General features: G+C 40.5%; 37 protein-coding genes and 1 pseudogene (1 of these 38 only partly in view). 34 read left to right on the top strand and 4 right to left on the bottom strand.

Features of this window, described 5'->3' with window-relative positions; translation table 11 throughout:
• Positions 1 to 216: 216 nt before the first annotated feature.
• From GARC_RS14200 to GARC_RS14175, 6 genes and pseudogenes are all read left to right on the top strand, one after another.
• Positions 217 to 3114, top strand: coding sequence for an insulinase family protein (locus GARC_RS14200; RefSeq protein ID WP_007621290.1), 2898 nt, complete (start codon positions 217 to 219; stop codon positions 3112 to 3114).
• A gap of 72 nt (positions 3115 to 3186) precedes the next feature.
• On the top strand, positions 3187 to 3576 hold the full coding sequence (locus tag GARC_RS14195; protein WP_007621285.1) for a hypothetical protein: 390 nt from the start codon (positions 3187 to 3189) through the stop codon (positions 3574 to 3576).
• A 69-nt stretch (positions 3577 to 3645) separates the two neighbouring features.
• Positions 3646 to 4035, top strand: coding sequence for a hypothetical protein (locus tag GARC_RS14190; RefSeq protein ID WP_007621284.1), 390 nt, complete (start codon positions 3646 to 3648; stop codon positions 4033 to 4035).
• 132 nt (positions 4036 to 4167) lie between these two features.
• The gene (locus GARC_RS14185) at positions 4168 to 5517 is read left to right on the top strand and encodes a TolC family protein (protein ID WP_007621283.1); all 1350 of its coding nucleotides are present in this window, start codon (positions 4168 to 4170) and stop codon (positions 5515 to 5517) included.
• Positions 5517 to 6728 (top strand): annotated as a pseudogene (locus GARC_RS14180) (efflux RND transporter periplasmic adaptor subunit); the annotation flags it as partial. The gene GARC_RS14185 and the pseudogene GARC_RS14180, both read left to right, overlap by 1 nt.
• Positions 6729 to 6738: 10 nt before the next feature.
• A complete protein-coding gene (locus GARC_RS14175; RefSeq protein WP_007621281.1) occupies positions 6739 to 9858 on the top strand; it encodes an efflux RND transporter permease subunit in 3120 nt (1039 codons plus the stop codon).
• 99 nt (positions 9859 to 9957) lie between these two features.
• On the opposite strand, the gene GARC_RS14170 is transcribed toward GARC_RS14175, so the two are convergent.
• A complete protein-coding gene (locus tag GARC_RS14170) occupies positions 9958 to 10362 on the bottom strand; it encodes a rhodanese-like domain-containing protein (RefSeq protein ID WP_007621279.1) in 405 nt (134 codons plus the stop codon).
• A gap of 174 nt (positions 10363 to 10536) precedes the next feature.
• The gene (gene suhB, locus GARC_RS14165; protein ID WP_007621274.1) at positions 10537 to 11310 is read right to left on the bottom strand and encodes an inositol-1-monophosphatase; all 774 of its coding nucleotides are present in this window, start codon (positions 11308 to 11310) and stop codon (positions 10537 to 10539) included.
• Positions 11311 to 11557: 247 nt separating this feature from the next.
• Between suhB and trmJ the strand changes: the two genes are divergently transcribed.
• From trmJ to GARC_RS14105, 12 genes are all read left to right on the top strand, one after another.
• Positions 11558 to 12295: a tRNA (cytosine(32)/uridine(32)-2'-O)-methyltransferase TrmJ gene (gene trmJ, locus GARC_RS14160; protein ID WP_007621272.1), complete on the top strand. Its 738-nt coding sequence runs from the start codon at positions 11558 to 11560 to the stop codon at positions 12293 to 12295.
• 32 nt (positions 12296 to 12327) lie between these two features.
• Complete coding sequence (cysE, locus tag GARC_RS14155; protein ID WP_007621270.1) at positions 12328 to 13137, top strand: serine O-acetyltransferase; 810 nt, start codon at positions 12328 to 12330, stop codon at positions 13135 to 13137.
• Between the two features lie 88 nt (positions 13138 to 13225).
• Complete coding sequence (iscR, locus tag GARC_RS14150; protein ID WP_007621269.1) at positions 13226 to 13714, top strand: Fe-S cluster assembly transcriptional regulator IscR; 489 nt, start codon at positions 13226 to 13228, stop codon at positions 13712 to 13714.
• Between the two features lie 12 nt (positions 13715 to 13726).
• A complete protein-coding gene (locus tag GARC_RS14145; RefSeq protein ID WP_007621267.1) occupies positions 13727 to 14950 on the top strand; it encodes an IscS subfamily cysteine desulfurase in 1224 nt (407 codons plus the stop codon).
• Between the two features lie 93 nt (positions 14951 to 15043).
• Positions 15044 to 15427: a Fe-S cluster assembly scaffold IscU gene (gene iscU, locus GARC_RS14140; protein WP_007621265.1), complete on the top strand. Its 384-nt coding sequence runs from the start codon at positions 15044 to 15046 to the stop codon at positions 15425 to 15427.
• A 19-nt stretch (positions 15428 to 15446) separates the two neighbouring features.
• A complete protein-coding gene (iscA, locus tag GARC_RS14135; RefSeq protein WP_007621263.1) occupies positions 15447 to 15770 on the top strand; it encodes an iron-sulfur cluster assembly protein IscA in 324 nt (107 codons plus the stop codon).
• Between the two features lie 56 nt (positions 15771 to 15826).
• Positions 15827 to 16354, top strand: a complete 528-nt coding sequence (gene hscB / locus GARC_RS14130) for a co-chaperone HscB (protein WP_007621262.1) — start codon at positions 15827 to 15829, stop codon at positions 16352 to 16354.
• 37 nt (positions 16355 to 16391) lie between these two features.
• Positions 16392 to 18254 (top strand): Fe-S protein assembly chaperone HscA, encoded by a 1863-nt coding sequence (gene hscA / locus GARC_RS14125; protein WP_007621261.1) that lies wholly within the window; start codon positions 16392 to 16394, stop codon positions 18252 to 18254.
• A 22-nt stretch (positions 18255 to 18276) separates the two neighbouring features.
• Entirely contained in the window at positions 18277 to 18615 is a 339-nt protein-coding gene (gene fdx, locus GARC_RS14120; protein ID WP_007621260.1) for an ISC system 2Fe-2S type ferredoxin, read from the top strand.
• Between the two features lie 164 nt (positions 18616 to 18779).
• Positions 18780 to 19070, top strand: a complete 291-nt coding sequence (locus GARC_RS14115) for a YebG family protein (RefSeq protein ID WP_007621259.1) — start codon at positions 18780 to 18782, stop codon at positions 19068 to 19070.
• 297 nt (positions 19071 to 19367) lie between these two features.
• The gene (locus GARC_RS14110; protein WP_039989675.1) at positions 19368 to 20807 is read left to right on the top strand and encodes an amidohydrolase family protein; all 1440 of its coding nucleotides are present in this window, start codon (positions 19368 to 19370) and stop codon (positions 20805 to 20807) included.
• A 95-nt stretch (positions 20808 to 20902) separates the two neighbouring features.
• Positions 20903 to 21364 carry a nuclear transport factor 2 family protein gene (locus GARC_RS14105; RefSeq protein WP_007621254.1) on the top strand — a complete coding sequence of 154 codons (462 nt, stop codon included), beginning with the start codon at positions 20903 to 20905 and terminating at the stop codon, positions 21362 to 21364.
• A gap of 185 nt (positions 21365 to 21549) precedes the next feature.
• Here the strand turns inward: GARC_RS14105 and glnD are convergent, their stop codons facing one another.
• Together glnD and map are read right to left on the bottom strand one after the other, a co-directional pair.
• Positions 21550 to 24165: a [protein-PII] uridylyltransferase gene (gene glnD / locus GARC_RS14100; RefSeq protein ID WP_007621251.1), complete on the bottom strand. Its 2616-nt coding sequence runs from the start codon at positions 24163 to 24165 to the stop codon at positions 21550 to 21552.
• A gap of 140 nt (positions 24166 to 24305) precedes the next feature.
• A complete protein-coding gene (map, locus tag GARC_RS14095) occupies positions 24306 to 25097 on the bottom strand; it encodes a type I methionyl aminopeptidase (RefSeq protein WP_007621246.1) in 792 nt (263 codons plus the stop codon).
• A gap of 306 nt (positions 25098 to 25403) precedes the next feature.
• On the opposite strand from map, the gene GARC_RS14090 reads away from it, so the two are divergent.
• The 16 genes from GARC_RS14090 to lpxB form a co-directional block, all read left to right on the top strand.
• Positions 25404 to 25835 carry a hemerythrin domain-containing protein gene (locus GARC_RS14090; protein WP_007621244.1) on the top strand — a complete coding sequence of 144 codons (432 nt, stop codon included), beginning with the start codon at positions 25404 to 25406 and terminating at the stop codon, positions 25833 to 25835.
• 147 nt (positions 25836 to 25982) lie between these two features.
• Entirely contained in the window at positions 25983 to 26525 is a 543-nt protein-coding gene (locus GARC_RS14085; RefSeq protein ID WP_007621242.1) for a redoxin domain-containing protein, read from the top strand.
• Between the two features lie 424 nt (positions 26526 to 26949).
• Positions 26950 to 27681 carry a 30S ribosomal protein S2 gene (gene rpsB, locus GARC_RS14080; RefSeq protein ID WP_007621239.1) on the top strand — a complete coding sequence of 244 codons (732 nt, stop codon included), beginning with the start codon at positions 26950 to 26952 and terminating at the stop codon, positions 27679 to 27681.
• Positions 27682 to 27853: 172 nt separating this feature from the next.
• Positions 27854 to 28726: a translation elongation factor Ts gene (tsf, locus tag GARC_RS14075; protein ID WP_007621237.1), complete on the top strand. Its 873-nt coding sequence runs from the start codon at positions 27854 to 27856 to the stop codon at positions 28724 to 28726.
• A gap of 231 nt (positions 28727 to 28957) precedes the next feature.
• Positions 28958 to 29698 (top strand): UMP kinase, encoded by a 741-nt coding sequence (pyrH, locus tag GARC_RS14070; RefSeq protein WP_007621235.1) that lies wholly within the window; start codon positions 28958 to 28960, stop codon positions 29696 to 29698.
• A gap of 21 nt (positions 29699 to 29719) precedes the next feature.
• A complete protein-coding gene (gene frr / locus GARC_RS14065) occupies positions 29720 to 30277 on the top strand; it encodes a ribosome recycling factor (RefSeq protein ID WP_007621233.1) in 558 nt (185 codons plus the stop codon).
• An 18-nt stretch (positions 30278 to 30295) separates the two neighbouring features.
• Positions 30296 to 31036, top strand: coding sequence for a polyprenyl diphosphate synthase (gene uppS, locus GARC_RS14060; protein ID WP_007621231.1), 741 nt, complete (start codon positions 30296 to 30298; stop codon positions 31034 to 31036).
• A gap of 40 nt (positions 31037 to 31076) precedes the next feature.
• On the top strand, positions 31077 to 31940 hold the full coding sequence (locus tag GARC_RS14055; RefSeq protein ID WP_007621229.1) for a phosphatidate cytidylyltransferase: 864 nt from the start codon (positions 31077 to 31079) through the stop codon (positions 31938 to 31940).
• A gap of 38 nt (positions 31941 to 31978) precedes the next feature.
• On the top strand, positions 31979 to 33187 hold the full coding sequence (gene ispC, locus GARC_RS14050) for a 1-deoxy-D-xylulose-5-phosphate reductoisomerase (RefSeq protein WP_039989689.1): 1209 nt from the start codon (positions 31979 to 31981) through the stop codon (positions 33185 to 33187).
• Positions 33184 to 34533, top strand: a complete 1350-nt coding sequence (gene rseP / locus GARC_RS14045) for a sigma E protease regulator RseP (RefSeq protein WP_007621219.1) — start codon at positions 33184 to 33186, stop codon at positions 34531 to 34533. The genes ispC and rseP overlap by 4 nt, the downstream gene beginning before the upstream one ends.
• Before the next feature lie 63 nt (positions 34534 to 34596).
• Positions 34597 to 37074: an outer membrane protein assembly factor BamA gene (gene bamA / locus GARC_RS14040; protein WP_007621217.1), complete on the top strand. Its 2478-nt coding sequence runs from the start codon at positions 34597 to 34599 to the stop codon at positions 37072 to 37074.
• 51 nt (positions 37075 to 37125) lie between these two features.
• The gene (locus GARC_RS14035; protein ID WP_007621216.1) at positions 37126 to 37641 is read left to right on the top strand and encodes an OmpH family outer membrane protein; all 516 of its coding nucleotides are present in this window, start codon (positions 37126 to 37128) and stop codon (positions 37639 to 37641) included.
• 17 nt (positions 37642 to 37658) lie between these two features.
• A complete protein-coding gene (gene lpxD, locus GARC_RS14030; protein WP_039989670.1) occupies positions 37659 to 38705 on the top strand; it encodes a UDP-3-O-(3-hydroxymyristoyl)glucosamine N-acyltransferase in 1047 nt (348 codons plus the stop codon).
• Positions 38706 to 38744: 39 nt separating this feature from the next.
• A complete protein-coding gene (fabZ, locus tag GARC_RS14025; protein WP_007621214.1) occupies positions 38745 to 39191 on the top strand; it encodes a 3-hydroxyacyl-ACP dehydratase FabZ in 447 nt (148 codons plus the stop codon).
• Positions 39192 to 39194: 3 nt separating this feature from the next.
• The gene (gene lpxA / locus GARC_RS14020) at positions 39195 to 39962 is read left to right on the top strand and encodes an acyl-ACP--UDP-N-acetylglucosamine O-acyltransferase (RefSeq protein ID WP_007621213.1); all 768 of its coding nucleotides are present in this window, start codon (positions 39195 to 39197) and stop codon (positions 39960 to 39962) included.
• 3 nt (positions 39963 to 39965) lie between these two features.
• Positions 39966 to 40724, top strand: partial view of a lipid-A-disaccharide synthase gene (gene lpxB / locus GARC_RS14015; protein WP_007621211.1) — the 5' portion only. The gene runs 402 nt beyond the window's last position; only the first 759 of its 1161 coding nucleotides appear in the window; its start codon is at positions 39966 to 39968; the stop codon falls past the right edge of the window.

Raw genomic sequence — 40724 nt, 5'->3', positions numbered from 1 at the left:
CACAGAGAGCACAGAGGAAAAGAAGTTTTAATCTTAACCATTTGTTTCTCTGTGAAGCGTAGCGCTCTGTGTTCTCCGTGGTAGATATGCTTTTAAAAATAAAATATTTTTCTCTTCTAAAACACACTTCCTAACAGTTTTTATAGCCATTTTTACCTCTCAATAGGGTATATTTTGTGGCTGTACCTCTTCTAAATAATAACATCAGGAAATATTATGACTGTATCGTCCGGGCGTAACACAACACTCGTCATTTTGATTGGCGCTAGCATATTGTTAAATGCTTGTGGTTCAACCGACAACGCTAAGTCCGAGGCTATATCAACCCAGCCAGAAGCACAAAGTGAAATAGTAAAAAGTCCTATCGATAACCGTGAATATGCCTCAATTGTACTAGATAACCAGCTAGAGGTTATGCTGGTATCCGATCCTAGTATCGAAAAATCAGCTGCGGCCTTAAGTGTGGCGGTTGGGTCTTTGCAAGAACCCAAAGAATTTGGAGGTTTGGCTCACTATCTTGAACATATGTTATTTTTGGGTACCAGCAGTTATCCAACAGTAGGCGACTACAGTGAGTTTATTAGCCGTAATGGTGGTAGTCAAAACGCTTATACTCAGCTCGACCATACTAACTATATGGTGGCAGTAAACAATGATGCTTATGACCAAGCTTTGTCACGTTTTAGTGGATTTTTTTATGAAGCTATTTTAGACGAAAGTTATGCTGATAAAGAACGCAATGCGGTGCACTCTGAGTGGTCCATGAAAGGTCCTAACGATTGGGTGATCTTGGAGCAACTTAATGGCTCTACCCTGAATCCCAAACATCCAATCTCGCAATTTAATTGGGGCAATTTAGACTCCTTAATGGATAAAGAAAACAACAAGTTACAGACTGCTTTAGTGGATATGTACAACACCTATTATTCAGCTAACTTAATGAAAGCCGCGATGATCAGTAATTTGCCTATGGCTGATATGAAAAAATTGGCCATGCAGCATTTTGGTAAGATACCGAATAAAAATACACCTCGCCCGAAAATGACAGTAGCTGTAGCTAAACCCGAACATTTAAAAAAAGTGGTGCATTACATACCGCAAACTGACATGAAACAGTTACGCATAAATTTTGTGATTGAAAATAATGCCCAACAATTCGCAGTTAAACCTAATGGTTACGTGAATTATTTACTCGCCAATGAAATGCCAGGCACCTTAGCTTCAGCCTTGCGGGATGCAGGATTAAGCAATGCGGTTTACTCGAACTACGATGCTGATGAATATGGCAATGCGGGTAGTTTCACCTTATATATCGATTTAACGGAAACTGGCGTACAAAATCGTGACGAGGTTATGGGCGCTGTGCTTAAGTACTTAGCGTTATTACGTAAAGAAGGCGTAAATCCTCGATACTTCAAAGAAATCAAACAATCACTAAGTAATAGTTTTCGCTTTCAAGAAAAAACCAATGATTACAGCTATGCGATGAAAATTGCCGCTGATCTACAACATATTCCTGCTGAATATGTATTAAGTAGTGCTTACGAATATCAACGTTTTAATCCAGAGGTGATCCAAGCTGTACTTGACCAATTAACCTTAGACAACGCGCGTATTTTTTATATTGATAAAGAACAGCAGGGTGAGCAAAGCATGGAATATTTTGCTGGTAAATACAGTGTGCATGATATCAGCACTGAATTAGAGCAAAAGTGGCAACAGCAGTCAGCGAAGTTCACTTTAACCTTACCAAGAGCCAACAGTCTAATGCCAGAAAGTTTTGATTTGGTTGCTGCAATACATACCGATAAACCAGCGCAACTAGTGTCAGAACAAGATCACTCAGTACACTTAGGACATTCAGCTTTGTTTAAGCAGCCTAAGGGCAAGGTGACACTTGATTTAAATACTGGATTAACTAAATCTAGTGCAAAAAATCATGTTTTAGCTGACCTGTTAGACCGTGGCTTAGGCCAACAGTTAACTGAGCTTCAGTCTGAAGCTAGTGCTGCAGGTATGGGGTTAAATACCAGTTTATCGAATGGCTTGTCACTCACAGCTAGTGGTTTTACAGATAAACAAGGGATGTTGTTGGCTAGTGCGCTAAAACAAATATTAGATTTTGATATTAGCGAAAGTGAATTAGCTAACCTTAAAGCTAGCTTTAAGTCAGATATTGAAAGCAGTAAACGACAAATTTTACTCAATCAGTTATTTCCTAAATTTAGCCAAGTATCGAACTTAGATGCATTTAGTGATGAAGCTTTACTAGCGGAAGTAGACGGGATTTCACCGACTGATATTAAAGGTTTTAGAGATCTATTGTTAAAACAAGCACATTTGAGAGTTTTGGCTTTTGGTAATTACTCTGATCAGCAAGTGATTGATTTATCCAATCTGGTTTTGGAGCAACTGCCAAAAGATCGCCAAATAGCCGATGTTTATCAATCACCATTACTGCAAGTTGCACCTGGAAAAGTCTATAGTTGGCAAGAAAATGTTGAAATGACCGACATAGGTTTAATCCAAGCTTATTTGGCACCGCGCAATGATGCTGACTTAGCAGCGGCAAGAGTGTTATCGCAAATTATTCGCCCTGCGTTGTTTAAACAAATCAGAACAGAAGAACAACTGGCCTATGCAGTAGGATTTTTTGGGCAAACATTTAGGGAACAAATGTTGGTGGCTTATTACATTCAATCACCTGCTAAAGGTTTGGCAGAAGTGCATCAGCGGATCGCGTTATTCCGCAAAGGATTTACTCAGCAATTAGCCGCTGTCACTGCAGAAGAGTTTGCCACCACTAAAAACAGTGTGTTGATCACCTTAACTCAACCTGCTAAAAATTTATCAGAGGAAATGGGTGAATTTACAGGAGATTGGCGCGACCAAAAATGGAACTTTGATAGTAAACAAAGACTAATTGAAGCCATAGAAAAAATCACTCTAGACGATGTGATAAACTTTTATCATCGTATCGAAGGTAATAAAGATTTCGGTCAAGTACTGATCCAGATGCGCGGCACTAAATTTGCCGATAAAGCCTTTATTGAACCCAAAGGTGCAATCAAGATCACAGATATCGATAGCTTTCATCAGCAACTTAGTCAGTAATTATTAGGTTTTGGCATATCCTACTAACTTTGGTTGGGGGATATGTTTAATATCGCGACATTAGAGTTAAATATGAAATTGATAAAAATAGCAGTGTTATCTAGCCTAGTTTTGGCCGCAAACAGCTGTACAGTTTTAGGCTTTGCCACTGATATGGTGCTGTTGTCAGCAGTTACAGCTGGCAACGATGTGGATGTAAGTCAACAGGAGCTATTCTTCACAAATGAAGGGCTTAAGCAAGATGCTAAGCTAGTCAAAGAAGTAGTGGCTGAACTATCAAGTTCTAAAAGTGACTTTAATCCGATTTTTCCGACTTTTGAAAAAAAGAGTCAGGCAACAACTTCGATATGTAAAAATGTACAGGATGGTCAACAACAATGTTATCCACCCGAATACTACAAAGATATGTACATTACAGACAGTGCCAGCAAAGAGGATGAAACTCATTCAGGCAAAGATTAGCTTTAAAATAGACAGTTTTATACATTATGGTATGCTTTAGCTTCTTTGTGCACGGGGTAAAGTCAGTTGATGACTAATAAGGTTATGACATGGGTTTTGATTATGGCGCTGTTAATCAGTCAGTCATATGCCTACGCGTTTGCACCTTGTGAATCAAATACACATATCAGTACTGAACATAATACTGATATGGGCTCAAAAAAATCGGACTCGATGGACCACAGTCTGATGCAGGCAGACATGACTAATCATATGCAACAACAAGAGAGTGATATGGGTGATATGGATTGCTGCGATCAACAATGTAGTTGTCTTACCGGAACTTGTGCATCAGTAACCCTCACTCATTTTCTTACCACGACACCATTAAAACTAGAGTCAGGATCTTCAGATTTTTACCTCTTTTCGATACAAGACGCATTTCTGCCGTCTTTACGTAAACCTCCCATTATTGGCTAACACAGCACAGATCCGTCTTTAAATAGACAGTTGCTGTTCTTGGTATTTAGCTGGCGTTTCGCCAACTTAACTTCTTGATATTAATACCCTAGTAATTTGCTTTTTGCAAAACTAGGAAACGTGGATTATCCCATGCTACACACTTATAAATTTTATTATTCGCGATCATTGTTACGTTTTGTCGTTGCGCTGATTAGTATTTTACCCTTTAGCGTATTTGCAGCAATAACCATGCAAGACGCGGTAAAAATGGCGATTCAGCATGACCCTTGGTTAGAGGGAAGTCAGCTTCAAGAACGTGCGTTACGAGCTACGAGTAAAGGAGTAAATGTTTTGCCTGACCCCATGCTTTCAATGGGTCTGCTCAACTTACCCTCAGATGGATTTGCCTTTGATCAAGAGCCAATGACTCAAATGAAAGTGGGGTTAGCTCAAACCTTTCCTCGTGGGGATAGTTTAGCCATAAGGCAGCAGCAACTAGACTATCAGGCTGACCAACATCCGTATCAGCGAGAAGATCGTAAAGCTAAAATACGCGTGACTGTTTCGCAACTTTGGTTAGATGCCCTTAAAGCAGATCTTACCATTCGCTTAATTGAACGTGATCGGGGCCTTTTTGAACAATTAGTAGACATAGTAAAAGCCAGTTACTCATCAGCCCAAGGAAATACTCGTCAACAAGATGTGATAAGCGCACAACTTGAATTAGCCAGATTAGATGACAGGTTAACTGCTGTGAATAGTCAACGAGATACCGCTCTGATGAATTTGTCTGAATGGCTTTCTTTAGAGGCGCTACAGGCTGTATCTGCAACCTTTGCAGAAAATACGTCATTACCCATAGTTCCTGATTTAGCAGACAATATTCAGCTGCTTTTACAACGAACCGACAATATGGGCTTGATACAGTTATTAACTCAGCATCCAGCCATACTTTCTATAGAACAATCAGCTAAAGCTGGGGAAACAGCGGTAAAGCTGGCGAAGCAAAAATATAAACCTCAGTGGGGAGTGAATGCTAGTTATGCCTACCGAGACGATGATCCACTTGGAAAAAGCCGTGCGAACTTCTTCTCTATTGGCATTACAGTAGATATTCCTATCTTCGGTCATACACAACAAGATAGTGAAGTGGCTGCATCTCGCCTTTCGGCGCAAGCCATAGAGACCGATAAACGTTTATTGCAACAACGAATGTTATCCCAAATGTTAAGCCTCTATCAGCAAGAAGTTCGCTTTGAGCAAAGGATAGCGGGGTTTCAATTATCAATATTGCCACAAATTCAAGAGCAGGCTGATGCGTCTTTGTCAGCTTATACGACTGATGACGGAGATTTTTCAGAAGTGATGCGCGCTCGAATTGGTCAGCTCAATGCACATATTGATTTGATCCATATTCAAATCGAAAAACTTAAAACACGTATGCAGCTTGGGTATTTCTTTGCTGGTCACACAAATTCATATGACAGGGGAGAGTACTAATGAAAACTCTACATGCAATCATTCTTGGCGGAATTGGCGGGGCAATAATAAGCGTTGCTCTTTATTCACAATTTGTATCTCCAGAAATGGATATGTCAGCAGCGACTCCTAATGAACCAGAGCCGCTTTATTGGGTAGCACCTATGGATCCCAATTTTCGCCGTGACCAGCCGGGAAAATCACCTATGGGTATGGACTTAGTGCCTGTGTTTGCAGACTCAGCTAAAGAAGACGGACCCGGTGTTGTGCAGATATCGCCAAATGTGGTGAATAATTTAGGTGTAAGAACAGCCAAAGTTAAGCAAGCAGTACTTCATGTACCGATAAAAACAGTTGGCTACGTGCAATATAATGAAAATAATTTGGTGCATGTTCATCCCCGTGTTGAGGGCTGGATTGAAAAATTGTACATCAAAGCAGCTGGCGAACAGGTGAATAAAGGCGAGCCGCTTTATGCCTTGTATTCACCAGAGCTTGTGAATGCACAGGAAGAATACCTGTTAGCTAAAAAACGTAACAATCAAGAATTAACAACCGCAGCAGAAAGTCGCTTGTTAGCATTACAAATGCCTGTTGACAGTTTACGACAACTTAAAACCAGCCAAAAGGTGCAACAAACTATTGTGTTTAACGCACCACAATCTGGGGTAATAGACAATTTAGCCATCAGAGAAGGATTTTTCGTAAAACCCGGTACCACCTTGATGTCTATCGGTGCTTTGGATGACGTGTGGGTAAAAGCTGAGGTGTTTGAACGCCAAGCTGCACAGGTCAAAGTAGGTCAGATGGTCACCATGACTCTCGGCTTTGTGCCGGGAAAAACTTGGCAAGGACAGGTAGATTATGTCTACCCCACACTTGATGCTCAAACTCGAACACTGACGGTCAGGCTGCGTTTTGGCAATGCCGACAAATTGCTTAAACCCAATATGTTTGCTCAGGTCATCATTCATACTGACTCACAAGAGCAAACCTTGTTAGTGCCCAAAGAAGCTGTCATTCGCACCGGTACCCAAAACAGATTGGTGTTAGTTATGGGGGAGGGGCAGTACAAATCTGTTGAAGTGAATTTGGGGCAAGTTACTAGTGAGTTTGCGCAAATATTAGGGGGCGTGGAAGTAGGCGATCAGGTGGTGATCTCAGCTCAGTTTTTGTTGGACTCCGAAAGCAGTATCCATTCTGATTTTATGCGTATGGATCCTACTAAACAGGAGCATGATCATGATTGAACGGATTATTTACTGGTCAATTAGTAACCGCTTCTTTGTGTTGTTGGCAACCTTTATGGTCATTGGGGTAGGGCTGTTTGCTTTACGCAATACCCCAGTTGATGCCTTACCTGATCTGTCTGACGTGCAAGTTATCATTAAAACCAGTTATCCAGGGCAGTCCCCACAAGTTATCGAAGACCAAGTGACTTACCCTTTGACCACTGCCATGTTGTCCGTTCCAGGGGCAAAAACAGTCCGTGGTTTTTCGTTTTTTGGCGATTCTTTTGTGTACATCATATTTGATGATAAAACCGACCTTTATTGGGCGCGCAGCAGAGTGATGGAATATTTATCCCAAGTAGCTCCACGCTTACCGGCGGCAGCAAAGCCACAATTAGGTCCTGATGCAACAGGTGTGGGCTGGGTGTATTTGTATGCGCTGGTAGACAAAACCGGTCAACATGATCTGAGTCAGTTACGTTCGATTCAAGATTGGTTTCTTAAGTTTGAATTGCAAACTGTGTCTGGGGTCTCCGAGGTGGCTTCGATTGGCGGCATGGTCAAGCAATATCAAATTATTGTCGACCCAGATAAGTTACGGGCTTATGGCATTCCTCTTAGTCTTATTCAACTAGCCATCAAACAGGGTAATCAGGAAGTAGGTGCCTCTGTGATTGAAATGGCTGAAGCTGAATATATGGTCAGTGCTTCAGGGTATATTCAATCTATTCAAGACTTAGCCCTTATTCCTTTAGGCATAAATGATAAAGGAACAGCGTTGTTACTCAGAGACGTTGCGGATATTCGTCTCGGTCCTCAAATGCGCAGAGGTATTGCTGAGCTAAATGGTGAAGGAGAAGTGGCAGGTGGTGTTGTAGTGATGCGTTTTGGTGAAAATGCCCAAGAAACTATTGCTGGAGTGAAACTAAAACTCGCTGCGTTAAAAGATAGTTTACCAGATGGTGTAGAAGTGGTGACTGTGTATGACCGCTCAGACTTAATTAATCGAGCGGTGGAAAATCTATGGTCAAAACTGGCCGAAGAGCTGCTGATTGTAGCATTGGTTTGTGCGGTGTTTTTATTTCATGTGCGATCGTCCATTGTAGCTGTTATCAGTTTGCCTATAGGTATCCTGGTGTCATTTATCATCATGTATTGGCAAGGTATTAATGCCAATATTATGTCTTTAGGAGGCATAGCCATAGCTATAGGTGCCATGACGGATGGCGCAATAGTGATGATTGAAAATATGCATAAACATATGGAAAAAACACCCCTGACAAATGAGAACCGTTGGCAGATAGTGGCAAAGTCAGCTTCTGAAGTTGGACCTGCTTTGTTTTTTAGCTTGCTAATTATAACGGTGAGCTTTCTACCTGTGTTTATCCTAGAGGCACAGGAAGGCAGAATGTTTGCTCCACTTGCCTATACCAAAACCTATGCAATGGCGGCTTCAGCAGGCTTAGCCATTACCTTAGTGCCAGTGCTAATGGGCTATTTTATTCGCGGTAAAATTGTCAGTGAAAAGAAAAATCCACTAAACAGATTATTAGTGGCCATTTATTTACCTGTTTTACGATTAGTTCTGCATCACCCAAAGAGTACAGTGATGATCACTTTGTTGATTGCGGTGGTGGGCTTTTACCCCGTGAATAAACTCGGAAGTGAATTTATCCCGCCCTTGGATGAAGGCGATTTAATGTATATGCCGACAACTTATGCAGGTTTATCAATAGGTAAAGCACGAGAAATTTTACAACAAACCGACAAGCTGATCGCCACAGTCCCAGAAGTGAAAAATGTATTTGGTAAAATTGGTCGCGCCGAAACCGCCACAGATCCTGCGCCACTGACCATGATTGAGACCTTTATTCAACTTAAACCTCAAGACCAATGGCGTGACTGTATGACAACCGAAAAACTGCGTGCAGAACTTGATAGCGTGGTGCAGATCCCTGGCTTGACTAATGCATGGGTGATGCCGATAAAAACCCGCATCGATATGCTCGCAACAGGCATTAAAACCCCAGTAGGTATAAAGGTGGCAGGCAGTGACTTGGCTGTTATTCAACGTATTGGACAAGATATAGAAGAAATTCTTTCACAGATGCCAGAGACCGCTTCGGTATATTCAGAAAGAGTCGCTGGGGGGCGCTACATTAAAGTCGATATTAAGCGTGAATTAGCATCTCGTTATGGCTTGAATATTTCAGATGTGCAACAAGTGATAGCAACTGCTATTGGGGGAATGAATGTGTCTGAATCGGTTGAAGGTTTGGAGCGTTATCCCATTAACTTACGTTACCCACAAAGTTATAGAGACTCACCAGAACAACTAGCCCTATTACCTATTGTCACCCCAAGCGGACAACGTATTGCCTTAGCTGATGTAGCAAAAATCTACATTGAAGATGGACCGCCTGGAATAAAAAGTGAGAACGCGCGCATAAACGGCTGGAGTTATATTGATATTCAAGATATTGATGTGGGTACTTATGTTGAACAGGCCTCGGAAAAGTTATCGTCAGAGTTAGATTTACCAACGGGTTATAGCTTAACTTGGGCAGGGCAATATGAATATATGCAGCGGGCAAAAGAGAAACTAACTTATGTTTTGCCCTTAACGCTGGCGATTATTATCATTTTACTGTATCTCAATTTTCGTAACATTATTGAAGTCGCCATCATAATAGGCACATTACCTTTGGCGTTAATTGGTGGGATTTGGTTACTTTATTTGGAAGGGTTTAATTTGTCTGTGGCATCTGGCGTAGGGTTTATCGCACTGGCAGGAGTCGCCGCAGAAATAGGCGTGATCATGTTGGTCTATCTAAACCAGTCCTACACAGAGTTGATGCAAACCCACCAAAAAAATCACACTCAGCCTAGTTTAGAAGAATTGGTTGAAACTGTGATGCAAGGGGCTGGCCTTAGGGTAAGGCCAGTGATGATGACGGTTGCCACAATAATGCTAGGATTACTACCTGTATTGTATGGCTCGGGCACGGGATCAGAAGTGATGAGTCGCATTGCAGCGCCTATGGTAGGTGGCATGGCTAGCGCTCTGCTGCTGTCACTGATTATTGTGCCTGTTGTTTATTTGTTATGGCGTAAGCAAGCTATTAAATAATACACCTAATAAGCTCACACTTTAGATTAAGCTAAAGTGTGAGTAATCACTTACTTCTGTGAGGAGCGCTAACAGAATAATATTAGATTATGATGGCCATCACGCATGTGCAGTTCCAAGTAGAGACAAACCCTCATCTATCCAACCAGTTATACCGCCAATCATTTTTTTGACCGGACGACCTAATTCAGCTAGCTTAATTGCCGCTTTTTCTGTGCCGTTGCAGTGGGGACCAGCGCAATACACCACAAATAGTGTTTCAGCGGGATAACCGATTAAGTTTTCTTGGGTGAGTCTTTTGTGGGGAATATTGACAGCTTTTTCGATATGGCTTTGTTCAAACAATAATTCACTGCGCACATCCACTAATACAAAGTCTTGACGATTATTGCTAATAGCAAAATGTACATCCCAACAATCTGTTTCAAATTGTAGTAAATTTTGAAAATGTGCTAATGCCTGTTGGCTAGGAGCTGCGGCAATACGAGATACAACTGAAGACATATGATTTCCTCGTAATGCATACATTTGAGGAGTTAGTGTGTCCTAATCAGTAGTTGTTGGCTGGTGGCATACAGGCCAGTTTTCGATTAAAACAGGACAGAGTGATGAAGATTGAGCTAAAAGTCAGGCATAAAAAAGGCGAGCTGATGCTCGCCTTAAGAAATCATTAAATCATTACTTTAAATGTTTAACTAATATCTGCACTACTTTAGGGCTACCGGCAACAATACTGCCTTTTTGCATAGGGTCGTTACCACCTGCAAAGTCTGTCACTAACCCGCCAGATTCACGCACCAATAATTCACCTGCAGCAATATCCCAAGGTTTAAGCCCGCTTTCCCAGTAACCGTCATAACGGCCAGCTGCAACGTAAGCTAAATCTAATGCGGCAGAACCACTACGACGTATATCGCCTGCTTGCATAAAAATTTTGTTAAAACCTGCTTGATATTCAGGCAAAGTGGTTTTGTTTCTAAACGGAAAAGAGGTGGCTAGGATAGTTTGGCTTAATTCCTTGGCTTTACTAGCGCGAATACGAAAACCGTTTAACTGTGCGCCTGCACCTCGGCTTGCAGTGAATAGCTCGCCACGTATTGGATCAAATACTACAGCTTGGTCTAAGCGACCTTTGTACATTAGGGCAATAGATACGGCAAAGTGAGGTATGCCTTTGATGAAATTAGTGGTGCCGTCTAAAGGGTCGATTATCCATTTAAAATCGTTGTCACCTTCAACTACGCCGCCTTCTTCACCCACAAAACTGTGTTCAGGGTAAGACTGTTTGATTTTGTGAATAATCGCTTGTTCGGCTTCTTTATCGACACGTGTTACGTAATCGTTGTCGCCTTTAGCTTCAATTTGCAATTCGGCCTGATTTTCAAACCCTTTAGCAATAATGTTGCCCGCAGTCCGTGCAGCACGGATCGCTATATTCAGCATAGGATGCATAGTTAACCACCAATTTTAAAAGAACATTAAATATAGTTCGGCAAATAATAAACATCATTTGCCGAACAAAAAATCGCCGCGCAGTTTACCAAAATAGCTAAATTAAGCAACCAGAATATTTTAATGGTTGTAGGTCTTACACTGCCATTCATGACATTTTTCTGTTGAAACGTCATTTGAGGTAAGTTGGGTATATGTTATTATCCGCGCCCTAAAATTGGCTAACTAAATAAAGATACGGTTCATCATGTTAGAAAACATTCGCATAGTGTTAGTTAATACTTCCCACACAGGCAATATTGGCTCAGCAGCAAGAGCGATGAAAACTATGGGATTGAGTCAGTTGGTGTTGGTTGATCCAATCACTGCACCTGATGGTAAATCTAGTGCCTTAGCCGCAGGAGCTGGAGATGTGTTAGCTAATGCCAAAACTGTGAGTACCTTGGCTGAAGCTGTGGCTGACTGTGGTTTAGTGATTGGTACTAGTGCTCGTTCACGGACTTTATCCTGGCCGATGTTAGAGCCAAGAGGATGTGGTGAAAAGTTGATCAGTGAAGTATCTAAGTATCCTGTGGCTTTGGTATTTGGGCGTGAAAATAATGGCTTAAGCAATGACGAATTACAGCAATGCCATTTTCATGTATGTATACCGGCCAATCCTGACTACAGCTCTTTAAACCTAGCTGCTGCAGTACAAACCTTGTGTTATGAAGTACGTATGGCCTTCCTAAATTTATCTCGAGGCCAATACCCAGAAAATAATCCTGAAGATACAGATTATCCATTGTCGGAAGATCTCGAGGGTTTTTATAGTCATTTGGAACAAACCCTTATTAAAACGAATTTCATCATTGCCAAACATCCCGGTATGGTAATGGCCAAATTACGCCGTTTGTACAATCGCGCAAGGCCTGAAACTGCAGAGCTAAATATATTGCGTGGGATTTTAGCTTCGGTTGATAAATATATTAAGAACAAAGACTAAGCAGACTCAGCAACCATAGTTCGGGATAAATAATGTTCAGCAGAATTAAAGAAGATATTAAGAGTGTTTTTCATCGCGACCCTGCGGCACGAAACACCTTCGAGATACTTACTAATTATCCGGGTTTACATGCCATATGGATCCATCGCCTTAGTCATAAATTATGGAAAGCGAACTGGAAATGGTTAGCGCGTTCAATTTCAACTTTTTCTCGTTGGTTAACAGGTGTTGAAATTCACCCTGGGGCAACGCTAGGTCGGCGCTTTTTTATCGATCATGGCATGGGGGTGGTTATAGGTGAGACCGCAGAAATAGGCAACGATGTAACTTTGTATCATGGTGTAACACTAGGTGGTACTCGGTGGAATTCAGGTAAGCGACATCCTACTTTAGAAGATAACGTAGTAGTTGGAGCTGGCGCTAAAGTACTTGGGCCAATCACTATTCACAAAGGTGCAAAGGTGGGGTCTAATTCTGTGGTGGTGCGTGATGTGCCTGAAAATGCCACTGTTATTGGTATTCCCGGTCGCATAGTGGTGCAGCAGAATCAACCAGAAGCGCCGTCTAATGGTGAGCGTGAAAAAATCGCCCAAAGATATGGTTTTGATGCTTATGCAGTAGCAACAGATAATCCTGATCCTATTGCTCATGCTATTGGTGTGATGGTAGATCACGTGCATCTTGTTGATACAAAAGTGGAAGAAATGTGTAAAGCAATCAATAAGATGGGAGGTAATGTTTGTGGTAAATCATTACCAACCCTTGACTTAGAAGACTTCGTTGATAACGAGTTAGTTAGCGACATTAAAAAGGCCTGTGATGCCTTTGACCCGCAGATATAATACCTGACTAAAACACTAGGTTAAATACTTGACTAAAACAGTCAAGTATGTGAAGATTCAATCCAAGTTTGGTATTGGATAGATTACAATGAAATTGACTTCTAAAGGTCGTTACGCAGTAACCGCGATGTTAGATGTGTCTTTACACTCGCAACGTGGACCTGTGTCTTTAGCTGACATTTCCGAACGCCAAGAAATTTCTTTGTCTTATCTTGAGCAATTGTTTTCGCGTTTACGCAGAGAGAAGTTAGTCGATAGTGTGCGTGGTCCCGGTGGTGGTTATAAGCTGGGTCGTGAAGCGACTGAAATATCTATCGGTGAAGTGATCCGAGCAGTAAATGAATCGGTAGACGCGACTAAGTGTCAAGGTCAAGGCGGTTGCCAAGGCGGAGAACGTTGCCTTACCCATAATTTGTGGGAAGGCCTAAGCGATAGAATTAGTGTGTTTCTAGATGGCATTACCTTAGGCGAACTCATGCATCAGCATGACGTCAAGCAGGTAGCCGAAAGACAAGACAAACATAAACATCATAAACAATTAGCGGCAAACGACATCTCTATCAGTTTGCAGCTTTAAGCGGAGTAAAAAATGAGCGAATTAAAGCTTCCGATCTATCTGGATTATTCTTCAACTACACCAGTAGACGCACGAGTCGCAGCCAAAATGGCCGACTGCTTAACCAATGAAGGTGTATTCGGTAACCCCGCATCTCGTTCTCACAAATTTGGTTGGGTAGCAGAAGAAGCAGTAGATATTGCTCGTAATCAAATTGCAGATTTGGTTAATGCTGATCCAAGAGAAATTGTGTTTACTTCAGGAGCGACTGAATCCAATAACCTAGCGATTAAAGGCGCTGCGAATTTTTACGGTAAAAAAGGTAAACACCTTATTACTATTAAAACTGAGCATAAAGCGGTTTTAGATACTATGCGTCAGCTAGAGCGTGAAGGGTTTGAAGTGACTTATCTTGATCCTGAGCCAAATGGTTTGGTAGACCTAGATAAATTAGTTGCTGCTATTCGTCCAGATACTATTTTGATCAGTGTGATGCACGTTAATAATGAAATAGGGGTGATCCAAGATATTGCGTCTATTGGTGAAATGTGTCGTGAACGTAAAATTTTGTTCCATGTAGATGCAGCACAAAGTACAGGTAAAGTACCTATCGATTTACAAACTATGAAAGTAGATTTGATGTCATTTTCTGCCCATAAAACTTATGGCCCTAAAGGTATAGGTGCATTATATGTGTGTCGTAAACCACGGATCCGCTTAGAAGCACAAATGCACGGTGGCGGCCATGAACGTGGAATGCGTTCAGGTACTATGGCGACTCACCAAATTGTCGGTATGGGCGAAGCGTTTCGTATTGCCAAATTAGAAATGGGCGCTGAAAACGAACGTTTGATGATGTTACGTAATAAATTATGGAACGGCATAAAAGATATGGAAGCCGTTTATTTAAATGGCGATATGGAAAGTCGTATTGCAGGAAATTTAAACGTCAGTTTTGCTTACGTTGAAGGTGAGTCATTGATTATGGCTCTGAAAGATATGGCTGTGTCTTCTGGTTCAGCTTGTACTTCTGCCAGCCTTGAGCCTTCATATGTGCTTCGTGCATTAGGCTTGAATGACGAATTGGCTCACAGCTCAATCCGTTTCACTATGGGACGTTTTACCACAGAAGCTGAAATTGATTATGTAATTGGCGTGATACGTAACGCCATAGAAAAGTTACGAGACATGTCGCCACTTTGGGATATGTATAAAGAAGGCATAGATTTAAGCAAGGTAGAGTGGGCTCATCACTAAGGGGGTATCCCTTAGTCGCCCCTTAATTAGCGAATTAATATTCATGTGTTGCTGCATTTAATGTTTCAACACATAACCAAAAGGTAAAAGATCATGGCTTATAGCGAAAAAGTAATAGACCACTACGAAAATCCACGTAACGTTGGTGGATTTGACAAAAACGATCCTAGCATTGCAACCGGTATGGTTGGCGCGCCTGCTTGTGGTGACGTAATGAAGTTGCAACTCAAAATTGATGCAAATGGCATTATTGAAGACGCAAAATTTAAAACTTACGGTTGTGGTTCGGCTATAGCTTCAAGCTCATTAGTAACAGAATGGGTAAAAGGCAAGTCTATAGATGAAGCTACGGCTATCAGTAATATGGACATTGCTGAAGAGTTAGCTTTGCCACCAGTAAAAATTCACTGCTCTATTTTGGCTGAAGATGCCATTAAAGCAGCAGTTGCAGATTATAAAAGCCGTCAAACTAAGTAAATTAAAGTAGGAGTAGCCAGTGGCAATTACCGTATCCGACACCGCAGCACAACGTGCAAAAACCTTTCTTGAAAATAGAGGATCGGGTTTAGGGTTGCGTCTTGGTGTTAAAACCACTGGCTGTTCTGGTTTAGCTTATGTGCTTGAGTTTGTCGATAGTGTTAATGATGACGACCAACTATTTGAAGATAATGGTGTGAAAATTATTATCGACGGTAAAAGTTTGGTGTACTTAGATGGCACTCATTTGGATTTTGCCAAAGAAGGCTTAAATGAAGGTTTTCAATTTACCAACCCTAATGCTAATGGTGAGTGTGGTTGTGGTGAGAGCTTTAACGTTTAATGCAATATTTGTTAAACTCCAGCGCAGTTAAATCACAGCAAGTCTATTAAAAACAAATGAATTATTTCGAACTGTTTAATATTCCCGTGTCATTCGATGTGGACTTATCTGAGTTGCCAAAAACCTATCAGCAACTTCAGCGTTTAACTCATCCAGATAAATTTGCCAGCGGCAGTGACCAAGACAAGTTAGTGGCCATTCAAAAAAATGCCCAAGTTAATGACGCTTATTCGGTGCTTAAGTCGCCTTTATCCAGAGCCGAATACCTGTTAAGTCTGCGCGGAATTGATTTACAGCATGAACAACAAACCATCAAAGACACTGCTTTTTTGATGCAACAAATGGAATGGCGTGAAGAGTTAGCTGAAATAGCTGATCGAACCGATCCTTTGAGTGCCTTAGAGTCATTGGAAGATGAAATTAAACAAACGATTAAAAGTGATTTAACTAAGTTAAGACACTTACTTGAAAGTGATCAGGCAACGGACGAAAAAAGTGCGGCCGATGTTATTCGCCAACTTAAGTTTTCATATAAAATGTTGTCTGAAATTGAGCTAAAAGAAGATCTGTTAAGTGATTTATAACCTTATGCAAAGCAACCAAAAAGAAACGAATTAGACCATGGCATTTCTGCAAATATCTGAACCCGGTCAAAGCACCGTACCACATCAACGCAAATTAGCGGTTGGTATCGATTTAGGTACCACTAATTCATTAGTAGCATCTGTACGTAGTGGTGAAGCACTGACTTTACCCGACTCACAAGGTCGGCATTTATTGCCTTCAGTGGTCAGGTATTTAGCTGATTCAGTGGTGATTGGACAAGAAGCCAAACAACAGGCAAGTACTGACCCGTCTAACACTATTATTTCAGTAAAACGTTTTTTAGGTCGTTCGGTACAAGATATTAAAACGGCTTACCCTAATTTACCTTACCAATTTACTGACTCGTTATCACCAGTGATGGCAGTTGCTTCGGGTAATGTGAACCCAGTTCAGGTCTCGGCGCAAATATTAAAAGAACTAAAAAAACGTGCAGAGCAAACCTTAGGTGATGAATTACAAGGGGCAGTAGTCACAGTTCCTGCCTATTTTGATGATGCTCAGCGTCAAGGTACCAAAGACGCAGCAGAACTAGCGGGCTTAAAAATATTACGTTTACTCAACGAACCCACTGCAGCCGCTGTCGCTTATGGTTTGGATTCTGGCCAAGAAGGTATTATTGCCGTTTATGATTTGGGCGGTGGCACTTTTGATATTTCTATTTTGCGTTTGAGCAAAGGTGTATTCGAAGTACTTTCTACCGGCGGTGATTCTGCATTGGGTGGTGATGATTTTGATGCCTTGCTGGTGGAGTTTATTCGCCAAAGTAGTGAGTTAACTGGAGAGTTATCTAAAAGATTACATCGTGTTCTTTTAGATAAAGCTAAAGAAGCCAAAGAAGCGTTAAGTGAAGAGTCTGTATATACAGTTCAGTTTGAAGACGATACGGGTAAGCACCACTCGGTGGTGATCTCTATCGACAAATTTGAAAAACTGATTGCCCCTTTAGTTAAAAATACCTTGCGAGCCTGCCGACGAGCTCTAAAAGATGCCCAGCTAGAAAAAGATCAGGTGATTGAAGTGGTGATGGTAGGAGGTTCGACCCGCGTGCCTTTCGTTTGCCAGCAAGTAGGCGAGTTTTTCGAGCGCTCACCATTAACATCAATTGATCCTGATAAAGTGGTTTCCATAGGTGCAGCTATTCAAGCAGATATTTTGGTAGGTAATAAGCCTGATAGTGACATGCTGTTACTAGACGTATTGCCATTATCTTTGGGTATTGAAACTATGGGTGGCTTGACTGAAAAAGTTATCCAGCGCAATACCACTATCCCAGTGGCCAAAGCCCAAGAGTTTACCACCTTTAAAGATGGCCAAACTGCCATGATGGTACATGTGTTGCAGGGTGAACGTGAGTTGATTAAGGATTGTAGATCCTTGGCTAAATTCACATTAAAAGGCATTCCTCCCATGGCCGCCGGTGCTGCCCATATTCGGGTGACCTTTCAGGTAGATGCCGATGGTTTATTAAACGTTAGCGCTATGGAAAAGTCTTCAGGTGTTCAGGCTGAAATTCAAGTGAAACCTTCATATGGATTAGAAGACAGTGAAATTGCCGAGATGTTAAAAGCGTCGATGGATTATGCCGATGAAGATATGCAGGCAAGGATGTTGAAAGAACAACAAGTAGAAGCCTCCAGAGTTCAAGAAAACCTGCAGGCTGCAATGGATGCTGATGGCCAAGCCTTGCTTGAAACTGTTGAAAAACAAGCCATAGAAATGGCACTACTTAACCTAAGCGAAGTAGCTAAAGGTAATGATAAAGAAGCAATTAAAGCTGCTATCGAACAAGTAGATAAATTAAGCCAAGCCTTTGCTCAAAGACGCATGGATCAATCGATTAAAAGTGCTTTCTCTGGTCAATCGGTTGACCGTATATAAACTGAATATTAGGAACTTAACTATGCCACAAATTATTTTTTTACCTCATGAAGAGTTGTGCCCAGATGGTGCCGTTTTAGAAGGTGAAAAAGGTATCTCTGTACTAAATCTTGCTTTAAAAAACGGTATTGATATTGAACACGCCTGCGAAAAAGTATGTGCGTGCACCACTTGTCACATCATTGTCCGTGAAGGCTTTGATTCCCTAGAAGAAGGCGATGAGTTGGAAGAAGACATGTTAGACAAAGCATGGGGTCTAGAGCCCGATTCTAGACTAAGCTGCCAAGCTATTATCCAAGATGAAGACTTAGTGGTAGAAATTCCTAAGTACACAGTCAATATGGTGAGTGAAGGACATTAACTAAAACAAATAAATGTTTGTTTTGATATAGAGAACCAGCCACGGGCTGGTTTTTTATTGTCTACAAGTTACACTCTTTTGGTAACGATTTTACATTTAACTGTTTATACATACAGTTGTTGTGTTAGTCTAATACCCATAAGTAAACTAAAAGAGAGCAAATTATGGCCGTAATCACACGTTATGTTGTAGAACACAAAGGGGTGGAGAAGTTTGTGAGCGCAGATAAAAAAGAAGCCGATCAATACGATAAAATGCTTGATGTGGCGGATAACCTGAGTGAATACATCGAAGGCAAAGGCTTTAAAATTGAGGCCAAAGTATTAGAAGAGTTATCTATTATGTTATCAAAAAATAAAGACTCACTGGGCAAGTTATTAAAAGGCACCACGGCTGACGTGTTGTTGACTGAAGAAAAAGCTGATGTGGTAAAGATTGATAAGAAGAAAGCTTAAGTTAATTGCTGGCCTCTGTATTGACGTTGCGTTACTGAGGCTTATTTTTTTGTAAAAAGCGAACAGCACGCTTCGCATAATCATCCATGATGATTTTTGACGCGGTTCCCGCGCCGCGTCTATTGCACTTTACCTAAAGGCCAACTGAAGCTTTTCTATATTTATCCCGCAAATATGGTCTTCCTAGTACATTTAAATGCCTAATTACATAGATTTATAAAAGCGTGTTATCTTGGATTTCTGGCTAACGTGGTTGTTGTTTCATATTTGTTCTGCTAAAGAGTGAATAATCACTTCATGGAAGATAATTATATGTGTACCTATATAAAATCTATTGCAATCTTAATGTGTTTCATTTCGTCATCAATTTATGCTCAATCGACTTATTATCAGGGGGCTACCGTTATTGATGGTACCGATAATGAGCCAATTAAAAACGCTACCATTATTGTTACCGATGGCAAAATCAGCTGTGTTGGTAGCGCCAAAACCTGCCAAATTAGTGGACAAAAAAACGTTATTAATGTTGAGGGGCAATATATAACCCCTGGTTTGGTTGACGCACATGTTCATTTTAATCAAACCGGTTGGATTGATGGTCGCCCAGATGGTATTGCTGCGCCCGAAGTTTACCCTTATGAAAAAACGTCTATGGCTAACTTAGCCAACCCTGAACGTTGGTTGAAAAGTTATTTATGTTCAGGGATCACCTCTGTGTTTGATGTTGGCGGTCCATTTTGGACAACTCAATTGCATCAAAAGTTTGCTCATTCTAATGATGTTCCAAATATCAAAGCTGTTGGACCTTTAGTGACTTGGGTAACAGTAGACGCAATGCAATTGAATGATGAAGTTTACACTTTTTTGCCTATGGGCAGTATAGAAGAGGCGGTAGCCAGTGTTGATAAAGTTCGTCAAAGTGGCTCAGATACCGTAAAAGTATGGTTTTTAACACCCCCTGAGGATAAACGAGATGAATTAGATGCGCGCATGTATGCGATAGGCAAAGGCGTTAAAGACTCTGGCATGAAACTTATCGTGCATGCAACAACGCTTCGAGAAGCAAAAGTAGCCATAAAAGCAGGTGCAAAAATGTTAGTGCACAGTGTTGATGATAAACCGCTAGACCAAGAATTTTTAAACTTACTGGTAACCAATAAGGTTTATTACGTACCGACATTATTAGTCCATGGAGGCTGGACTAGAGGATATTCAAGTGTCGCTTTAAATCTACCATTACCTATTGACGATCCCAATGGCTGTGTTGACCAAGAAACTCTTGATAATATAACCACTCCCGAACGATTAAGCTCTGTAAAACCTGAGTGGCTTACTGGTGTATGGGCATTTGACCGTCTGCAATCTTCAGGTATGCAATTGTCGCAAATGAATGAAAACTTACTTAAAGTTCATAACGCCGGTGGCCTAATAGCAACAGGAACCGATGCAGGCAATCCCTTAACCCTTCATGGCCCCTCAATTTATGCTGAAATGGAAGCTATGCAAAATGCTGGCTTAGCTGCCAAAGATATCATCATATATTCGACCAAAAATGGTGCGGGTGCCATGGGGGGATCTTCCAAATTCGGTACCATAGAAGTAGGTAAAACAGCTGATTTTTTAGTTTTATCCGAAGATCCACTTAAAGATATACGCGCCTTTCGTAGCGTCAAACAAATTGTACGTGGTGGTAAATTGCATCAGCAATCAGATTTAGCGTATCGAAATATCGATTAGTCATGTAACTGAACTCTGATAAAAACTAACCAAGCGTACTATTTACAATTAGCAGTAGGTTTTTGCTTTTACGGAAAATTAAAAGGTAAACAATAATGAAAAAAATAAATTTATTAGTATTGATGTTAACACTTATGTTTAGCACTGTTTCCAATGCTGAGCAGGCAGTATTTAAACCCGTACAAGAATTGTTTTCAGCCATGTCTGCCGTTGATCATAAAAAAATGAGAACTGTAGTAACTGAAGATTTTCAGCTGCTAGAGGATGGAGAAGACTGGAGCTTAAATGATTTAATTAATGTAGTACAACGTTCTAAATACAGCAGACGTAATTATTTTAATATCATTAGAAGTGAAGTTATGGGGAATATGGCATGGGTAAGTTATTGGAACAAAGCCACCTTTCATATGGATGATAAACAAGGTGAAGTTGTATGGTTAGAAAGTGCGGTAATGATTAAGCAGGGAAATCAGTGGAAAATTAAAATGTTGCATTCAACCAAAATAAAAACCGAAGACCTTCCTGAAAATATAGTATTAACCGAATACACTCAATAATAATGGCCATTTAAAAGGCACTTTTTCTTGCCTTGCCAATGGCCGCTAACAAACCAAACATTTAATTGATGCTGCGTTTTTTGAATGCAGTGTTTTTTATGAATTTAATCGTTCATGCAATACATGGAGCAGTAAATAGCTCCTAAGCAACGGTCACCTTAAGTAAAAAAACACCAATCAAAACATTAATCCAAGGCCTCACTGAGTCGTTTTTTCAATAACACTTGTTCATCTTGCGTCAGTGGTTGGTCATGCTCGTTACTAATAATAAACAAATCTTCGGCTCGTTCACCAATGGTTGATATTTTTGCTTGGTGTAACTTGAAATTTAAGGCAATAAATTGTTCGCTGATATTAGCCAGCAGTCCAGGTGCATCTAATGCTTCAAGCTCAACCAAAGTGACATTGGTTTGGCTAGCATAAAATCTAACCTTAGTTGTCACATCCAATTGTTTCATTTGCCGAGACATTTTTCGTCTATTTACATGCTTCTCACCAGGTTTGTTTAACTGTGTTTCTACCGCCTCTCGTAGGCTATCTAAACGTGATGTAGAGGTGATCCTATCGCCGTTATGTTCAAAAATAATAAAACTATCAAACATATAGCCATCCTGTGTTCGCATCACTTGTGCGTCGTGGATGGAGCAATTTCGGCTGTCCAACACTGAGGCAATTTGAGCAAACATCATAGGTTTGTCTTTACCGTATACAATAAGCTCTGCACCCGATTTAGATGTATTAGCACTAGTGCCAACTAGCAAAAAGTCGTCGGTCATAGGGTGAGCAGCTAGGATCAGGTTGGCATGCCATGCGATTTGCGCCGGTTTGAAACGAGCAAAATAGTCATCACTTAAGCGTTGCCAAAACTGGGTTATTTGAGTCTCGTTCATGCCGTTATCGAGCATCGAGGCCAGTGCTTTGGCTTGATGTTCGCTAACTCGGTCTTGCAAGGCAACTTTACACTCCAAACCATTATCTAAGGCTTTTTGTGTGAGTAAATATAACTCTCTTAACAATGTGGCTTTCCAATCGTTCCAAAGATTGTCGTTGGTTGCCCTGATATCTGCCAAAGTTAATACATACAAGTGGTTTAAATTGTTGTGAGTACGTACTGATTGAGCAAACTCGTTGATTACTGTGGGATCGTAAATATCTCGTCTTTGGGCGATTACAGACATTAACAAATGACTTTCTACTAACCACCTAATCAGTTCTGTATCTTTGGCATTGATACCATGGTGACCACAAAATTCTTCTACATCCACTGCACCTAGCTTGGAATGGTCACCATTGCGGCCTTTGCCGATATCGTGATAAATCGCAGCAATATATAGCAGTTCTGGTTTATCAAGATTTTTTACTATATTGCCACAACGGGGAAATTCTTTGTTTTCTGGTTGCGCATAATGATAGATATTCTTTACTAGTCTATGAGTATGTTCGTCCACTGTATAGGCATGGAATAAATCAAATTGCATCATGCCTACTATGTTATCCCATTGTGGGATGTAGGCCTGTAAAACGCCATGTTTGTGCATAACATCCCAACCTAATGCGAAAAAGTTAGGGTGTTTGACTAATTGTAAAAATAGCTCACGGCATTTAGCTCGCTCTACATAATATTGATTACGAAATACTCTTCTTGCCAAGCGTAATTGTCGTAGACAACTTGAGTGTAAGTCTTGTATCTCAGGAGTGTCTGCGATCAGTAGAAGAAATTGTAAAATGGCTTCGGGAGATGTAAATACATTCTCATTAGTAGGGGCAATGTAGCCGTCGAGTAGTTCAAAATCGCCATTGATCTTGGTTTGTTGTTTAACCTTTAGACTTAATACGTCTTGGCTAAAACGCTGCATTAACATGTTGTTCAGTTCACTAATACGTCTGACCGTTCTGAAAAAAATCTTCATCATTTTTTCTACAGCCGTTTTCCCGTCGTTGCCGTAACCTAATCGTGCGGCTACATCAGTTTGATAGTCAAACAGCAAGCGGTTTTCGTTGCGCCCAGACACTATGTGTAAGGCAAACCTAATGCGCCAAAGGGTTTCACGACATTCTATTAATTCGTCAAATTCTTGTTGATTAAAGTAACCATGCTCTAATAAATCCTTACCATCCGTAGCGTTAAAATGTTTCTTTGCCACCCAGCCAATAGATTGGATATCACGCAGGCAACCAGGGCTTTCTTTCACGTTGGGCTCTAGGTTATAGGACTCATCTTTGAATTTTCTATGGCGTTGTTTTTGTTCTTGATATTTTGCTAGGAAAAAGTCTTTACTGCTCCAATATCCGCGAGAACTCAGTTTGTCTTGCAAGCCTTCAAAGGTTGCCTGACAGCCGTTTAATAAACGTGCTTCAACTAAGTTTGTTGCTATGGTGACGTCTTGTTTCGCCAGTTGAAACGTTTCTTTGATGGTGCGAACTGATTGCCCAACGTCGAGTCCAATATCCCATAACAGAGTAATAAACTGGCTAATTCGTTCTTGTTGTTCTTTCGATAATGACTTTTTACTCAGTAGTAATAAGTCAATATCAGAGTAAGGTTGTAGTTGCCCACGACCGTAACCACCTACAGCTACTAAGGCTAAATGTTGTTCGTTATGTAAACCCATTAGCTGCCAAATGTGCCTGAGCAACGCATCCACAAATGTCGCTCTTCCTACCACCAGACCTGTTACTTCTCCAGTACCTAATTCACTATCGAGCCACTCGAAGCTGTTGGCAACTATTGTTTTATAGGCCGCAATATTATCTGTACTGTTAATCAATTTTATTTGGCTAAGTAAGCTTTGTAGAGACAATGTAAATACCTTTAATGGAGTGGTGGCCTGATCCATAGATACAAATTACGTGGATCAAGGTTTATGACAAATAACTATTTATCGCTAGCAATATTTATTTATCATAAGGTTTGATTGATTTTGGCTAGCCCACTGTTGGGTTAATGGTTAATGATGCGGTCGATTTCTTCATCGTCTCGTAAGGTTAAAATTTCGACACCATTTGCCGTGACTAACAAGGTGTGTTCCCACTGGGCGCTTAAACTTCTGTCTTTGGTGACTACTGTCCATTTATCAGGTAATACTTTTGAATAACGTTTACCTGCATTGACCATAGGCTCAATAGTAAAACACATACCTTCTTCAAGGGTTTCGCCGGTGTTGGGTTTTCCATAATGCACTACTTGAGGCTCTTCATGAAAATTCGCCCCTATTCCATGGCCGCAATATTCACGGACAATTGTATAATTATGACTTTCAGCATATTGCTGAATAACATGACCAATATCACCTAGGCGAACACCTGGCTTGACCATTTTAATGCCTTTATACAAACACTCTTGTGTCACTCTGATTAGTCTCTCGGCCAATATAGAGGGTTTCCCAACTACAAACATTTTTGATGTATCGCCGTGATATCCATCTTTAATAACAGTTACATCAATATTAACTGAGTCACCATCTTTGAGTTGTTTGTCAGCTGGAATACCATGACAAATGACATGGTTAACTGAAGTACATATAGATTTCGGAAATGGCGGGCTACCGTAATTAAGAGGAGCTGGGATACACTTTTGCACGTTAACAATGTAGTCGTGACAAATCTGATCTAACTCATTAGTGGTTACGCCTTTTTTGACATATTCACCGATCATTTGTAAGACATCTGCGGCGAGACGTCCAGCGACACGCATTTTTTCTATTTCAGCTGAAGTTTTAATTGTGGCGGGCAATGCTTTATTCCTACTTAATACAATTCGTTTATTAGTTACTATTGTATCTTTTCGTGCTCTATCCCGCCAGAGCTGAATGATTTCTGCCAGAGACAAATGAAAATGCCTATTGAGTTTACTCGCTGTTCTCAACCGCTGTTGGTGTGAAGTTTCTACTTTTAACGTGTATTTTTTTCATATCACAACTGTTAGCACTAGATCGTTAATCCTTATATATATATAAATAGTCAATAGAAACAGTATGTTAGTGCTTTGGCACGATGCTGGCTTAGTTGAGTAGGAATAATAAATTTAACAGGAGTATGTATGGAAATTTTTCAAGCAATTCGAAAAGATCACGAAAAACAGAGATTATTAATGAAAATTTTGGTCGAAACGTCTGGTGAAACTGAAAATCGCAAAGAATATTTTTCAGAATTGAAGGATCAATTAAGCCAACATGCCGTAGCTGAAGAAAGGTGTTTTTATTCTCCTTTGATGGAATCAGACAAAACTATTGATGATTCTAGGCATGGAATAGCAGAACATCACGAGATTGAAGAGTTAGTGGAAAAACTAGAAGAGACGGATATGAGTTCATCGGCTTGGTTACATCATATGAAGTCGTTGCAAAAACTTGTTCTTCATCATTTAGCTGAAGAAGAAAATGAGTTTTTTAAGCACGCAGACAAAGTATTAGACAACAAACAAAAAGTTGAATTGGCCGATGATTATGAGAAAGAAATGCAACCCATATAGTTTGTAGCGCCGTTGTGAAAAATTCACAAACCATAGAATGAAACGGGGATAAACAATAGACGACGAATTATGTCGTTGAAATTTATAGCGACAATGTGATCGAGCGATAATGTGAGGTCATAACAAAAGCAGTTGATAGGAGATTAGATGCAAAATGTAAAGGTAAAAGCAGGCGATATATTCCCACAGATTCAAGTGGCAACAGAGGATGGACGACTTATTTCTTTGGTCGATGTTGAATCTCAGGTGGCAAAGGCAAGGCGGACCTTGGTTATTGTTTACAGAGGGCAACACTGCCCTATATGTTTAAACTACTTAAATGAATTAGAACTGTTTACTAGTCGTTTCGAGGCCTTAGATATTGATGTTGTGGCAGTATCTGCAGACAATAAATCACAGTTGCAGCAATTTAAGGTGAAAGGATTAAACACCAGCTTTCCGATCCTTCTTGAACTTCAAGTAGAGGATATGAAAAGACTGGGACTTTACATTTCAGAGCCCACGAGTGATTCTGAAACCGATCATCTTTTTGCAGAGCCAGGCTTATTTTTAGTTAATTCAAGTGGCGAAATGAGCATAGTTGAGATTGCAAACGCGCCTTTTATTCGCCCTAACATTGAGCAATTTGTTTCAGGAATGAAATATGTAATTGAGAATAACTACCCAATTCGTGGTACTCACGGATATTAGTTGTAAGGCGAGTCAATTGACTCGCCTTTATTTTTCTGTGTTCATTTTAAAAGTATCTAACAGACTTACCTTCCAAAATTAATCGAATTTGCGTGGATAACAAAAATCCATAACCGATGTTACAGTCAATTCTAGCTATACCGAGTATTTTCTGCGAATCGTTCAAAATTACACCCAGCTTGTTGATATTCAACCTATTTAGCTAGACTTTACTTGAATACAAACTGCCCCCATGCTATAAAGCGCACCGCTGAAATTAATGAGGGTGAGAGCCCCAAGTAATTATCGCGAAGTTGCTAAGTAAATTAGCTTAAATATCACACATACATCGACACATTTTTCGGGGTGTCTGCAAAGAATTATTCTGAGTGGATCGAGAACTGGGATGTATGGAGGCCTAACCCCATATTGAGGAATCTTTATAATGGCAAATGTATCTATGCGCGACATGCTTCAGGCAGGCGTACACTTTGGACACCAAACTCGTTACTGGAACCCAAAAATGAAACCTTTCATTTTCGGCTCACGTAATAAAGTTCATATCATCAATCTTGAAAAAACTGTTCCTATGTTCAACGAAGCACTTAACTTTGTTGGCGGCATAGCTTCTAAGAAAGGAAAAATCCTTTTTGTTGGAACTAAGCGAGCAGCTAGTGATGCAGTGAAAGACGCCGCAGACAAATGTGACCAATTCTATGTTAACAAACGCTGGTTAGGCGGTATGTTAACAAACTGGAAAACAGTTCGTCAGTCAATCAAACGTTTAAAAGAGCTTGAGCAACAAAGCCAAGACGGTACGTTTGAAAAATTGACCAAAAAAGAAGTGTTAATGCTTACTCGTGAAATGACTAAGCTTGAAACTAGTCTTGGTGGAATTAAAAACATGGGTGGTTTACCAGACGTGTTGTTCGTTGTTGATGCTGACCATGAACATATCGCTATCACTGAAGCTGGCAACTTAGGTATCCCAGTTGTTTCAATTGTTGATACTAACTCAAACCCAGATGGTGTTGATTATATCGTACCAGGTAACGATGATGCTATTCGTGCCGTTCAACTTTATTTGAACGCTGCAGCTGATGCTGTTATCGCGGGTCGTGATCAAAACCTAGAAGCGCAAGCTGAAAAAGGTGAGTTCGTAGAAGCTGCTGAGTAATCAGTCTAGCAAAAAACGACACTATTAGGTTACGAGTATCATTAGGTAGCGAGTATCTTGTTACCTATGCACGAATAAATTAAACAGGGGCCGTCGCCCCTGTTTTTAAATCTTTAATTTCATGTGATTTATTTAAATAAATCGAGCAAATTATTTTGATGAGGAAACGATAATGGCAGTGACTGCAGCCCTAGTTAAAGAATTGCGCGAGCGTACAGCCGCCGGTATGCTTGATTGTAAAAAAGCCTTGGTTGAAACCGATGGCGACATTGAGCTAGCAATTGAAAATATGCGTAAAAATGGTCAAGCGAAAGCCGCCAAAAAAGCAGGTCGTATTGCTGCTGAAGGTGTGATTTTGACTAAAGTTGCTAACGGTGTTGCAACTATGATGGAAGTGAATAGTGAAACTGATTTTGTTGCCCGCGATGATGGTTTTGTCAAGTTCGGTCAACAGTTAATTGAAGTCGCATTTGCGAATAAAATTAATGACATGGATACACTAAATAACACAGAAGTTGATGGCGTTAAAATCAGTGATTTACGTGACACTTTAGTTGCAAAAATTGGTGAAAATATCAGCCCACGTCGTGTTATCTCTGTTGAAGGTGACAACCTTGGTGCATACGTGCACAGCGCACGTATCGGCGTTATCGCTATTCTACAAGGTGGTGATGAAGAATTGGCTAAAGATATTGCTATGCATATTGCCGCTTCAAATCCACAATTTGTGAAGCCTGAACAAGTACCTGCTGAAGTGGTTGCTAAAGAAAAAGAAATTCAACTTGATATCGCACTTCAATCTGGTAAGCCAGCTGAAATAGCAGAAAAAATGGTTTCGGGTCGTATGAAAAAATTCACTGGCGAAATCAGCTTAACGGGTCAACCTTTTGTAAAAGATCCTTCTATGCTAGTTGCTGACTTGCTTAAATCAAAAGGTGCCGACGTGATTAACTTCGTGCGTTTTGAAGTAGGTGAAGGCATTGAGAAAAAAGAAGAAGACTTTGCTGCTGAAGTTGCTGCACAAATGGCAGCCGTTAAAAAATAAAAATGCCTTTTAAAGTTGTTTGGGTATAATACTGGCACCTCAAATTGAGGTGCTTTTTATTATATACCCATGTTAGCTCAAAATGACTGAAACGGGTATTTTGAATTGATATGGAATATATGCCTCTGTTGTTTTGAAACTGTGATGTCGAGACAACACAGGCATATGTAAAATTGGCTTACGGGCCCTTTATCATCGCCGCCTTTTTTCACTTTAAGGAAATACCAATCTATGAGTATCGCACCTAAGTCCGCTTATCGAAGAATATTGTTAAAACTAAGTGGTGAAGCGCTAATGGGGGATGAGGGCTTCGGCATCGATCCTAAAGTCTTAGAACGCATGGCTCAAGAAATTAAAGAAATAGTTGAGTTGGGTGTTGAAGTGGGTTTGGTTATTGGTGGTGGCAACCTTTTCCGCGGAGAAGGTTTGGCAAAGGCCGGTATGAATCGTGTGGTCGGTGACCATATGGGAATGTTGGCTACAGTTATGAACGGTCTTGCTATGCGTGATGCATTGCACCGGGCATTTGTTAACGCCCGTTTGATGTCTGCTATTCCATTAAATGGTGTGTGCGACAATTACAATTGGGCAGAAGCCATCAGTTTACTAAAATCTGGGCGCGTAGTGATTTTTTCTGCGGGTACCGGGAATCCGTTTTTTACCACTGACTCAGCGGCCTGTTTACGGGGCATTGAAATTGAGGCGGATGCGGTGTTAAAAGGCACCAAAGTAGATGGTGTATATGACGATGACCCAGCTAAAAACCCAGAAGCAAAATTGTTCAAAGTATTGTCTTATGCTGAAGTGCTAGACAAAGAATTAAAAGTAATGGATTTGGCAGCCTTTACCCTCGCTCGTGATCATAATGTTCCTATTCGTGTGTTTAATATGAATAAACCTGGCTGTATGAGAGCGGTTGTAATGGGTGAGGATGTAGGAACGTTGATCTGTCATCCTGAAGAAATAAAATAAAGTAGAAATAGGAAAACTATCGTGATTGACGAAATTAATGTTGATGCGCGTCAGCGCATGGAAAAAAGTATCAGTGTATTAAAGGGCCAGCTTTCAAAAATTCGTACCGGACGCGCCCATCCTAGTTTATTAGATAGCATTATGGTGCCTTATTATGGTACCGACACACCTCTTAAACAGTTAGCCAATATTATCGCCGAAGATTCGCGTACGTTAGCATTAACGGTGTTTGATAAAAGCTCTGCTAAAGCGGTTGAAAAGGCCATTATGCAATCAGACTTAGGACTTAATCCTATGAGTGCCGGTTCTGTCATGCGTATACCTATGCCTGCTTTGACAGAAGACCGTCGTAAAGATTTAATCCGTGTTGTGCGCGCTGAAGCTGAACAAGGCAAAGTGGCGATACGTAATATCCGTCGTGATGCAAATAGTGATATTAAAGAATTGCTGAAAGAAAAAGAAATCAGTGAAGATGATAGCCGTCGTGGCGAAGATGATGTGCAAAAATTAACTGATGCTTTTGTTAAAGAAGTTGACGAGATTTTAGTCGCAAAAGAAAAAGACTTGATGGAAGTGTGATTGAGTTATATCTGATAAATGATTTCATCTGAACAATTAGTCGACAAAACCATGCCACAGCATGTTGCTATCATTATGGATGGCAACGGACGCTGGGCTAAGAAAAAGGGCAAAATTCGCACCTTCGGCCATAAAGCTGGAGTTAAAGCCGTGAGAGCTTCAGTATCCTATGCCTTAAAAAACGGGGTGAAAGTCCTGACGTTATTTGCTTTTAGTAGTGAAAATTGGAACCGGCCAACTGAAGAGGTTGGGGTGCTAATGGAACTGTTTAAGATGGTACTTGGCAGTGAAGTTAAAAAACTGCATAAGAATAATGTTAGGCTTAATATTATAGGTGATACCAGTCGCTTCGATAGTAAGTTAGTGAGTAGGATCCACGAAGCTGAGACTCTGACTGAAAAAAACGACAGTTTGGTTTTGAATATTGCTGCTAACTATGGTGGTCGTTGGGATATAGTTAATGCGGCTAAAGAGCTAATTATGCAAGTGCAAGCTGGTCAACTGCTTGTAGCTGATATTAACGAAGATACATTTACACGTCACACCTGCGCAGCAGACTTACCCCCAGTGGATTTATTGATCCGCACTGGTGGTGAACAAAGAATTAGTAATTTTTTGTTATGGCAAATTGCGTATGCAGAACTGTATTTTTCAGACGTTTTTTGGCCAGATTTTGATGAAGTCGCCTTTCAAGTTGCAGTAGATGATTTTACTGAGCGGCAAAGACGTTTTGGTAAAATTTCAGAGCAGGTAAGTTAATGATGCACCTAATCAGAAATAATAAATTAAAGAGGCGATTGTGTTAAAACAACGTATTATCACTGCGCTTATTCTTGCCCCTTTGGCATTGTTTGCCATTTTATATTTACCGCTATTTAGCTTTCAAATAATGATCGCAGTAGTGATGGGATTAGGTGCTTGGGAATGGTCAAGCATGTCTGGTATGACTCGGACTTATACCAAAAGCGCCTATGCTGCTCTTGTCGTTGCAATTTGTCTAATACTGTCAATCATGTTGCCTACAGATTTGATTTGGTATCAAGGTCAGTTGAATAGCTTATATACTTATATTCTTTCTGTGGCCGCCATATGGTGGGTAGTGTCACTGGCGATGATTATTGCCTATCCTAATTACACTTCTGTGTGGTACACCAGCAAAATACTCCGCGGGATATTCGGTTTTTTAACACTCATCCCTACTTGGGTGGCAGTTGTCACGCTTCGAACAAGTTTATTTGATATAGATCCATACTACGGTGCATCCCTTATTTTTTATGTGCTGGGCATTGTTTGGGCTGCCGATATAGGTGCGTTTTTTGTTGGGGTGAAATTTGGTAAACACAAATTACGTCCTGAAGTTTCACCTGGTAAAACGCTTGAAGGTTTGATGGGTGGGGTTTTTGCCTCTTCTGCCATTATTGCTTTTGCGGCCTTGCATTATCAAGTTGATCCATCGCGTATCTGGTTGCACATATTAGTAGGTGCTTTAACTGTAGGTGTGTCTGCATTAGGTGATTTAAATGAAAGTATGTTTAAACGCTGTGCGGGCATAAAAGATAGCGGAACCTTACTGCCTGGGCATGGCGGTATTATGGATAGAATTGACAGCTTAACCGCGGCCTTCCCTGTTTTTGCATTTTGTTATGTCATGTGGATGGCGTAATGCAAGCCGCAATACAAAAAACACAAAAAGCGCAAAAAGTGCAAAAAATTAGCATTTTAGGTGCAACAGGTTCGATTGGTAAAAGCACTATAGACGTAATAACTAGGCATCCTGAATTATTTAGTGTGTTTGCGTTAACGGCTAACAACAATATAGAGTTGTTATTGCAGCAAGCCCAATTATGTTCCCCTGAATATGTGGTGATTGCCGATCCTACACAATTTAAACAAGCTAAAAAAATATTCTCAGAGCAGCAACTCAGATGCGAAGTATTAGCCGGACATGAGGCCTTAGTACAAGTAGCTAGTGCCCCAGAGGTAGATGTGGTGATGGCGGCAATAGTGGGTGCAGCGGGATTGTTGCCTACTTTAGCGGCGGTAAAAGCTGGTAAAAAGGTACTCTTGGCGAACAAAGAATCCTTAGTCATGTCTGGTGATTTATTTATTCAAGCTGCGAATCAGTATAACGCTCAAGTGCTGCCAATAGACAGTGAACACAATGCTATTTTTCAATGTTTACCCACTGATTTTAAATATGGAGATTTGTGTTCTTCAGGGATCAGCAAAATTCTTTTGACTGGTTCAGGTGGACCATTTTTAAACACCGCTCTGAATGAATTACATCATGTCACGCCAGACCAAGCCTGTGCCCATCCAAACTGGGATATGGGCCGTAAAATATCAGTTGATTCAGCAACTATGATGAACAAAGGCTTAGAATTTATTGAAGCTAGGTGGTTATTTGGGCTTGAAGCAGCTGATATTGAAGTTGTGTTACACCCGCAAAGTATTATTCATTCTATGGTGCAATATCTTGATGGTTCAGTGTTGGCGCAAATGGGTAACCCCGACATGCGCACACCTATCGCTCATGCCTTGGCCTTTCCTGAAAGAATCGAATCCGGTGTCTCTCCTTTAGATTTTAAACAATTGGCAAATTTTAGTTTTACTGAGCCTGAAGTTGACCGTTATCCCAATCTGGTACTTGCCATGCAAGCAAGTGACGCCGGGCAATACGCTACAACTACACTTAATGCAGCAAACGAAGTAGCAGTGCAAGCATTTTTACAGGGCCAAATTGGTTTTATGCAAATTGCACAAGTGAATGACGAATGTTTGCAGCAAACATCGGCGCACAAACTAGGCACTATTGAAGCGATACTTGAAAGTGATAAATCTGCTCGTAGGCTAAGCATGAGTATTATTGATAAGCTGAGTCAGCCTTCTTTGCAGAAGGTCGGCTCATGAGTTTTCTTATTAGTGTTGTTTCTTTTATTGTTGCATTAGGTATTTTAGTTGCGGTACATGAATGGGGCCACTTTTGGGTTGCTCGCAGATGTGGAGTTAAAGTCGAGCGATTTTCTATTGGTTTTGGCAAAGCTTTATGGCGCAGAACCGATAAGCTCGGCACTGAATATGTCATAGCGGCTATTCCACTGGGTGGCTATGTAAAAATGCTCGATGAGAGAGTCGACGAAGTTTCTGAGCAAGACTTGCCTTATGCGTTTAATCGACAACATGTGTTAAAACGTATTGCTATTATTGCTGCAGGGCCTGGGGTGAATTTTCTGTTCGCGATTTTTGCGTTATTTGTCATGTATTCAATCGGTTTACAAACTATTAAGCCATTAGTTGGTAGTATTGAACCTGATAGTATTTTTAGCCAAAGCCAGATACCGAAAAACGCTATTTTGACACAAGTAGGCTCACGTAAAGTGGTCGACTGGGAAGATGTGGCTTATGAGTTGATGTCGTTTATTGGCCATGATGAGATGCTTGTTAAATGGACAGACGAAAAAAATACCTATGAACGATCAGCCACAATTAACATAAGCCAATGGAAATTTGATCCAGATAAAACCTCAGTTTTTGCGAGTTTGGGACTCATCCCGTATCGTCCGAAAGTGCTTAATGTATTGGGCTCCGTAGAAGAAGGCTCCGCAGCGCAGCGTATTGGGTTTCAGACAAATGACAAAATTGTCAGTATAGATGGAACTAGTATGCAAAATTGGGAACAAATAGTGGGTTATGTTTCTACAAGACCCAATCAGTCAGTTGAAGTTGATGTGCTTAGAAATGAGCAGATTATTAATTTAAATGGCACCATTGGTAGTAAGACTGAAGGACAAAAAACAAAGGGATATATGGGGTTTACTCCTACCCTTGAACCTTGGCCTGAGGGTGTGGTGTTTGTTCATCAATATGGATTAGTAAAAGCTATTTCCAAGGCAATGGACAAAACATGGCGATTGATGACTCTAAGTATTGAGATGCTTGGTAAATTGATTACAGGTGATGTATCGGTGAAAAACTTGAGTGGTCCTATTGCGATTGCTCAAGGTGCTGGTACAAGTGCAAGCTTAGGTTTAGTGTATTTTTTAGGCTTTTTAGCGTTAATTAGCGTTAATTTGGGCATAATTAACCTTTTACCTCTGCCTGTGCTTGATGGTGGGCACTTACTCTATTACTTTATAGAGCTTTTAAGTGGGCGGCCTGTTCCAGAATCAGTGCAAGAAGTAGGATTTAAAATTGGTGGTGTTTTGCTACTGCTATTAATGAGTATCGCGATAGTAAATGATATTGCGCGTTTATAATTTTTATCAGTCGATGTGACTATGACATCACATATATTGTGCGTTTAGGAAGAATATTAATAAATGAAGTTTAAACAGTTAGTTGTTGCAGGATTGATTTTATCCATTGCTAGCTTCGCAAAAGCAGCCCCAAGCAGTGATTTTGTCGTTCGTGATATCAAAGTTGAAGGTCTGCAGCGCGTTGCCTTGGGAGCGGCTTTGACTTATTTGCCTGTTACTGTCGGCGATGAGATGAATAGCTTTCGGATTTCACAGCTTATTCGGTCAATGTATTCCTCCACTCACTTTGAAAATATTAAAATATTTCGTGATGGCAATACACTTCTGGTAAGGGTCACTGAAAGACCAACTATCAGTAATATTGTTTTTGAAGATAATGACGATATTAAAGATGAGCAGTTACAAGAAAGTCTAAATGACGCCAATATTATAGTTGGGGAGCCGTTAGATAAAACCGTGCTGACTTCTATTGAAAATGGCTTAAAAGACTTTTTTTATAGCATAGGTAAGTATAATGCCGACGTTACCGCAATTATTACTCCTCTACCTAGAAATCGGGTTGATGTTAAATTGTTATTCGAAGAAGGTGACTCAGCTAAAATTCAACAAATTAACGTAGTTGGAAATGACACCTATAGTGATTTTGAGTTGTTAGAACAAGTTGAATTAAAATTTGATACACCTTGGTGGGACTTTTTATCAGAAACCCGCTATCAAAAACAAACCTTGACGGGTGATATGGAAACTATTACTAGCTATTACAAAGACCGTGGCTATTTACGTTTTAATATCGATTCTACCCAAGTGTCTATGACACCTGATAAATCGGGTATATATATCACTTTAAACGTTGCAGAGGGTGAAAAATATACTATCTCTGAAGTAGAGCTTATTGGTGACTTGTTGGGGTACGAAGACTATATCAAACTGGTGCTTCCATTGACCAAAGGCGAGTTGTATAACCAATCTACAGTCACTTACACCGAAGAATTTATTAGTAAGTACTTAGGCCGTTATGGCTATGCTTATCCTACTGTCACCACTATTCCTGATATCAACGAAGAAGACAAAACAGTGAAGTTAGTCTTGTCGGTTGATCCTGGTAAACGTATCTATGTTAGACGGATTAATTTTGCTGGAAATATTGGTACGGCTGATGAAGTGCTTCGCCAATCTGTGTCTCAAATGGAAGGGTCATGGTTATCTAATGCTACGTTAGAACAATCTAAAAATAGTCTTTCTCGTTTAACTTATATGGAAAATGTAGACTTTGAAACGGTTCGTCTGCCAGGCGAAGAAGATAAAGTCGATGTGAATTTCACTGTTAAGGAGCAGCCTTCTGGTGCCTTTAATGCTGGTATAGGTTATGGCGATCGCACTAAGCTAAGTTTACAAGCTGGAATTCAGCAAGATAACTTTTTGGGTACAGGTAAACGTATTGCCTTTAATGTGAGTACTGTTTCATATCAAAAGAGTGTGCAGTTATCTTATACCGACCCTTATTTCACCATAGATGGCATCAGCTTAGGTGGTTCAGTATCTTATAGTGAATTTGACGGTAGTTCGGCTAACCTCATTCAATACAATAGTAAGCAGTTTTCGATTGGCAGTAATATTGGTTACCCCATAGATCAATTTAATCGAATTAATTTTGGTTTAACTTACAGCACTGTAGAACTATTCCAGAATCAACCTTATGTACAAACCACCCGTTTTAATAACCAGTTTGTTGATGAGAATAATCCAGATGCTGCGATTAACTATGATAGCTTCTTGGCTTCTGTTGCTTGGTCACGCTCTACGCTTAACCGCGGTGTGTTCCCAACTGCAGGTTCATCACAGCGCGCATCATTTGGTATCACTACACCTAACTCAGACGTGAACTACTTCAAGACTGAGATAGACGGCAAGTGGTATTTCCCCTTGTCGCGTAATCAGCGCTGGTCTTTCTTAGCTAGGTTAAAAATGGGTTATGGTAATGGTTATAGTGATGCAGATGGTCTTGACCAAATATTGCCTTTCACACAACATTTTACCGCAGGTGGTTCAGATTCTCTTAGAGGCTTTGAAAACAATACTGTAGGGCCTCGTGGTTTGCAGGTGACGCCATCATTAGTGGTTACTGATCCCAATGGCATCCCGGTTTTAGGGAATAATGCTAACGATTCAATTTCAATCTCTACGCGCTCATTAGGTGGTAACGCGATGATCCTAGGTGGAGTTGAGTTAATTGTACCTACACCTTTTGTTGATGTTGATTTTGATAACTCTGTACGAACCAGTTTATTTATCGATGCCGGTAATGTATGGGACACTGAGTTTGATTTTAACCGCTATAAAGACTTGAATGTGAATAACACCTACAGTAATGATGCATTAATTGATTATAGTGACCCTTCTCTCTATAGAGCATCGGGTGGAGTTTCTGTACAATGGTTATCACCAATGGGACCAATGGTGTTTAGTTTCTCTAGAGTTATACAAGACAGAGAAGGTGATGATTCTAAATTTTTCACTTTCAACATTGGTCAAACATTTTAATTTTTGGTTGGTAAAAACCAGCCTTAGAACAATAAGAATTAGGAGTTCCTTTTGAAAAAGTTTACTAAAAGTTTAATTGCAGGTGCATTATTAACTACTGCTATGGCTAGTTCAGCGGTATTTGCGGAACAAAAAATTGGTGCTGTGAATGTACAGGGTATTTTTCAGGCTATGCCTCAAGCTGCGAGTATTCAAGAGACCATCGCTGCAGAATATAAAGATAAAACTGAAGAAGTCAGCCGTTTAGAAAAAGATATCAAATATTATCTTGAAAAAAATCAGCGTGATGCTGCCACTATGAGCACCAAAGAAAAAACTGAACTTGAAGGAAAAATTCTCGCTTTACGTGACGAATACACATCCAAAGCTCAACCGTTACAACAAGAAATTCAAAATCGTTTAAAAGAAGAACAAAACAAATTGTTAGGTTTGATTAAACAAGGTATCGATGTCGTAGCGGCAAAAGAAAAATACGATGTCATATTAAATGCCAATGCAGTGGCTTTTATTAATCCAGACAGTGACATTTCTAAACTGGTTCTTGAGCAAATTGCTAAAACCAAATAAATTGCTTTAGTTGTCATATGGGAGGTGTTTTGAGTCACGCAATAAGTCTAATTCAATTGGCCCAAAGCATCGGCGCCGAGCTGCATCTAGCCGGCACTGATACTCAAGATACACTCATTAGTGGTTTATCTACCTTAATCAAAGCTGGCAACGGTCAGCTTTCATTTTTGTCGAATAAAAAGTATCGTAGCCAACTTCAACTAACGATGGCGCAAGCCGTTATTTTACATCCAGACGAATTATCCCATTGCCCTTGTTCTGCCCTTGTTATGAGTAACCCATATGTTGGGTTTGCCAAAGCGGCACAACTACTCGACACCACTCCAGAACCCGCACACGAGATATCACCTCATGCGGTTATTGGCGAAAATGTTACATTGGGGAAAGATGTTAAAATTGGAGCAAATGCTGTTATTGAATCAGGTGTGATACTTGGTGATAATGTCATTATTGGTGCTGGATGTTTTATTGGTAAAAGCGCTCAGTTAGGTGCAAATACAAAATTATGGGCTAATGTCACTATTTATCATGACGTGATAATGGGTACGGATTGCTTAGTTCAATCTAATACTGTTATCGGTAGTGATGGTTTTGGCTATGCCAACGAAAATGGCCGCTGGATTAAGATCCCTCAGCTTGGCAGTGTTGTCATTGGCAACAGAGTCGAAATAGGCGCTAGCACTACAATAGATCGTGGTGCGTTAGACAATACTATTTTGGCTGATGGAGTGATCATTGACAATCAATGCCAAATTGCCCATAACGTTGAAATAGGTGAAAATACTGCAATGGCGGCATGTTCTGTGATTGCCGGCAGTTCAGTTATTGGCAAAAATTGTAGCATGGCTGGTTTAGTCGGTATTAATGGTCACATTAACATATGCGATAATGTGATTTTTACAGGCATGAGTATGGTCACTAAAAGTATTTCAGAACCAGGCGTATATTCGTCTGGTATACCCGCTGAAGCCAACAGAGATTGGCGCAAAAATATGGTAGCATTGCGAAATATTACTAGCCTTAATCAACGCGTCAAAACATTGGAAAAAAACCAGCAGCAGTAGTGAATTAGCTACCGACTGGTTAGTTTAGGAGAACACCCTTTGTCTAATACAGTAAACACTCTTGAAATAGAAGATATCATGGATTTACTTCCCCATCGTTATCCATTCTTGTTAGTCGATAGAGTGACAGATTACACTCTCAATGAGTCTATATCCGCTTATAAAAATATCACTTTTAATGAACCTTGTTTTACTGGGCATTTCCCTGGTAAGCCCATTTTCCCGGGGGTTATGATCCTTGAAGCCTTAGCCCAGGTTGCTGGTGTATTAGGTTTTAAAACGGCTGGTAACTCTGACGATTTGTATCTTTATGCAGGAATCGACAAAGCGCGTTTTAAAATGCCTGTCGTGCCTGGCGACCGTATGGATATGGAAGTAGTATTAATTAAAGAACGTCGTGGGATTTGGAAGTTTCATGGGGTGGCCAGCGTTGATGGAAAATCCGCATGTGAAGCCGAATTTATGTGTGCCATGAGGAAATTATAACTGGTGATCCATTCTACTGCCATCATTCACCCCTCTGTTAAACTGGGTACAAACGTTTCAGTTGGCGCCTTTTGTCTTATTGGCGCTGATGTCAGCATTGGTGATAACACCGTGCTTGAATCTCATGTGGTAGTGAAGGGAAAAACTACCATGGGCAAAGGTAATCATATTTATCAATTTGCTTCTGTTGGCGAAGATTGTCAGGATAAAAAATATGCTGGTGAGCCGACTGAATTGATTATGGGTGATAACAATATCATCCGTGAGTCAGTGACTATTCATCGTGGTACGGTTCAAGATAAAGGCGTTACCAAAATTGGATCTAATAACCTACTGATGTGTTTTGTGCACGTTGCCCATGATTGTGTTATTGGTGATAATAGCATACTAGCAACCGGAGCAACTCTTGCTGGGCATGTGCGTATTGGAAATTGGGTTATAATGGGCGGTTTGACCGCTGCCCATCAATTTTGCCATATTGGCGACCATAGTTTTATCGGTGGTGGCGCAATTGTCTTAGCAGACGTACCGCCTTTTGTTATGTTAGGTAACGATAGTGTGCCTCGTGGTATCAATTCTGAAGGTTTACGCCGTCGCGGTTTTGATAATGAGACCATTATGCAGATCAAACGAAGTTACAAAATCTTGTATCGTAACGGCAATAGAGCAATAGAAGCCGTTGAGAAATTAAAGGAATTTGCAGGCGATAACCAAGAAGTAAAGCAATTGGCTGACTTTGTTGCCAACTCCTCACGAGGCATCATACGCTAAATCATGAGCGACAAAATATTAAGGGTAGGCATTGTGGCTGGCGAAGCCTCAGGCGACATTCTTGCAGCGGGCCTTATCAAACAACTTAAAAAACGTTATCCAAATGCTATTTTTGAAGGCATAGCTGGGCCGAAAATGCAGGCTCAAGGCTGTCAAAGTTTATTTGAAATGGAAGAATTGTCAGTGATGGGATTAGTCGAGGTCTTATCGCGGATCCGCAGACTGATGTTTGTTCGTAAGTCTATGTTACATCACTTTTTGGCTAATCCTCCCGATGTGTTTATAGGTGTAGATGCCCCTGACTTTAATTTAGGGCTAGCATTAAAACTTAAAGAACAGGGTATTAAAACGGTGCAATATGTCAGTCCAACTGTATGGGCATGGCGTGAAAAACGTATTTTTAAGATAGCTAAAGCCACTAACCTAGTATTAAGTATTTTTCCCTTTGAAAAGCAAGTGTATGACAAACATCACATCCCATGTGAATTTGTGGGACATACCATGGCTGATGACATTGCGATCAAACCCGACCAACAAAAAGCGCGTCACGCATTAAAACTTAAAGAAAATGAAATTATTTTAGCCTTGTTACCAGGTAGTCGGAAACGTGAAGTTGATACTTTACTCGATGTGTTTATACAATCTTGCTTGTTATTAAAGCCAGATGTAAAACAACTGAAAGTGTTAATTCCCGTTATAAACCGTCAGCGTAAAGCACAGGTAGATGAGTATATTCAGACACACAAACCGGATTTGAATATT

This window comes from Paraglaciecola arctica BSs20135, from assembly GCF_000314995.1.
Taxonomy (GTDB): Bacteria; Pseudomonadota; Gammaproteobacteria; order Enterobacterales; family Alteromonadaceae; genus Paraglaciecola; species Paraglaciecola arctica.
This window is presented reverse-complemented; position numbering and strand designations above follow the sequence as displayed.

What these genes read in the sequence shown, in the direction of transcription:
- iscU (WP_007621265.1), top strand. Translation starts at nt 15,044, where the DNA reads ATGGCTTATAGCGAAAAAGTAATAGACCACTACGAAAATCCACGTAAC.
- GARC_RS14175 (WP_007621281.1), top strand. Translation starts at nt 6,739, where the DNA reads ATGATTGAACGGATTATTTACTGGTCAATTAGTAACCGCTTCTTTGTG.
- rseP (WP_007621219.1), top strand. Translation starts at nt 33,184, where the DNA reads ATGAGTTTTCTTATTAGTGTTGTTTCTTTTATTGTTGCATTAGGTATT.
- hscB (WP_007621262.1), top strand. Translation starts at nt 15,827, where the DNA reads ATGAATTATTTCGAACTGTTTAATATTCCCGTGTCATTCGATGTGGAC.
- GARC_RS14195 (WP_007621285.1), top strand. Translation starts at nt 3,187, where the DNA reads ATGAAATTGATAAAAATAGCAGTGTTATCTAGCCTAGTTTTGGCCGCA.
- tsf (WP_007621237.1), top strand. Translation starts at nt 27,854, where the DNA reads ATGGCAGTGACTGCAGCCCTAGTTAAAGAATTGCGCGAGCGTACAGCC.
- GARC_RS14190 (WP_007621284.1), top strand. Translation starts at nt 3,646, where the DNA reads ATGACTAATAAGGTTATGACATGGGTTTTGATTATGGCGCTGTTAATC.
- GARC_RS14085 (WP_007621242.1), top strand. Translation starts at nt 25,983, where the DNA reads ATGCAAAATGTAAAGGTAAAAGCAGGCGATATATTCCCACAGATTCAA.
- GARC_RS14115 (WP_007621259.1), top strand. Translation starts at nt 18,780, where the DNA reads ATGGCCGTAATCACACGTTATGTTGTAGAACACAAAGGGGTGGAGAAG.
- pyrH (WP_007621235.1), top strand. Translation starts at nt 28,958, where the DNA reads ATGAGTATCGCACCTAAGTCCGCTTATCGAAGAATATTGTTAAAACTA.
- GARC_RS14105 (WP_007621254.1), top strand. Translation starts at nt 20,903, where the DNA reads ATGAAAAAAATAAATTTATTAGTATTGATGTTAACACTTATGTTTAGC.
- iscR (WP_007621269.1), top strand. Translation starts at nt 13,226, where the DNA reads ATGAAATTGACTTCTAAAGGTCGTTACGCAGTAACCGCGATGTTAGAT.
- GARC_RS14170 (WP_007621279.1), bottom strand. Translation starts at nt 10,362, where the DNA reads ATGTCTTCAGTTGTATCTCGTATTGCCGCAGCTCCTAGCCAACAGGCA.
- hscA (WP_007621261.1), top strand. Translation starts at nt 16,392, where the DNA reads ATGGCATTTCTGCAAATATCTGAACCCGGTCAAAGCACCGTACCACAT.
- lpxD (WP_039989670.1), top strand. Translation starts at nt 37,659, where the DNA reads ATGGGAGGTGTTTTGAGTCACGCAATAAGTCTAATTCAATTGGCCCAA.
- trmJ (WP_007621272.1), top strand. Translation starts at nt 11,558, where the DNA reads ATGTTAGAAAACATTCGCATAGTGTTAGTTAATACTTCCCACACAGGC.
- fdx (WP_007621260.1), top strand. Translation starts at nt 18,277, where the DNA reads ATGCCACAAATTATTTTTTTACCTCATGAAGAGTTGTGCCCAGATGGT.
- uppS (WP_007621231.1), top strand. Translation starts at nt 30,296, where the DNA reads ATGATTTCATCTGAACAATTAGTCGACAAAACCATGCCACAGCATGTT.
- bamA (WP_007621217.1), top strand. Translation starts at nt 34,597, where the DNA reads ATGAAGTTTAAACAGTTAGTTGTTGCAGGATTGATTTTATCCATTGCT.
- GARC_RS14145 (WP_007621267.1), top strand. Translation starts at nt 13,727, where the DNA reads ATGAGCGAATTAAAGCTTCCGATCTATCTGGATTATTCTTCAACTACA.
- GARC_RS14110 (WP_039989675.1), top strand. Translation starts at nt 19,368, where the DNA reads ATGGAAGATAATTATATGTGTACCTATATAAAATCTATTGCAATCTTA.
- cysE (WP_007621270.1), top strand. Translation starts at nt 12,328, where the DNA reads ATGTTCAGCAGAATTAAAGAAGATATTAAGAGTGTTTTTCATCGCGAC.
- GARC_RS14090 (WP_007621244.1), top strand. Translation starts at nt 25,404, where the DNA reads ATGGAAATTTTTCAAGCAATTCGAAAAGATCACGAAAAACAGAGATTA.
- rpsB (WP_007621239.1), top strand. Translation starts at nt 26,950, where the DNA reads ATGGCAAATGTATCTATGCGCGACATGCTTCAGGCAGGCGTACACTTT.
- GARC_RS14200 (WP_007621290.1), top strand. Translation starts at nt 217, where the DNA reads ATGACTGTATCGTCCGGGCGTAACACAACACTCGTCATTTTGATTGGC.
- suhB (WP_007621274.1), bottom strand. Translation starts at nt 11,310, where the DNA reads ATGCATCCTATGCTGAATATAGCGATCCGTGCTGCACGGACTGCGGGC.
- GARC_RS14185 (WP_007621283.1), top strand. Translation starts at nt 4,168, where the DNA reads ATGCTACACACTTATAAATTTTATTATTCGCGATCATTGTTACGTTTT.